The 56,623-nt window shown below is 65.7% G+C and carries 52 protein-coding genes (2 of these 52 running past the window's edge); 23 read left to right on the forward strand and 29 right to left on the reverse strand.

All coding sequences use genetic code 11. The annotated features are described in order from the left end of the window. From BRAD285_RS32470 to BRAD285_RS32490, 5 genes are all read left to right on the forward strand, one after another. Positions 1-1,069 carry the 3' portion of a S41 family peptidase gene (locus BRAD285_RS32470; RefSeq protein ID WP_006615124.1) on the forward strand. 284 nt of this gene lie to the left of the window's left edge, so the window shows 1,069 of its 1,353 coding nt (coding positions 285-1,353); its start codon lies off the left edge, out of view; its stop codon occupies positions 1,067-1,069. A 171-nt stretch (positions 1,070-1,240) separates the two neighbouring features. Then, positions 1,241-2,446, forward strand: coding sequence for a divergent polysaccharide deacetylase family protein (locus BRAD285_RS32475; protein WP_006615125.1), 1,206 nt, complete (start codon positions 1,241-1,243; stop codon positions 2,444-2,446). An 83-nt stretch (positions 2,447-2,529) separates the two neighbouring features. Beyond that, positions 2,530-3,036, forward strand: a complete 507-nt coding sequence (locus tag BRAD285_RS32480) for an RNA pyrophosphohydrolase (protein WP_006615126.1) — start codon at positions 2,530-2,532, stop codon at positions 3,034-3,036. Between the two features lie 137 nt (positions 3,037-3,173). Further along, entirely contained in the window at positions 3,174-3,671 is a 498-nt protein-coding gene (locus tag BRAD285_RS32485) for an RNA pyrophosphohydrolase (protein ID WP_006615127.1), read from the forward strand. Between the two features lie 161 nt (positions 3,672-3,832). Continuing rightward, complete coding sequence (locus tag BRAD285_RS32490) at positions 3,833-4,828, forward strand: IS5 family transposase (protein ID WP_087877678.1); 996 nt, start codon at positions 3,833-3,835, stop codon at positions 4,826-4,828. Positions 4,829-5,131: 303 nt separating this feature from the next. On the opposite strand, the gene BRAD285_RS32495 is transcribed toward BRAD285_RS32490, so the two are convergent. From BRAD285_RS32495 to BRAD285_RS32520, 6 genes are all read right to left on the reverse strand, one after another. Beyond that, positions 5,132-6,814, reverse strand: a complete 1,683-nt coding sequence (locus BRAD285_RS32495; RefSeq protein ID WP_006609206.1) for an adenylate/guanylate cyclase domain-containing protein — start codon at positions 6,812-6,814, stop codon at positions 5,132-5,134. Positions 6,815-6,979: 165 nt separating this feature from the next. Continuing rightward, a complete protein-coding gene (locus BRAD285_RS32500) occupies positions 6,980-7,387 on the reverse strand; it encodes a F0F1 ATP synthase subunit epsilon (protein WP_006609207.1) in 408 nt (135 codons plus the stop codon). Positions 7,388-7,476: 89 nt separating this feature from the next. Further along, positions 7,477-8,919 (reverse strand): F0F1 ATP synthase subunit beta, encoded by a 1,443-nt coding sequence (atpD, locus tag BRAD285_RS32505; protein WP_006609208.1) that lies wholly within the window; start codon positions 8,917-8,919, stop codon positions 7,477-7,479. A 90-nt stretch (positions 8,920-9,009) separates the two neighbouring features. After that, complete coding sequence (locus BRAD285_RS32510; protein WP_006609209.1) at positions 9,010-9,888, reverse strand: F0F1 ATP synthase subunit gamma; 879 nt, start codon at positions 9,886-9,888, stop codon at positions 9,010-9,012. Positions 9,889-10,045: 157 nt separating this feature from the next. Further along, a complete protein-coding gene (gene atpA, locus BRAD285_RS32515; RefSeq protein WP_006609210.1) occupies positions 10,046-11,575 on the reverse strand; it encodes a F0F1 ATP synthase subunit alpha in 1,530 nt (509 codons plus the stop codon). Further along, positions 11,575-12,135: a F0F1 ATP synthase subunit delta gene (locus BRAD285_RS32520; protein WP_006609211.1), complete on the reverse strand. Its 561-nt coding sequence runs from the start codon at positions 12,133-12,135 to the stop codon at positions 11,575-11,577. The genes atpA and BRAD285_RS32520 overlap by 1 nt, the downstream gene beginning before the upstream one ends. A 649-nt stretch (positions 12,136-12,784) precedes the next feature. Here BRAD285_RS32520 and BRAD285_RS32525 point away from each other — a divergent pair. Further along, positions 12,785-13,333: a septal ring lytic transglycosylase RlpA family protein gene (locus BRAD285_RS32525; protein ID WP_006609212.1), complete on the forward strand. Its 549-nt coding sequence runs from the start codon at positions 12,785-12,787 to the stop codon at positions 13,331-13,333. 156 nt (positions 13,334-13,489) lie between these two features. Here BRAD285_RS32525 and BRAD285_RS32530 read toward each other — a convergent pair whose 3' ends face one another. Further along, the gene (locus BRAD285_RS32530) at positions 13,490-15,700 is read right to left on the reverse strand and encodes a primosomal protein N' (protein WP_006609213.1); all 2,211 of its coding nucleotides are present in this window, start codon (positions 15,698-15,700) and stop codon (positions 13,490-13,492) included. A 435-nt stretch (positions 15,701-16,135) separates the two neighbouring features. On the opposite strand from BRAD285_RS32530, the gene BRAD285_RS32535 reads away from it, so the two are divergent. Together BRAD285_RS32535 and BRAD285_RS32540 are read left to right on the forward strand one after the other, a co-directional pair. Further along, a complete protein-coding gene (locus BRAD285_RS32535) occupies positions 16,136-17,038 on the forward strand; it encodes a tyrosine recombinase XerC (protein ID WP_371507738.1) in 903 nt (300 codons plus the stop codon). Positions 17,039-17,118: 80 nt separating this feature from the next. Next, positions 17,119-17,709, forward strand: coding sequence for a DUF4337 domain-containing protein (locus BRAD285_RS32540; RefSeq protein WP_006609287.1), 591 nt, complete (start codon positions 17,119-17,121; stop codon positions 17,707-17,709). A 231-nt stretch (positions 17,710-17,940) separates the two neighbouring features. Here the strand turns inward: BRAD285_RS32540 and BRAD285_RS32550 are convergent, their stop codons facing one another. The 12 genes from BRAD285_RS32550 to BRAD285_RS32605 form a co-directional block, all read right to left on the reverse strand. Continuing rightward, positions 17,941-18,480, reverse strand: coding sequence for a hypothetical protein (locus tag BRAD285_RS32550; RefSeq protein ID WP_035644409.1), 540 nt, complete (start codon positions 18,478-18,480; stop codon positions 17,941-17,943). Positions 18,481-18,610: 130 nt separating this feature from the next. Continuing rightward, positions 18,611-20,014 carry a dihydrolipoyl dehydrogenase gene (gene lpdA / locus BRAD285_RS32555; protein ID WP_006609289.1) on the reverse strand — a complete coding sequence of 468 codons (1,404 nt, stop codon included), beginning with the start codon at positions 20,012-20,014 and terminating at the stop codon, positions 18,611-18,613. A 45-nt stretch (positions 20,015-20,059) separates the two neighbouring features. Continuing rightward, positions 20,060-20,806 (reverse strand): SDR family oxidoreductase, encoded by a 747-nt coding sequence (locus BRAD285_RS32560; RefSeq protein WP_006609290.1) that lies wholly within the window; start codon positions 20,804-20,806, stop codon positions 20,060-20,062. Between the two features lie 9 nt (positions 20,807-20,815). Continuing rightward, positions 20,816-21,163, reverse strand: a complete 348-nt coding sequence (locus BRAD285_RS32565; RefSeq protein WP_006609291.1) for a hypothetical protein — start codon at positions 21,161-21,163, stop codon at positions 20,816-20,818. A gap of 45 nt (positions 21,164-21,208) precedes the next feature. After that, a complete protein-coding gene (odhB, locus tag BRAD285_RS32570) occupies positions 21,209-22,450 on the reverse strand; it encodes a 2-oxoglutarate dehydrogenase complex dihydrolipoyllysine-residue succinyltransferase (RefSeq protein ID WP_006609292.1) in 1,242 nt (413 codons plus the stop codon). 144 nt (positions 22,451-22,594) lie between these two features. Next, on the reverse strand, positions 22,595-25,552 hold the full coding sequence (locus BRAD285_RS32575) for a 2-oxoglutarate dehydrogenase E1 component (RefSeq protein ID WP_006609293.1): 2,958 nt from the start codon (positions 25,550-25,552) through the stop codon (positions 22,595-22,597). A gap of 140 nt (positions 25,553-25,692) precedes the next feature. After that, complete coding sequence (sucD, locus tag BRAD285_RS32580; protein ID WP_006609294.1) at positions 25,693-26,577, reverse strand: succinate--CoA ligase subunit alpha; 885 nt, start codon at positions 26,575-26,577, stop codon at positions 25,693-25,695. 55 nt (positions 26,578-26,632) lie between these two features. Then, positions 26,633-27,829 carry an ADP-forming succinate--CoA ligase subunit beta gene (gene sucC / locus BRAD285_RS32585; protein ID WP_006609295.1) on the reverse strand — a complete coding sequence of 399 codons (1,197 nt, stop codon included), beginning with the start codon at positions 27,827-27,829 and terminating at the stop codon, positions 26,633-26,635. Positions 27,830-27,955: 126 nt separating this feature from the next. Next, complete coding sequence (mdh, locus tag BRAD285_RS32590; protein WP_006609296.1) at positions 27,956-28,924, reverse strand: malate dehydrogenase; 969 nt, start codon at positions 28,922-28,924, stop codon at positions 27,956-27,958. A gap of 225 nt (positions 28,925-29,149) precedes the next feature. After that, the gene (gene zapE / locus BRAD285_RS32595) at positions 29,150-30,331 is read right to left on the reverse strand and encodes a cell division protein ZapE (RefSeq protein WP_006609297.1); all 1,182 of its coding nucleotides are present in this window, start codon (positions 30,329-30,331) and stop codon (positions 29,150-29,152) included. 157 nt (positions 30,332-30,488) lie between these two features. Continuing rightward, positions 30,489-31,028 (reverse strand): RNA 2',3'-cyclic phosphodiesterase, encoded by a 540-nt coding sequence (gene thpR, locus BRAD285_RS32600; protein ID WP_006609298.1) that lies wholly within the window; start codon positions 31,026-31,028, stop codon positions 30,489-30,491. 205 nt (positions 31,029-31,233) lie between these two features. Further along, the gene (locus BRAD285_RS32605; RefSeq protein ID WP_006609299.1) at positions 31,234-31,866 is read right to left on the reverse strand and encodes an arylesterase; all 633 of its coding nucleotides are present in this window, start codon (positions 31,864-31,866) and stop codon (positions 31,234-31,236) included. A gap of 55 nt (positions 31,867-31,921) precedes the next feature. Between BRAD285_RS32605 and BRAD285_RS32610 the strand changes: the two genes are divergently transcribed. The 4 genes from BRAD285_RS32610 to BRAD285_RS32625 all read left to right on the forward strand — a co-directional run bounded on the left by BRAD285_RS32610 (position 31,922) and on the right by BRAD285_RS32625 (position 36,998). Next, entirely contained in the window at positions 31,922-32,656 is a 735-nt protein-coding gene (locus BRAD285_RS32610) for an ABC transporter ATP-binding protein (protein ID WP_006609300.1), read from the forward strand. Continuing rightward, positions 32,653-35,223, forward strand: coding sequence for an ABC transporter permease (locus BRAD285_RS32615; RefSeq protein WP_006609301.1), 2,571 nt, complete (start codon positions 32,653-32,655; stop codon positions 35,221-35,223). The genes BRAD285_RS32610 and BRAD285_RS32615 overlap by 4 nt, the downstream gene beginning before the upstream one ends. Before the next feature lie 292 nt (positions 35,224-35,515). After that, a complete protein-coding gene (locus BRAD285_RS32620) occupies positions 35,516-36,307 on the forward strand; it encodes a Bax inhibitor-1/YccA family protein (RefSeq protein ID WP_006609302.1) in 792 nt (263 codons plus the stop codon). A 163-nt stretch (positions 36,308-36,470) separates the two neighbouring features. Beyond that, positions 36,471-36,998 carry a GNAT family N-acetyltransferase gene (locus tag BRAD285_RS32625; protein ID WP_006609303.1) on the forward strand — a complete coding sequence of 176 codons (528 nt, stop codon included), beginning with the start codon at positions 36,471-36,473 and terminating at the stop codon, positions 36,996-36,998. 19 nt (positions 36,999-37,017) lie between these two features. On the opposite strand, the gene BRAD285_RS32630 is transcribed toward BRAD285_RS32625, so the two are convergent. The 3 genes from BRAD285_RS32630 to acnA form a co-directional block, all read right to left on the reverse strand. Beyond that, positions 37,018-37,383, reverse strand: coding sequence for a DUF2794 domain-containing protein (locus BRAD285_RS32630; RefSeq protein ID WP_006609304.1), 366 nt, complete (start codon positions 37,381-37,383; stop codon positions 37,018-37,020). A gap of 430 nt (positions 37,384-37,813) precedes the next feature. Continuing rightward, on the reverse strand, positions 37,814-38,596 hold the full coding sequence (locus BRAD285_RS32635; protein ID WP_006609306.1) for a thioredoxin family protein: 783 nt from the start codon (positions 38,594-38,596) through the stop codon (positions 37,814-37,816). Positions 38,597-38,784: 188 nt separating this feature from the next. Next, positions 38,785-41,505, reverse strand: coding sequence for an aconitate hydratase AcnA (gene acnA, locus BRAD285_RS32640; protein ID WP_035644413.1), 2,721 nt, complete (start codon positions 41,503-41,505; stop codon positions 38,785-38,787). 223 nt (positions 41,506-41,728) lie between these two features. On the opposite strand from acnA, the gene ccmA reads away from it, so the two are divergent. The 5 genes from ccmA (at position 41,729) to BRAD285_RS32665 (ending at position 44,892) form a co-directional block, all read left to right on the forward strand. Continuing rightward, positions 41,729-42,352 carry a heme ABC exporter ATP-binding protein CcmA gene (gene ccmA, locus BRAD285_RS32645; protein ID WP_006609308.1) on the forward strand — a complete coding sequence of 208 codons (624 nt, stop codon included), beginning with the start codon at positions 41,729-41,731 and terminating at the stop codon, positions 42,350-42,352. A gap of 228 nt (positions 42,353-42,580) precedes the next feature. Beyond that, positions 42,581-43,249: a heme exporter protein CcmB gene (gene ccmB / locus BRAD285_RS32650; protein ID WP_006611638.1), complete on the forward strand. Its 669-nt coding sequence runs from the start codon at positions 42,581-42,583 to the stop codon at positions 43,247-43,249. 92 nt (positions 43,250-43,341) lie between these two features. Continuing rightward, on the forward strand, positions 43,342-44,118 hold the full coding sequence (locus tag BRAD285_RS32655) for a heme ABC transporter permease (protein ID WP_006611639.1): 777 nt from the start codon (positions 43,342-43,344) through the stop codon (positions 44,116-44,118). Position 44,119: 1 nt separating this feature from the next. Beyond that, positions 44,120-44,299, forward strand: a complete 180-nt coding sequence (gene ccmD / locus BRAD285_RS32660) for a heme exporter protein CcmD (RefSeq protein ID WP_006611640.1) — start codon at positions 44,120-44,122, stop codon at positions 44,297-44,299. Further along, the gene (locus BRAD285_RS32665) at positions 44,296-44,892 is read left to right on the forward strand and encodes a DsbE family thiol:disulfide interchange protein (protein WP_006611641.1); all 597 of its coding nucleotides are present in this window, start codon (positions 44,296-44,298) and stop codon (positions 44,890-44,892) included. The genes ccmD and BRAD285_RS32665 overlap by 4 nt, the downstream gene beginning before the upstream one ends. A 336-nt stretch (positions 44,893-45,228) precedes the next feature. On the opposite strand, the gene BRAD285_RS32670 is transcribed toward BRAD285_RS32665, so the two are convergent. Together BRAD285_RS32670 and ftsY are read right to left on the reverse strand one after the other, a co-directional pair. Further along, complete coding sequence (locus tag BRAD285_RS32670; RefSeq protein WP_006611642.1) at positions 45,229-45,831, reverse strand: septation protein A; 603 nt, start codon at positions 45,829-45,831, stop codon at positions 45,229-45,231. Positions 45,832-45,915: 84 nt separating this feature from the next. Continuing rightward, on the reverse strand, positions 45,916-46,863 hold the full coding sequence (gene ftsY / locus BRAD285_RS32675) for a signal recognition particle-docking protein FtsY (RefSeq protein WP_006611643.1): 948 nt from the start codon (positions 46,861-46,863) through the stop codon (positions 45,916-45,918). A 60-nt stretch (positions 46,864-46,923) separates the two neighbouring features. Here ftsY and BRAD285_RS32680 point away from each other — a divergent pair, with 60 nt between their 5' ends. Beyond that, entirely contained in the window at positions 46,924-47,826 is a 903-nt protein-coding gene (locus tag BRAD285_RS32680; RefSeq protein WP_087877701.1) for an RluA family pseudouridine synthase, read from the forward strand. Between the two features lie 51 nt (positions 47,827-47,877). On the opposite strand, the gene mtaB is transcribed toward BRAD285_RS32680, so the two are convergent. Next, positions 47,878-49,200, reverse strand: a complete 1,323-nt coding sequence (mtaB, locus tag BRAD285_RS32685; protein WP_006611476.1) for a tRNA (N(6)-L-threonylcarbamoyladenosine(37)-C(2))-methylthiotransferase MtaB — start codon at positions 49,198-49,200, stop codon at positions 47,878-47,880. Next, complete coding sequence (dapF, locus tag BRAD285_RS32690; protein WP_006611477.1) at positions 49,197-50,066, reverse strand: diaminopimelate epimerase; 870 nt, start codon at positions 50,064-50,066, stop codon at positions 49,197-49,199. The genes mtaB and dapF overlap by 4 nt, the downstream gene beginning before the upstream one ends. 171 nt (positions 50,067-50,237) lie before the next feature. Between dapF and BRAD285_RS32695 the strand changes: the two genes are divergently transcribed. Further along, positions 50,238-50,984, forward strand: coding sequence for a GyrI-like domain-containing protein (locus BRAD285_RS32695; RefSeq protein ID WP_006611478.1), 747 nt, complete (start codon positions 50,238-50,240; stop codon positions 50,982-50,984). Positions 50,985-50,992: 8 nt separating this feature from the next. Beyond that, complete coding sequence (locus tag BRAD285_RS32700; protein ID WP_006611479.1) at positions 50,993-51,706, forward strand: SIMPL domain-containing protein; 714 nt, start codon at positions 50,993-50,995, stop codon at positions 51,704-51,706. A gap of 392 nt (positions 51,707-52,098) precedes the next feature. Here BRAD285_RS32700 and BRAD285_RS32705 read toward each other — a convergent pair whose 3' ends face one another. Together BRAD285_RS32705 and BRAD285_RS32710 are read right to left on the reverse strand one after the other, a co-directional pair. Beyond that, positions 52,099-52,467: a hypothetical protein gene (locus BRAD285_RS32705; RefSeq protein WP_006611480.1), complete on the reverse strand. Its 369-nt coding sequence runs from the start codon at positions 52,465-52,467 to the stop codon at positions 52,099-52,101. Between the two features lie 228 nt (positions 52,468-52,695). Continuing rightward, entirely contained in the window at positions 52,696-53,499 is an 804-nt protein-coding gene (locus BRAD285_RS32710) for a hypothetical protein (RefSeq protein WP_006611481.1), read from the reverse strand. A 114-nt stretch (positions 53,500-53,613) separates the two neighbouring features. On the opposite strand from BRAD285_RS32710, the gene BRAD285_RS32715 reads away from it, so the two are divergent. Both BRAD285_RS32715 and BRAD285_RS32720 read left to right on the forward strand, forming a co-directional pair. Continuing rightward, on the forward strand, positions 53,614-54,648 hold the full coding sequence (locus BRAD285_RS32715; protein WP_006611482.1) for an aspartate-semialdehyde dehydrogenase: 1,035 nt from the start codon (positions 53,614-53,616) through the stop codon (positions 54,646-54,648). Positions 54,649-54,925: 277 nt separating this feature from the next. Continuing rightward, positions 54,926-55,462, forward strand: a complete 537-nt coding sequence (locus tag BRAD285_RS32720; RefSeq protein WP_035646004.1) for a TIGR00645 family protein — start codon at positions 54,926-54,928, stop codon at positions 55,460-55,462. Positions 55,463-55,622: 160 nt separating this feature from the next. Here the strand turns inward: BRAD285_RS32720 and BRAD285_RS32725 are convergent, their stop codons facing one another. Then, complete coding sequence (locus tag BRAD285_RS32725) at positions 55,623-56,267, reverse strand: carbonic anhydrase (RefSeq protein WP_006611484.1); 645 nt, start codon at positions 56,265-56,267, stop codon at positions 55,623-55,625. Positions 56,268-56,369: 102 nt separating this feature from the next. On the opposite strand from BRAD285_RS32725, the gene BRAD285_RS32730 reads away from it, so the two are divergent. Beyond that, positions 56,370-56,623: the beginning of a CoA ester lyase gene (locus BRAD285_RS32730; RefSeq protein ID WP_006611485.1), read on the forward strand. Its footprint extends 625 nt past the window's final position; 254 of the gene's 879 nt are visible here — the first part of the coding sequence; its start codon is at positions 56,370-56,372; its stop codon lies beyond the right edge, outside the window.

The raw sequence follows: 56,623 nt of genomic DNA on the forward strand, positions 1-56,623 counted from the left end.
GCAGGTGCAGACCCGCGGCGAGTTCGGCGGCCTCGGCATCGAGGTCACGATGGAGGACGGCCTGATCAAGGTGGTGTCGCCGATCGACGATACGCCGGCGTCCAAGGCCGGCATCCAGGCCAACGACATCATCACCAATCTCGACGACGAAGCCGTGCAGGGCCTGACCCTCAACCAGGCCGTCGAGAAGATGCGCGGTCCGGTTGGCACCAAGATCAAGCTGAAGGTCATGCGCAAGGGCGCCGACAATCCGCTCGACGTCACGCTGACCCGCGACAACATTCGTGTCCGCTCGGTGCGCTCGCGCCCGGAGAGCGACGACATCGCCTATATCCGCATCACCACCTTCAACGAGCAGACCACCGAAGGCTTGAAGAAGAGCATCGCGGATCTGCAGGGCTCGATCGGCGACAAGCTCAAGGGCTACATCATCGACCTGCGCAACAACCCGGGCGGCCTGCTCGAAGAGGCCGTGACGGTGTCGGATGCGTTCCTGGAGCGCGGCGAGATCGTGTCGACCCGCGGCCGCAATGCCGAGGAGACGCAGCGCCGCTCGGCGCATGCCGGCGACCTCACCAAGGGCAAGCCGGTCATCGTGCTGATCAACGGCGGCTCGGCTTCGGCCTCGGAGATCGTGGCGGGCGCACTGCAAGACCACAAGCGCGCGACCCTGGTCGGCACGCGCTCGTTCGGCAAGGGCTCGGTGCAGACCATCATCCCGCTCGGCGCCGGCAACGGCGCGCTGCGCCTGACCACCGCGCGCTACTACACGCCGTCCGGCAAGTCGATCCAGGCCAAGGGCATCGTGCCCGACATCGAAGTCCTGCAGGACGTGCCCGAGGAGCTGAAGTCGCGCACCGACACCAAGGGCGAGGCTTCGCTGCGCGGCCACCTCAAGAACGACGGCGACGAGAAGACCGGCTCGCAGTCCTACGTGCCGCCGGATGCCAAGGACGACAAGGCGCTCAAGATGGCGGCGGACCTGCTGCACGGCATCAAGAACAGCGCCAATACGCCCGCGCCGACCGAAAAGGCTGCTGCCGACAAGCCAGCCAAAGCAGCCAACTAAGCCTGCGAACTCAGCAGCGGACGAATATCCGATTTCAAGGGCGGCCTTCGGGCCGCCCTTTGCTTTAGGGGAGGCCTGCCGGGGCTCCGCCGATCTACGGGCTTGCGGACACTGCGCCTGCACCCGAATCCACGCCGTGGTATCGTTGACCCGATTGATTCGGGAATTTCGATGACAGAGACGGCCGATGAGCTGAGCGCCCCGCTCGGGCAGACGGAAAAGCGTCGCAGGCGCCGCATTCGGCTTCCCTTCACGGCGCTGCAGGCCCTTGCCATGCTGCTCGGCCTGTTCCTGGTCGTGTTCGGCGGCTTCGCCATGTTCAGCGATAATCCGCTCGGCGGCGAGCCTGTCGCCCGGGTCGCCATCAATGAGGGCGCCAAGCCTGACGACAAGGCGGCAAAGCCCGAGACCAAGCCCGACGCAAAAGCCGAGCATGGTGCGGCGGCAGCCAAGCCCGAGGGCGAGCGCAAGACGATCACCATCATCGACGGCTCCAGCGGCGCCCGCCAGGAAGTCGCGATCGGCACCGGAGGCGACGCTGCCGAACCAGGATCCACCGCTCCGGCCAGCCAGATGCCCGGCGTCGATCCGCGCCTCCTCGAAAAGTCCCGCTACGGCGTGATCCCGGTGATGGCCGACGGGTTGAAGCCGTTCACGGCCTATGCGGCGGACGCCGACCGCGCCAAGGCGGCGCGGATGCCGGCGGTCGCGATCGTGATCGGCGGGCTCGGCGTCGGCGCCGCCAAGACCGTCGATGCGATCATGAAACTGCCCCCGGCGGTGACCCTGGCCTTCACGCCCTACGGATCCGATCCGACCAAGCTGGCCGAACGGGCCCGGGCGCAGCGCCACGAGATCCTGCTGCAGGTACCGATGGAGCCCTACGACTATCCCGACAACGACCCCGGACCGCAGACGCTGCTCGCGACGCTCGGACCCGACCAGAACATCGACCGCCTGTTCTGGCATATGAGCCGGTTGCAGGGTTATGTCGGCATCGGCAATTTCATGGGCGCGCGCTTCGTCGCAACTGAGGCGGCGATGCAGCCGATCGTGAACGAGGCCGCCAAGCGCGGGCTGGCGCTGTTCGACGATGGCGCGGCGCCGCGCAGCGTGGCTGCGTCGCTCGCCACGGGCCGCGCGATGCCCTTTGCCAAAGGCGACGTCGCCATCGACGCGGTGCCGACCTCGGTCGAAATCGACAATGCGCTGGCCAAGCTGGAGAGCCTCGCCAAGGAGCGCGGGGTCGCCGTCGGCACGGCCTCGGCGCTGCCGGTCTCCATCGACCGCATCGGGACCTGGATCAAGGGACTCGATCGCAAGGGCATTCTGCTGGTGCCATTGACAACCGCGATGCTCAAATCAAAATCGAACTGAACGCGCGTTCGCCGCCGTGACGGCGACGTGAGGCGGGGCCTGCGCGACGATGCGCCGGGGCACCGCAGGAAGGCCGAGACGGAATGACGCGCTACGAGGACCTGCCCTACCGCACCTGCGTCGGCATCGCGCTGATCAACTCGGAAGGGCTGGTGTTCATCGGTCGCCGTGCCGGCGGCATCGAGCATGTCGACGACACCCATGTCTGGCAGATGCCGCAGGGCGGCGTCGATCCGGGCGAGGACGCCTGGGAAGCCGCCAAGCGCGAGCTGTATGAGGAGACCAGCGTCCGCTCGGTCGAGAAGCTGGCCGAGATCGACGACTGGCTGACGTACGACATTCCCCGCACCGTCGCCGGCCGGGCGTGGAAGGGCCGCTATCGCGGCCAGCGCCAGAAATGGTTCGCGCTGCGCTTCACCGGCAAGGACGCCGAGATCGACGTCGAGCGTCCCGGCGGCGGCCACCACAAGGCCGAGTTCATCACCTGGCGCTGGGAGCCGATGCAGAACCTGCCCACGCTGATCGTGCCGTTCAAAAGGCCGGTCTATGAGCGCGTGGTCAAGGAATTCACGCCTCTCGCCGGCACCTGATCAGCTCTCGCGGGCGCCTCGCGACGCGCGGGCCAAACCGTGCCATACGCTTGCACTGCAAAGAATCTCTGCAGATCCGTCGCGACAACGCCGCGACGCTGCGTTGCTATGCGTGACGAAGTCCCCCGGATGCGAGCATGACCGAAACCAGACCCTATCGCCCGAACGTCGGCATCGCGCTGCTCAATGCCGAAGGCCTCGTCTTCCTCGGGCGCCGCTTCCGCGACGATGGACCGGAAATCGTGCTGCCCGGCCTGGAATGGCAGATGCCGCAGGGCGGCATCGATCCGGGCGAGGACCTGCAGGCGGCGGCGCGGCGCGAGCTGTGGGAGGAGACTGGCATCCGCGACGCCGACATCCTCGCCGAGAGCGATTGGCTGACCTACGAATTTCCGCCGTTCACGGATCCGAACCACCGGCTCGCGGGCTTTCGCGGCCAGCGCCAGAAATGGTTCGCGATGCGCTTCACGGGCCGCGAGGCCGACATCGACCCGGTGACGCCGCGCAACGGCCAGCCGGCCGAATTCGACGCGTGGCGCTGGGAGCGGCTGGCACGCGTGCCGGAGCTGGTGGTGCCATTCCGGCGCGAGGTGTACCGCGCGGTGGCAGAGGCGTTTGCGCATCTGGCGGGATAAGTGGATAAAGTACAAGGCGAGTACAAGATACGAAGTGAGTGAACCAAGTACGAGGAAATGATCGGCGCGCTGCCAGATGCAGCGCCCTCTCCCCTTGTTAGGGCTTTGCGCAATTGCAGCTTCGTGATTCGATGATTTTATCGTGAGTCGGGGCGAAAATCATGGTCGAGCGCAATGTCGGACAGATGAGCCTGGCGGACAGCTTGGTTCGTAAGTCGCGAAGCAGCATCCTGGACGAAGTCGGCGCTGTGGTGGACTGGGCGCCGTTGCGGTCGCTGCTCGGCAAGCGAGGTGGCGACGGCGCTGGTAACAGCAGCTATCCGGCGGAGGTCCTGCTGCGGTGTTTGCTCGCCGGAATCTGGCACAATTTGTCCGATCCGGCGCTGGAAGCTGCCATTGCGGACCGTCTGTCGTTCCGTCGCTTTGTCGGCCTCAGCCTGCACGACCGCACGCCGGATCACACCACGCTGTGGCGGTTCAGGCAGGAACTTGCCAAGGATGGACTGATTGAGAAGATATTCGAGGAGATCAACCGTCAGTTCGAAGCCAAGCATCTGATCTTGAAGCAGGGCACCCTCGTGGATGCCTCATTGATTCCGGCTCGTGCGAGACCGCCTCGAAAAGCGTCCAAAGAGCGAGAGGAGACCTCGCCAAAGCCCTCTGTCGACCCCGATGCGAAGTGGGGAAAGAAAGGCAAAAAGAGCGTGTTCGGCTATAAGATCCACACCGGCGTGGATGCGGGTCACACGATCATTCGCCGCATTCATATGACGGATGCCTCGGTCACGGACACCAAGCCCGCGGATCGGCTGTTCTGCGGTGACGAGAAAGCGGTTTATGGCGATCAGGCTTACTACACCCATCGCCGGCATGCGCGCCTGAAGAAGGCTGGCATCAAGGACCGTTTGATGCACCGGGCGAACAAGCATCACGCACTTACAGCCCGGCAAAAGCAGCGCAATAAATTGATCGCAAAGGTGCGCGCAGAGGTTGAAAGACCCTATGCGGTTCTCAAGGAACAATATGGTCTGCGGCGCATGCGCTTCTTCAATTACACGCGCAACAAGGTCCAGGTTGTTCTTGCTTGCTGTGCCTACAATCTACGTCGCGTCGCGGGTATCCTATCCTCACCACGGGAGAGGCATGCCTGCGGATGAAAAATCATGGGGATGGGCACGCAGAATGCCGCCATAGCAGCCGGTCTCGGCCAAACGACAGAGGCCGACCGCCTTCAAAAAAGCCCACGAGGCTAGATCAGCCTCAATCACCTCTTTGCGCAAAGCCCTCCTTGTGGGAGAGGGCATGTGAGGCCTGTCGGCGAACGCGGTCGGGTGAGGGGTTCTCTCCACGAGCGCCATCCGCGGAGAGAACCCCTCACCCAACCGAGCTTGCCGAACTGTCCTACATGCCCTCTCCCACAAGGGGAGAGGGCGCATCACGAGCACCGATTGTCTGCCGGACTAATTATCCTCGACCGTGAACGGGCCGATCGCAATGACGCGGCAATCCTGATCGCGCGTGGCGCAATCGGCCAGCGCGCCGCCGATGGCGGTCTCCTCACGATCGCCGTTCAGGCCGTAGCCGGGATGGCCTGATGTTCCGACCGCGATCGCATTCCAACCCGAGCTTGCGGCGGCGAGACGGCGCGCGACCTCATCGCGGGACTCGGCTGCGATCGCCGTGTGGCTGGCGACGTGGAAGAAGCCGGTCGCCTTCATCACCGTCGGCACCGGCACCACGAACGTATCGTCCAGCGCCACGATGATGCAGGCGGTTCCGGCCTGCGCGCCGCAGGCCTCGAGATTGCGCCGGACCACGTCGTCGACCAGCTCGCCGCCGACGCTGAAGAAGAACTGTCCGCCCGGCCCGAGCGCGATCGCCTTGGTGCGCCGTGCGGGGCCGTAATTCGCCGCCAGGCGGTCGCGACCGGTATCACGAATCAGCGGCATGTCCGACGCACTGAAGGCCCGCTCTGTGAGCGGGTCGTGACGCACCCAGGGCTGGGCCGGCAAAGGCGGCCTGCTATGGGCGTAGACGACGTCGTCGCCAACGGCATAGAGCTCGCATTTGCGCGGGCCGTTCGAGGCTTCGGCCCGCTGCTGGCACTGCTCCAGCGCCGCTGTCTTCGCGGCCTCCTCGCTGGCCTGTCCGGTGACATAGGCGCTGACGCCGTTGATGGTGGTCGCGAAGGCCTTGTGTGCCGGAGCCGGGGCATAGTCGCGCGCAAGCGCGATGCGGGTACGCTCGCTGACGAACGGCACGGCGTCGGGGGCGAACTTCTCGGTCGCGGCCGTCGTCGTCGATGGTGAGGGTGCGGGCTGCGATACTAAAGGCGCCGGGCTGGGTTGCCCGGCCGCCGTAGGCGTCGATGCAGGAGTTGACGAGGCCGCGCCCGGCGACGCCGGCTTGGCGGACAGCCGCGCCAGCGCTTCAGCCGCGGCCTTGGCCGCGTCGCGCTGCGCAGGCTTGGCGTCGCGGTAATCGAGATAGAAGGACGTCCCGGCAGCGATCGCGACCAGCGCACCGGCGGTCGCGGCCGCCGCGAGCAGCAGGCGTCGCACGCCGCCCAGCCGGCCCGCCTTCTTCGGCACCGGCGCGTAGGTGCCGTCCTCGCGACGCATGGCCACACGAAAGGCATGCACCGGGGTCGGGATGTTCTTCACCTCGCGCGCGCCCATATCGGCGAACTGCACCGACAGCTTGTTGGCAACCTGCTCATGCACCGCGCGCGAGATGCAGATGCCGCCGACATCGGCGAGTCCCTCGAGCCTGGCTGCAATGTTGACGCCGTCGCCGAGCAGATCGCCGTCGCGCTCGACGACATCGCCGATGGTGATGCCGATGCGGTAGCTCATCTGCCGGTTCGGCGGAAACGCCATGTTGCGCGTCCGCAGGCTCTCCTGGATGTCGATGGCGCAGCGCACGGCCTCGACCGCGCTCGGGAACTCCGCGAGCACGGCATCGCCAGCGGTGTTGAAGATGCGGCCGCCGGCGCGCGCGATGAAGTCGTCGACGACTTCGCGGTACGCAGCGAGACGCCGCAGCGTCTCTTCCTCGTCCTCTGCAACAAGGCGCGAGTAGCCGGCGATATCGGCGGCGAAGATCGCCGCGATCTTGCGCTTCAAAACGGTCTGCTCTGCCATGTCACCACGCCCGCTCGAACGGCCGGGAGCATGCAATCAGATCTATCAGCACGCAACCCGCATCCCTTGAAGTAGTCATCGCGAGACGCGGCGCGTTCGAACCGCCAAACGAAAATGGCCGGGCTGAGCCCGGCCATGAACATTCGTTCAGATACAGCTGACCGATCAGTGCAGCGCCGTCGTGTTGAGCTGCTGCTGGATCGTCTTGAAGTGATCGAGCCGCTCGATCGCCCGATCGAGTTCGTTGCCCTGCTTCTCGTTCAGCTTGGCTTCCATGCCGGAGATCTCGGCGGCAAAGGCGGTCTGATCCAGCTCCTTCAGCGACGTCGCGACGTCGGCGAGGATGGTGAGACCCTTCTCCGAGATCTCGGCGAGGCCGCCGAGCACGATGATCTTCTGCTGCGAGCCGCCGGTCGTGACCGTCAGGATGCCTGGGCGCAAGGTGGCGACGAACGGTGCGTGGCCGGCCAGCACGCCGAAATCACCCTGCTCGCCGGGCACGTCGACCTGGTCGACCTCGCCCGAGAAGGCGATCTTTTCCGGCGAGACGAGATCGAAGTGGAAAGTAGCCATGAGAAAACCTGCTGATAGCGAGTGGCGACGAGCGAGTTGCGAAGGGAGCAGCGAATAGTCCTATTCGCTACTCCCGATTCGCCATCCGCTTAGGCCGCCTCGGCGGCCAGCTTCTTGCCCTTCTCGACCGCCTCTTCGATGGTGCCGACCATGTAGAAGGCAGCCTCCGGCAGGTGGTCATACTTGCCTTCCACCAGGCCCTTGAAGCCCTTGATGGTGTCGGCGAGCTCGACGAACTTGCCCGGCGAACCGGTGAAGATCTCGGCGACGTGGAACGGCTGCGACATGAAGCGCTCGACCTTGCGGGCGCGCGCCACCGTCAGCTTGTCCTCTTCCGAGAGCTCGTCCATGCCCAGGATGGCGATGATGTCCTGCAGCGCCTTGTAGCGCTGGAGCACCTGCTGCACCTGACGGGCGACCGCGTAGTGCTCCTCGCCGACGACCAGCGGGGAGAGCATGCGCGAGGTCGAGTCGAGCGGGTCAACGGCCGGATAGATGCCCTTCTCGGCGATCGAGCGCGACAGCGTCGTGGTCGCGTCCAAGTGGGCGAACGAGGTCGCCGGCGCCGGGTCGGTCAAGTCGTCGGCCGGCACGTAGATGGCCTGCACCGAGGTGATCGAGCCCTTGGTCGTGGTGGTGATGCGCTCCTGCAGCGCGCCCATGTCGGTGGCGAGCGTCGGCTGATAACCCACCGCCGAAGGAATACGGCCGAGCAGCGCCGACACTTCCGAGCCGGCCTGGGTGAAGCGGAAGATGTTGTCGACGAAGAACAGCACGTCCTGGCCCTTGTCGCGGAAGTCTTCCGCGATGGTCAGACCGGTGAGCGCGACGCGGGCGCGGGCGCCCGGCGGCTCGTTCATCTGGCCGAACACCAGCGCGCACTTCGACTTCACGCTCGGATCCGGGTTGTGCGGATCGGCGTTGACCTTGGACTCGATGAACTCGTGATAGAGGTCGTTGCCCTCGCGGGTACGCTCGCCCACGCCGGCGAACACCGAGTAACCACCGTGCGCCTTGGCGACGTTGTTGATCAGCTCCTGAATCAGCACGGTCTTGCCGACGCCGGCGCCGCCGAACAGGCCGATCTTGCCGCCCTTGGCGTAGGGAGCCAGCAGGTCCACGACCTTGATGCCGGTGACGAGGATTTCAGCCTCGGTCGACTGGTCGGTGTAGGTCGGCGCTTCCTGGTGGATGGCGCGGACGTTGTCGGCCTTGACCGGGCCGGCTTCGTCGATCGGCTCGCCGATCACGTTGATGATGCGGCCGAGCGTGCCTTCGCCGACGGGAACGCGGATCGGAGCGCCGGTGTCGGTCACTTCCTGACCGCGCACGAGACCTTCCGTGGTGTCCATCGCGATCGCGCGCACGGTGGACTCGCCGAGATGCTGCGCAACCTCGAGCACGAGGCGGTTGCCGCCGTTCTTCGTTTCCAGCGAGTTGAGAATTGCGGGCAGGTGACCTTCGAACTGAACGTCGACGACAGCGCCGATCACCTGGGTGACGCGACCGATCTGGTTGGCTGCGGTAGCCATCTCATCTCTCTCCTTACGATCCGAATTCTGGGCTGCGGCCTGATCGACCGCGAAACTTGAACGTGGTTGCTTCCGGCGGGCGCTGAACGGTTAGACCGCCTCGGCACCCGAAATGATTTCGATCAGTTCCTTGGTGATCATCGCCTGACGCGTGCGGTTGTAGACCAGCGTCTGCTTGCGGATCATCTCACCGGCGTTGCGGGTGGCGTTGTCCATCGCCGACATCTGCGCGCCGTAGAACGAGGCGTTGTTCTCGAGCAGCGCGCGGAAGATCTGGACGCCGACGTTGCGCGGCAGCAGCGAGGACAGGATCTCGTCCTCCTCCGGCTCGTACTCGTAGAGCGCGACCGGCGCGGCGTTGGCAGCGGGCGCCTCGACCACCAGCGGAATGATCTGCTGGGCGGTCGGGATCTGGGCGATCACCGACTTGAAGCGCGAATAGAACAGCGTGCAGACGTCGAACTCGCCGGCATCGAAGCGGGCGATCACCTGCTTGGCGATGTCCTCGGCATTGACGAAGCCGATCTGGCGCACCGAGCGCAGGTCAACATGGGCGATGATCTGCTTCTCGAACTGGCGGCGGAGCTGCTCGTAGCCCTTGCGGCCGACGCAGAAGAACTTCACTTCCTTGCCCTGGTTCATCAGGGCCAGCGCGCGCTCGCGGGCCAGACGCACGATCGACGAGTTGAACGCGCCGGACAGGCCACGCTCGCCGGTGCAGACCAGCAGCAGGTGAACCTGGTCGCGCCCGGTGCCGGCCAGCAGCTTCGAGCTCGCCGGCGAGCCGGCGGAAGCCGCCGCGATGTTCGAGATGACCGCGTCCATCTTCTCGGCATAGGGACGCGCCGCCTCGGCCGCGAGCTGCGCGCGGCGCAGCTTGGAGGCCGCGACCATCTGCATGGCCTTGGTGATCTTCTGCGTCGCCTTGGTCGAGGCGATGCGGACCCGCATATCTTTCAGTGACGCCATGGCTCGTTTAGCTCACCCCGGCGACCGATCACGAAAGGACCCGGCCGCTCAACCCATCTAAATCCTAAGCGCCAGGCCGTGCGCCTGGCGTGACGTCTTGATCCACGTCGGAAAGACGTGGGGTGGCCGGTCACCCGGCCACCGCCTCCCGATCAGATCAGGAGAAGGTCTTGGCGAAGCCTTCGACCGCAGCCTTCAGCTTGGCCGCGCTGTCGTCCGACAGATCGCGCGTATCGCGGATCGTGTTCAAGAGATCAGCGTGCTTGCCGCGCAGCAGCGACAGCAGACCGTCCTCGAACGCACGAACCTTGTTCAGCGGGAGACCGTCGAGATAGCCGTTGGTGCCGGCCCAGATCACACAGACCTGCTCTTCCATCTTCAGCGGCGAGAACTGCGGCTGCTTCAGGAGCTCGGTCAGGCGCGAACCGCGGTTCAGCAGGCGCTGGGTCGCGGCGTCGAGGTCGGAGCCGAACTGCGCGAAGGCCGCCATCTCGCGGTACTGCGCCAGCTCGCCCTTGATCTTGCCGGCGACCTTCTTCATCGCCTTGGTCTGCGCCGACGAGCCGACGCGCGACACCGACAGACCGACGTTCACCGCGGGACGGATGCCCTGGAAGAACAGGTCGGTCTCCAGGAAGATCTGGCCGTCGGTGATCGAGATGACGTTGGTCGGGATGTAGGCCGACACGTCGTTGGCCTGGGTTTCGATGACCGGCAGGGCGGTCAGCGAGCCGGCACCCTGGGTCTCGTTCAGCTTGGCGGCGCGCTCGAGCAGGCGGGAGTGCAGGTAGAACACGTCGCCCGGATAGGCTTCGCGGCCCGGCGGACGGCGCAGCAGCAGCGACATCTGGCGGTAGGCGACGGCCTGCTTGGAGAGGTCGTCATAGATGATGACGGCGTGCATGCCGTTGTCGCGGAAGTACTCGCCCATGGTGCAGCCGGTGAACGGCGCCAGGTACTGCATCGGGGCCGGATCGGACGCGGTCGCGGCGACCACGATCGAGTATTCCAGCGCGCCCTGCTCTTCCAGGACCTTCACGAACTGGGCGACGGTCGAACGCTTCTGACCGACGGCCACGTAGACGCAGTACAGCTTGATCTTCTCGTCGGGCTGCGCGTTGAGCGGCTTCTGGTTCAGGATGGTGTCGAGCGCGATCGCGGTCTTGCCGGTCTGGCGGTCGCCAATGATCAGCTCGCGCTGGCCGCGGCCGATCGGGATCAGGGCGTCGATCGCCTTCAGGCCGGTGGCCATCGGCTCGTTGACCGACTTGCGCGGAATGATGCCGGGCGCCTTGACGTCGACGCGCTTGCGCTCGGTGAACTGGATCGGGCCTTTGCCGTCGATCGGGTTGCCGAGAGCGTCGACGACGCGGCCGAGCAGGCCCTTGCCGACCGGCGCGTCCACGATGGCGCGGGTGCGCTTGACGGTTTGGCCTTCCTTGATCTCGCGGTCGGCACCGAAGATGACGACGCCGACGTTGTCGGTCTCGAGGTTCAGCGCCATGCCGCGGGTGCCGTTCTCGAACTCGACCATTTCACCGGCCTGGACGTTGTCGAGACCGTAGACGCGGGCGATACCGTCACCGACGGACAGCACCTGCCCGACTTCGGTGACTTCGGCTTCCTGCCCGAAATTCTTGATCTGGTCCTTGAGGATCGCGGAAATTTCCGCGGCGCGGATGTCCATCAGCCTGCCTCTTTCATCGCGTGCTTGATCGAGTTGAGTTTGGTGCGAAGCGAACTGTCGATCATCCGGCTGCCGAGCTTGACGACAAGCCCGCCGATGATCGCTGGATCCACCTTCACGTTGAGCGCAACGTCCTTGCCGGTCACCGTCTTCAGTGAGGCCTTCAAGGCGTCGAGATTCTTGTCGGAGAGCGACTCGGCGACGACGACGTCCGCCGTGGCCTCTCCCTTATATTTGGCGACCAGCGCGTTGAAGGCGCGGATCACGTCGGCAACTGCGAACAGGCGACGGTTCTTGGTCAGCACCCGCAGGACATTCGCGGCGACGCCGCCGATGCCGGCCTTGTCGAGCACGGCATTGAGCGCCTTGAGCTGCGTGTCCGCGCCGAACACCGGGCTGCGGACAAGACGCTTCAGGTCAGCGCTCTCATCGAGAAGGGCATTGAACTTGTCGAGATCGGCCTTAACCGCATCGACGGACTTTTCGTCACGGGCCAGCTCAAACAGGGCCGTCGCGTAACGACCGGACACACCGGATACGGAGGGATCTTCAGCAGCCACAGGCGCGCTCTTTATATAAGTGCCCAACCCACAAGAGGGAAACCGGCGCACCGCTGCGGTGCAAACCAGTTAAGCCCTTGGAATTCAAGCAGGACTTTGATTTTCGATCGCCGCGGGAGCGGCTTGATCACGAAAAGCGGCGCTTTGCTAACATAGCGTACGCGCAGCCGCAACAAGCGCTGGCCCGCTATTCGGCACGTTGTTGCCGCGGCGCAAGCGCACGGCGCGGGCGGGGAATTGGCTCCTCCTCATGGGGTCCAACGGACCCGATTGCGATACCGCCGCCCCTCAAGTCTGTTCCAACTGTTGCTGCATGGCCGCTATGCCGGTTTGGCCTTGCATGGTGCTGGGGTAGGGTTGGGCGCGGATCGCCCGTTTCCAGCAAGATTACTTGTCAAGAGGCTATCAAGCTCAATGAGAACTTAACTCAACAGTAGTCGCAAGTAATGAAAAGTTAATGAAGTGTTAAACTGTCGGATTACGGAATTTTCCGTGATGTACGACGCCAGTCCTAAGATAATCCGCGACGAACGGAACAATTTCTACTGCCCCATTCGTGCCTCATTGCGCCAGCAAACGGCGCGCGCCTCAACACCTGACGGGGGTCCACTGGCTGCAGAACGCAGCAATACTGTTTCGAGGGACATAGATGCTGAAACTGAAGAACCTCTCGGCTGGCAAGATCGCCGGCTCGCGTACCGCGCTCGCCGTTGCAGTGACTCTGATCGTCGGCGGCACCACCACCGAAGCCTCGGCCCGCTCCAGGCATCACCATCATCATCATGCGCGCCACCACCATCACCACAGCGCGCGACAGGCCGCTCAGCCCGCGGCAGATTCGTTTTCGAACGGCTGGTCGAACAACTCGTCCTGGATGAATTCCAACGCCTCGGTCGCGCCGACCTCCGGCACCGGCCGCAGCTTCTCCGGGATGGCGTCGTACTACGGCAACGAGTCCGGCAGCCGCACCGCCTCCGGTCAGCGCATGAACGCCAACGCCATGACCTGCGCCCACCGCTCGCTGCCGTTCGGCACCAAGCTGCGCGTCACCCATGGCGGCAACAGCGTCATCGTGACCGTCAATGATCGTGGCCCGTTCATCCGCGGCCGCGTGCTCGACCTCTCGACCGGCGCCGCCCGCGCCATCGGCCTGACCCGCTCCGGCGTCGGCCGCGTCACGGCCGAGGTCGTGTCGTAAGATCCCAAGACCTCTCCTCTCGTCATTGCGAGGAGCGAAGCGACGAAGCAATCCAGAGTCCCAACCCGGCCCCTGGATTGCTTCCGCCTTTGCTCTTCGAGCTACGGCGGACACGTCGCTGCGCTCGCAATGACGGTGGATAGAACGTGCCTTGCGCTACAAGAAGCTCTGCGGGTCGACATCGACCTCGAGCTTGAGATTGCCCTTGGGCTTCTCGGCGTGCGCCAGCCAGTGGCGCAAATAATCCGACAGATCGAAATTGCGCGCCGATTTGAGCAGCAGCCGGAAACGGTAGCGCCCCTTGATGACGGCCAGCGGCGCCTCGGCCGGGCCTAGCAGCAGCACGCCCTCCTCCCGCGGAGCTGACGCGACCAGCCGCCTTGCAAACCCTTCGGCCGTGGGCCGGTCTCCTGCCGAGATGATCAGGCTCGCCAGCCGTCCGAACGGCGGATAGCCGGTGCGTTCGCGCGCCTCGATCTCGCTGGTGTAGAAGGCCTCGCGGTCGCAGGCGATCAGAGCCTTCATCACGGGATGCTCGGGCTGGTGGGTCTGGAGATAACCCCGTCCCCTGCCCTGCTCGCGGCCGGCGCGGCCGATCACCTGGTTCAGCAGCTGCCAGGTGCGCTCGGCGGCGCGCGGGTCGCCATTGCCGAGGCCGAGATCGGCATCGACCACGCCGACCAGATTGAGCCGCGGGAAGTTGTGGCCCTTGGCGACGAGCTGGGTGCCGATGATGAGGTCGACCTTGCCTTCCGCGATCTCGGTCAGCTCGGCGCGCATGGTCTCGATCGAGGTGATCAGATCACTGGACAGCACCATGCTGCGCGCATCCGGAAACAGCGCCACGGCTTCCTCCTGCAGTCGCTCGACGCCAGGGCCGACGGCGACCAGCGTCTCCTCGGCGAAGCAGTTCGGGCAGGCGATCGGCCGCGGCATCGAGAAGCCGCAGTGATGGCAGACCAGCCGCTGGCGGAAGCGGTGATCGACCAGCCAGGCGTCACAGATGGTGCAGGCAAAGCGATGGCCGCAGCCGCGGCACAAGGTCAGCGGCGCATAGCCGCGGCGGTTCAGGAACAGCAGCGCCTGCTCTCCACGCTCGATCGCGGTGCGGATATGGCCCGCGAGCCGCGGCGAGATGTAGCGGCCGCGCGGCGGCGGCTCGCGGCGCAGATCGATCGCTTCGATATGCGGCATGTGCTGGCCGCCGAAGCGCGACGGCAGCGCCACGCGCTGGTAGCGGCCCTTGCGGGCATTCACCTCAGTCTCGACCGAGGGCGTCGCCGAGGCCAACACGACGGGGAATTTGGCGATGTGGCCGCGCACCACCGCCATGTCGCGAGCGTGATAATGCGCGCCCTCGTCCTGCTTGTAGGCCTGGTCGTGCTCCTCATCGACCACGACGAGGCCGAGATCGGCATAGGGCAGAAACAGCGCCGAGCGCGCGCCGACCACCACAGGCGCCTCGCCGGCGGCGATCGCCGCCCAATTGCGCTGGCGCGTGCGCGGCGTCAGCTCGGAATGCCATTCCAAGGGACGCACGCCGAAGCGGCGCGAGAAGCGATCTAGGAATTGCCCCGTGAGCGCGATTTCCGGCATCAGGATCAGCGACTGCCGGCCGCGGCGGACGGTTTCGGCCACGGCCTCGAAATACACCTCGGTCTTGCCGGAGCCGGTCACGCCGTCGAGCAGCGCGACCTGGAAGCCCCCATCGGCGGCCAAGGCCCGCATCGCCTCAACGCCGGCCAGCTGGGCGTCGAAAAACTCCGGTTGGGCGAACGACGGGTCCGGCGTCGGCGGCGGCAGCGCGCGGGGCATCGCCTCGACGGTCAACGTGCCCTCGTCGACCAGGCCGTCGATCACACTGCCGGAGACGCCGATCTCGCGGACGAGGTCGGACTTGCCGTGCAGCAGGCCATCCGACACCGCGTCGATCACCCGCCGCCGCGCCGGCGTCAGCCGCTTCGGCGGCTCGCCGACCAGCCGCACGCCGAGGCGCACGCGCTCCGGGCCGAGATGCTCGCCCATGCGCAGGCACATCCGCAGCACCATGCCGCGCGGCGACAGCGTGTAATTGGCCACCCAGTCGACCAGCGACCGCAGCTCCGGCTTGAGCGGCGGCACGTCGAGCTTCTCGCTGACGTCCTTCAGTCGGTTGTGCAGGCGCGGATCGGGATTGGGATTCTCCGCCCACACCACCGCCAGCACCTCGCGCGGCCCCAGCGGCACGCCGACGACATCGCCCGGCTTCAAGACCATGCCGCGCGGCACGCGATACGAATAGGTGTGATCGAGCGCGACCGGAACCAGCACGTCGACCACGCCGGCCGTGCTGGTGGCACCTGGAAAGAGATCGGTCGGGCGGTTCATGAGGGCGGAGATAGCCTTGCTCGGATGGAAGCGAAAGCCGCCCGGCAAAGTTAGCGAACGGTAAAGGTCGGGGATGCGATATATCTGACTCGACGAGTTGAGATCGAGCCTATCGCCGCGAGCGCCGCTGCGCTCCCTCTCCCCGTTCTTCACGGGGAGAGGGTTGGGGTGAGGGGCAGCCCCACGGGTGGTGTACACCGTCCCCGCGGGGAGCCCCCTCACCCGGATTGCATCTGACGATGCAATCCGACCTCTCCCCGCGCGCGGGGAGAGGCGCAGACCGAGCCTGCTGAGGGTGAATGCGCTCCATCGGACGCAAAATTCTTCGCGGGCAAGCACGACATGGCAAAGCATACGCGTCCGATCGAAAAGGACACAAGCGGAGCGCCCGAGCTCCCCGACCTCATCGGGGCCGACGACGGCGTCGTCCGCGCGATGATGCAGTGGCTGGCGCATCTGAAGAGTGAACGGCGGCTGTCGCCGAAGACGGTCGAGGCCTATGCGCGCGACCTCCGGCAGTGCCTGCAATTCCTCTGCACGCACTGGGGCGAGCCGGTCACCTTGGCGCGCTTCGCCGCGCTGGAAGCCGCCGACGTCAGAGCGTTCCTGGCCATGCGCCGCGCCGACGACATCGCCGGGCGCTCGCTGATGCGGACCTTGGCCGGCCTGCGCTCGTTCGGCCGCTTCCTGGAGCGCGAGGGCCAGGGCAAGGTCGGCGCGCTCTCCGGCGTGCGCGCGCCGAAGATCGCCAAGAGCCTGCCGAAGCCGCTGCCGATGGATGCCGCCAAGCGGCTCACTGACGCCGACGAGCGCGCCGGCGAGACCCGAGAAACCTGGGTGCTGGCGCGCGACGCCGCCGTCATGGCCCTGCTCTATGGCTCGGGCCTGCGCATCTCCGAGGCGCTCGGCCTGAAGCGGCGCGAGGTACCGCGTCCCGGCGAAGGCGACGTGCTGATCGTGACCGGCAAGGGCAACAAGACCCGCATGGTGCCGGTGCTACAGAACGTGCTCGCACTCATCGATGAGTACGCCCGGCTCTGCCCCTACCCTCTGCCCGCTGACGGACCGATGTTTCTCGGCGCCAAGGGCGGCCCGCTCAGCCCGCGCATCATCCAGCTCGCGATGGAGCGGCTGCGCGGCGCGCTCGGCCTGCCGGACAGCGCCACGCCGCACGCGCTGCGCCATTCCTTTGCGACGCACCTGTTGTCACGCGGCGGCGATCTGCGCGCGATCCAGGAGCTGCTGGGCCACGCCTCGCTGTCGACGACGCAAATCTATACCGGCATCGATTCTGAACGGCTGCTGCAGGTCTACGCATCGGCGCATCCGCGGCGCTGACACGGTTTCGTCACATCGTTTCCCTTGCGCGACCATCAGCCTTCCGGCAATCGTTCCCCGCTTGATCCGGAGGGGAACAGATGAGCGCACATGAGAGCATGGAGCATGCGGAGCACGCCGAGCACGCCTCGGGCGAGAACAAGAAGATCGCCCTGCTGATCGCGGTGATCGCGCTGTTCCTGGCGTTGTCGGAAACGCTCGGCAAGGGCGCGCAGACCGAATCGATCAGCAAGAACGTCGAGGCCTCCAACCTGTGGGCGTTCTTCCAGGCCAAGACGGTGCGGCGCACGGTGGTGCAGACCGCGGCCGAACAGGGCAAGCTCAATCTCCCCGCGCTGCCGGACGACGCGGCCAAGGCGGCGTTGCAGAAGCAGATCGACGATTGGCAGAGGAATGCCGCGCGTTACCGCTCGGAGCCGGAGACCGGCGAAGGCAGCGAGCAGCTCGCCGAACGCGCCAAGCACGCCGAGCACGAGCGCGACGAGGCGACGGCGAAATATCATCACTATGAACTGGCCTCGGCCGCCTTCCAGATCGGCATCGTGCTGGCGTCGGCAACGATCATCACGGGTATGATCGTGCTGGCCTGGGCCTCCGGCGCGCTGGCGCTGGTCGGAATTGCGATGACGATGCTCGGGCTGTTTCAGCCGCACCTGCTGCATCTGCATTGAGGTGAGTGACGCCGTCTGACTCCCCGCGCTCGCCGGAGCTGTCGCATTTGCGATCGGGGCTTTTGCGCACGTCTGTCTCCACATCGTCATGGCCGGGCTTGTCCCGGCCATCCACGCGGTTCGGCATCCTGAGAACGACGTGGATGCCCGGGACAAGCCCGGGCATGACGGAATAACTCATTGGCAGGATGGTTCGGGAGAGGCCGTACTCTCTTCTCAATCGCCGCGAGCTCAGCGCGCCTGCACGCTGCGGCGGAAGCGCAGGATCTGGCGGACCACGCGGGACGACCAGCCGTTCGTGTTGGCGCGAAACAGGTCGCTGATGACCTCGCGGATGCGCAGCTTGATCGGATCGACCAGCTCGGCCGCCTTCCGGCGCAGCGTCAGCACGGACTCGTAGAGCCAGGCGAACCAGCCCATCTGCAGCAGCTTGCCGCGCGTGACGTCGAAGATGAACGCGGTGATGCCGACGCCGACCATCTTGCCGAAGATGATCGTGACCAGCGCCAGCTTCCACTGGTGATGCATCAACAGCCACATACCGAGCAGCTTGAGCGGAAACAGCAGCACGACCGGCACGACGAAGACGACCAGGGTCAGCATCGGCGACAGCGTCTCGATCCGCGCGGCGAGCCAGTGCTTAAGGCTGCGCAGCGGGATCGCGGCGACGATGCGCGCCACGATCGGCTCGAGATGGTCCCACAGCCAGGCTTCGATCAGGAAGATGATCGCGAGCAGGACCCAGAACGGCTGAAGCAGGCGGCGCAGCATGGCACTCCATCTCGGCCCCGGCCTCAGCAAAGAGGCCGCCATGACATTGCGACCTCGCATCTTGCCAATTGGTTCAACGTGGCCGGCAGGCGTTTTGTCGCACCTGCTCGATCACGCCGCCGGGCGCCGATCACATGTGGATGGCACGCTTGCCCACTGCAAGGGCGGCTTCCTTGACGGCCTCCGAGCGGGTCGGATGGGCGTGGCAGGTGCGTGCCAGATCCTCGGCCGAACCACCGAACTCCATCAATACGGCGGCTTCGTGGATCAGTTCGCCGGCCTCGCGGCCGATGATGTGGGCGCCGAGCACGCGATCGGTCTTCGCATCTGCGAGGATCTTCACGAAGCCGTCAGTGGTCTGGTTGACCTTGGAACGGCCGTTCGCGGTAAACGGAAACTTTCCGACGGTATAGGCGGTGCCGGCCTGCTTCAGCTCGTCCTCGGTCTTGCCGACGGAGGCCACTTCGGGGGTGGTGTAGACCACGCCGGGGATCACGTCGTAGTTCACGTGGCCGGCCTGACCGGCGAGGATCTCGGCGCACGCGACGCCTTCGTCCTCGGCCTTGTGCGCGAGCATCGGACCCGCGACGACGTCGCCGATGGCATAGACGCCGGGCACGCTGGTCGCGAAATGATGATCGATCTGCACGCGGCCGCGATTGTCGAGCACCACGCCCGCTTCCTGCAGACCCAGTCCATCGGTGTAGGGCACGCGACCGATGGCGACGAGCACGACTTCGGCCTCGATCTTCTCAGGCGCACCACCGGCGGCGGGCTCGATCGTGGCCGACAGCGTCGCACCCGAGGTGTCGACGCCGGTGACCTTGGCGCCGAGCTTGAACGCAAAGCCCTGCTTCTCGAGGATGCGCTGGAACTGCTTGGCGATCTCACCGTCCATGCCGGGCAGGATGCGGTCGAGGAATTCGACCACGGTGACCTTGGCGCCGAGGCGGCGCCACACCGAGCCGAGCTCGAGCCCGATCACGCCGGCGCCGACCACAAGCAGGCTCGACGGCACCTTGTCCAGAGCCAGGGCGCCGGTCGAGGAGACGATGCGCTTCTCGTCGATCTCGATGCCCTTCAGCCGCGCGATGTCGGAGCCGGTGGCGATCACGATGTTCTTGGTCTCGACGGTCTGCGCTGAACCGTCATTGCCGGTGACCTGCACCTTGCCGGTGCCGAGAATCTTGCCCTTGCCCTGGAGAACGTCGATCTTGTTCTTCTTCATCAGGAACTCGACGCCCTTGACGTTGCCGTCGATGCCCTGCTGCTTGAAGTTCATCATCGCGGGCAGATCGACCTCGGGCGCCGACACCTTGATGCCCATCTTGGCGAAGGAATGCCCGGCCTCCTCGAACAGCTCCGAGGCGTGCAGCAGCGCCTTCGACGGCATGCAGCCGACATTGAGGCAGGTGCCGCCGAGGGTGGCGTTCTTCTCGACCACCGCCACCTTCATGCCGAGCTGCGCCGCGCGGATGGCGCAGACATAACCACCGGGGCCGGTGCCGATGACGACGAGATCGTAAGTAGCCATGATCGAATGTTCCGTAAGCTTTGAAGTCAGAGATAACGACGGTCGTCAGCGTCCGCCCGACACGTCGAGAATGGCCGACGTGACATAGGAGGCCTCGTCCGACAGCAGCCAGACGATGGCATTGGCGATTTCCTCGGAGGTGCCGACGCGCTTCATCGGCACCAGCGGGGCAAGACGGTGCGCCCGATCGGGCTCGCCGCCGGAGGCGTGAATTTCGGTATCGATCAGGCCGGGCCTGATGGCGGCGACGCGGATGCCTTCGTTGGCGACCTCGTGGCCGAGGCCGACGGTGAAGGAATCGATCGCGCCCTTGGAGGCGGCGTAGTCGACATAGGTGTTGGGCGAACCTAGCTTGGCCGCGACCGACGACAGGTTGATGATCACACCGCCCTGGCCGCCATGCCGCGTCGACATCCGCTTCACGGCCTCTCTTGCGCAGAGAATGCTGCCGGTGACATTGACGGCCATCAAGCGCTCGATGCGTTCCGCGCTCATCTCGTCGACGCGTGTGGTCGGTCCGACGATGCCAGCATTGTTGATGAGTGCGCCGAGCGTGCCGAACTTGTCGGCGGCCTTGAACAAAGCGAGGATGTCGTGCTCGCGGCCGACGTCGCATTTGACCGCGATGGCCTTGCCGTTCTTGGCCTCGATCGCGGCGACCGTGCTCTGCGCCGCGGCTTCGTTCGAGGCATAGCCCACGACGATCTTGAAGCCGCGTGATGCGGCGGCGATTGCGGTGGCGCGGCCGATGCCGCGGCTGCCGCCGGTGATCACTGCAACCCTGTCGGTCATGATTACCTCCTAGGATTTAGCCGCTTCGGTCACTGTCCATCTCGTCGTGAGATCAGGATCTGTGACCGTCTCGCCAGTGGAGCCCAATGTGTGGCATCCGGGACTTGCCGGCTGGAACGCCTGCAAGTCGGGCGGCAATGTCATGGTCTGCCCTTCCCATGTCTTGCCTTCGCAGGTGATCGAGATGCCTTCAGGCGTGGCACTGACGATGCGGCCCCACGCCTGAACTTGCGACGTCACGGTCTCGCCGTCGGGTTCGACATAGGTGATGCCGACGAGAACGAGCTGACCGACGAAGCCATCCGCTTCCTCCTGATCCCAATCAGGTGGGATGCCGTCGGACTCATCCGGCGGCATCCAAGGAGGTCGAGCGGCGGCTGGGTCGGACACAGCGCAATTCGCTCAGAGATCCAGAACGAGGCGCGCCGGGTCTTCCAGGCTTTCCTTGACACGCACCAGGAAGGTCACCGCTTCCTTGCCGTCGATGACGCGGTGGTCATAGGACAGCGCCAGATACATCATCGGGCGGACCTCGATCTTGCCGCCGACGACCACCGGCCGCTCCTGGATCTTGTGCATGCCGAGGATGCCGGACTGCGGCGCGTTCAGGATCGGGGTCGACATCAGCGAGCCGTAGATGCCGCCATTGGTGATCGTGAAGGTGCCGCCCTGCATCTCGTCGATCTTGAGCTGGCCGTCACGGGCGCGGCGGCCGAAATCGGCGATGCCCTTCTCGATGTCGGCGATCGACTTGTGGTCGCAGTCCCGCACCACAGGCACGACCAGGCCCTTGTCGGTGCCGACGGCGACGCCGATGTGGTAGTAGTTCTTGTAGATCAGATCTGATCCGTCGATCTCGGCGTTGACGGCCGGGATGTCCTTCAGCGCCTGCACGACGGCCTTGGTGAAGAAGCCCATGAAGCCGAGCTTGGAGCCGTGCTTCTTCTCGAACACGTCCTTGTACTGGCTGCGCAGCGCCATGACGTTGGTCATGTCGACCTCGTTGAAGGTCGTCAGCATCGCCGCGGTGTTCTGCACGTCCTTGAGGCGGCGCGCGATGGTCTGGCGCAGCCGGGTCATCTTGACGCGCTCTTCGCGGGCAGCGTCATCGGCCGGCGACGGCGCGCGGACCTGCACGGCGGCGGCGGGCTGATTGACCGGGGTCGGCGCCGAGGCGGCGCGCTCGATCGCGGCCAGCATGTCGCCCTTGGTGACGCGGCCGTCCTTGCCGGAGCCGGGGACGGTGGTGGCATCGACGCCGCTCTCGGCGGAGAGCTTGCGAACCGACGGCGCCTGCGGCGTATCGGCCGGAAGCGCCTTGGCCGGCGCGGGAGCGGCAGCCGGGGCCGCCGCGGCGGGCTTCGCCGGGGCGGGCGCGGGAGCAGCAGCAGCCGGCTTGGCGGCAACGGCACCATCGGTGATCTGGCCAAGCAGCGCGCCGACGGCGACGGTCTCGCCATCCTTGGCGATGATCTCGCCGAGCGTGCCGGCCGACGGCGCGGGCACCTCGATCGTGACCTTGTCGGTCTCGAGCTCGACGAGCGGTTCGTCGACGGCGACCGCGTCGCCCGCCTTCTTGAACCAGCGGCCGATGGTGGCTTCGGTGACGGATTCACCGAGCGTCGGAACGCGAATGTCAGTCATGGTCTCTATCCTCAATAACCCCGTGCGGTCATAAAGCCCGTCCGCCATCGCCTTGCGGCGAGCAAGCGATGCGACACGAACAATCAACGCGATGGACTGGTACTTGCGCCCCGCAAGAGTTGCGGGGCGCCTTCAAAGGCAGGTTCAGTTCAAGGCTTCGTCGAGCAGCGCCTTCAACTGGGCGAGATGCTTGGACATCAGACCCGTGGCGGTCGCCGCCGACGCGGCGCGGCCGGCATAGCGCGGACGCTTGCTCTTGCCCCCCGTCTGGTTCAGCACCCACTCGATATACGGCTCGATGAAGTGCCAGGCGCCCATGTTGCGCGGCTCTTCCTGGCACCACACGACTTCGGCGTTCTTGAAGCGGCCGAGCTCGGCGACCAGCGCCTTGAGCGGCACCGGATAGAGCTGCTCGATGCGCATCAAATAGACGTCGTTGAGCCCGCGCTTCTCGCGCTCGTCGTAGAGGTCGTAATAGACCTTGCCCGAGCACAGCACGATGCGGCGGATCTGATCGTCCGGCACCAGTCTGGTCTTGTCGTCCGCCTGCATCTGGGCGTCGTCGTACAGGATGCGGTGGAAGGTCGTACCCTTGGCCAGCTCCTCGAGCCGCGACACTGCGCGCTTGTGGCGCAGCAGCGACTTCGGCGTCATCACGATCAGCGGCTTGCGGATCTCGCGATGCAGCTGGCGGCGCATGACGTGGAAGTAGTTCGCCGGCGTGGTCGGATAGACCACCTGCATGTTGTCCTCGGCGCACATCTGCAGATAGCGCTCGAGGCGGGCCGACGAATGCTCAGGACCCTGGCCTTCGTAGCCGTGCGGCAGCAGGCAGACGAGGCCGGACATGCGCAGCCATTTGCGCTCGCCCGACGAGATGAACTGGTCGAACAGCACCTGCGCGCCGTTGGCAAAATCGCCGAACTGCGCTTCCCACAAGGTCAGCGCATTCGGCTCCGCGAGCGAGTAGCCGTATTCGAAGCCGAGCACGGCCTCTTCCGACAGCAGCGAGTTGATGACCTCGAAATGGCCCTGCTCGCCCGCCAGATGGTTGAACGGCGTGTAGCGGCTCTCATCCTCCTGGTCGATCAGCACCGAGTGGCGCTGCGAGAACGTGCCGCGCTCGCAGTCCTGGCCCGACAGGCGGACCTTGTGGCCTTCGAGCAGCAGCGAGCAGAACGCCAGCGCCTCGCCGGTCGCCCAGTCCAGGCCGATGCCGCTCTCGATCGCCTTGGCGCGATTTTCCAGGAAGCGCTGGATCGTGCGGTGCAGGCGGAAGCCGTCCGGCACCTTGGTGATCTTGCGGCCGATCTCCTTGAGGCGGTCGATTTCGACACCGGTGACGCCGCGGCGCGCCTCTTCTTCCTGATCGGCGGACTTCAGGCCCGCCCACTTGCCGTCGAGCCAGTCGGCCTTGTTCGGGCGATAGGAGGTGCCGGCCTCGAACTCGGCGTCGAGACGGGCGCGCCAGTCGGCCTTGGCCTTGTCGACCTCGCCTTCGGTCATCACACCCTCGGCGACCAGACGCTTGGAGTAGAGCTCCAGGGTCGTCGCATGGCCGGCAATCTTCTTGTACATCACCGGCTGCGTGAACGCGGGCTCGTCACCCTCGTTGTGACCATGCCTGCGGTAGCAGAACATGTCGATGACGACCGGCTTGTGGAATTTCTGCCGGAACTCGATCGCGACCTTGGCCGCGAACACCACGGCTTCCGGATCGTCGCCGTTCACGTGGAAGATCGGCGCGTCGATCATCTTGGCGACGTCGGACGGATAGGGCGACGAACGCGAATAGCGCGGATAGGTCGTGAAGCCGATCTGGTTGTTGACGATGAAATGAATCGAGCCACCGGTCCGGTAGCCCTTCAGGTCGGACAGCGCGAAGCACTCGGCCACGACGCCCTGGCCGGCAAACGCCGCGTCGCCATGCATCAGCAGCGGCAGCACCGAGATGCGCATGTCAGGCGGATCGCCGTGCTGGTCCTGCTTGGCGCGGACCTTGCCGAGCACCACGGGGTCGACGATCTCGAGATGCGACGGGTTGGCGGTCAACGACAGATGGATGCGGTTGCCGTCGAACTCGCGGTCCGAGGAGGCGCCGAGGTGATACTTGACGTCGCCGGAGCCTTCGACTGCGTCCGGGTTGGCCGAGCCGCCCTTGAACTCGTGGAACAGCGCCCGATGCGGCTTGCCCATGACCTGGGTGAGCACGTTGAGGCGGCCGCGATGCGGCATGCCGAGCACGATCTCCTTCACGCCGAGATTGCCGCCGCGCTTGATGATCTGCTCCAGCGCGGGGATCAGCGACTCGCCGCCGTCGAGGCCGAAGCGCTTGGTGCCGGTGAACTTAACGTCGCAGAACTTCTCGAAGCCTTCGGACTCGATCAGCTTCTGCAGGATCGCGCGACGGCCTTCACGCGTGAACGAGATTTCCTTGTCCGGACCCTCGATGCGCTCCTGAATCCAGGCCTTTTGCGCGGCGTTGGAGATGTGCATGAACTCGACGCCGAGCGTCTGGCAGTAGGTGCGCTCACAGATCGCGACGATCTCGCGGAGGCTGCCATATTCGAGGCCGAGCACGTGGTCGAGGAAGATCTTGCGGTCGTAGTCGGCCTCGGTGAAGCCGTAGGAGCGCGGGTCGAGCTCCTCGCGGTTCTTCGGCGCCTCGATGCCCAGGGGATCGAGCTTGGCGTGGAAATGGCCACGCATGCGGTAGGCGCGGATCAGCATCAACGCGCGGACAGAGTCGCGGGTGGCCTGGTTGACGTCGGCCGGCGACAATTCGACGCCCTTGGTCTGCGCCTTGGCCGCGATCTTCTCGCCGACCTTCTTCTCGACCACGGCCCAGTTGCCGTCGAGCGCGGAGGTCAGTTCGTCGCGGGGGGAGACCGGCCAGTTGCTGCGCGCCCAGGAGGGGCCCGAGGCGTTCTTCTGAACGTCGGCCGGCGCGTCCTTCAGGCTCTTGAAGAACTCCTGCCACTCCGGATCGACCGAAGCGGGGTCCTTCTCGTAGCGCGCGTAGATCTCATCGATGTAGGTGGCATTGGTGCCCTGCAGAAAAGACGACAGGGCGAAGGCGGCGTTCGCATCTTGGCGAGACATGGTAGCGTCCTGGTAATTTCGATGCGCCCATCAAAAACGGCGCAATGCCTGACCCACTGTGAGAAGCGGGTCAGGCTCGGGTTAGGACGGTTTACCTTATTCTTTGTAAATATTCCCGCCGAAAAGCACTAAGTCCTGAATCAGGATTTCAACTTTTCGACAAGCGTCTTGCCGAGGCGCGCGGGCGACGGAGACACAGTGATACCAGCGGCTTCCATCGCCGCCGTCTTCGAGCCTGCATCGCCCTTGCCGCCGGAGATGATCGCGCCGGCATGGCCCATGCGGCGGCCGGGAGGGGCGGTGACGCCGGCGATGAATCCGACCATCGGTTTCTTGCGGCCGCGCTTGGCTTCGTCCTTGATGAACTGCGCCGCGTCCTCCTCGGCCGAGCCGCCGATCTCGCCAATCATGATGATCGACTCGGTCTTGGGGTCGGCCAGGAACATCTCCAGCATGTCGATGAACTCGGTGCCCTTGACCGGGTCGCCGCCGATGCCGACCGCGGTGGTCTGGCCGAGACCTTCCGAGGTGGTCTGGAACACGGCTTCATAGGTCAGGGTGCCGGAGCGCGACACGATGCCGACCGAGCCGGGCTTGAAGATGTTGGCCGGCATGATGCCGATCTTGCACTCGCCGGCGGTCATGACGCCCGGGCAGTTCGGCCCGATCAGGCGCGATTTGGAGCCCACAAGCGAGCGCTTGACGCGGACCATGTCCAGCACCGGGATGCCCTCGGTGATGCAGACGATCAGCGGGATCTCGGCGTCGATCGCCTCGCAGATCGCGTCGGCGGCGCCCGGCGGCGGCACGTAGATCACCGAGGCATCGGCGCCGGTGGCCTCGCGGGCCTCCTTGACGGTGTCGAACACCGGCAGGCCGAGATGGGTCGAGCCGCCTTTGCCCGGCGAGGTGCCGCCGACCATCTTGGTGCCGTAGGCGATCGCCGCCTCGGAGTGGAAGGTGCCGTTCTTGCCAGTGAAACCCTGGCAGATGACCTTGGTGTTCTTGTCGATGAGAATGGACATCGTGCTTTCTCTAAAAGCGTTGCGGTGAGGACGAAGCGAGCGCCTGAACCGGCGCTCAGCCTCCCTTGACGGCCTTGACGATCTTCTGCGCGGCGTCGTCGAGATTGTCGGCGGGCAGCACGTTCAGACCGGACTCGCTGATGATCTTCTTGCCGAGATCGACATTGGTGCCTTCGAGGCGCACCACCAGCGGCACTTTCAGGCCGACTTCCTTCACCGCGGCCACGACGCCCTCGGCGATGACATCGCACTTCATGATGCCGCCGAAGATGTTGACCAGGATGCCCTTCACGTTCGGGTCGGCGGTGATGATCTTGAACGCCGCCGCGACCTTCTCCTTGCTGGCGCCGCCGCCGACGTCGAGGAAGTTGGCGGGCTCCATGCCGTAGAGCTTGATGATGTCCATCGTCGCCATGGCAAGGCCGGCGCCGTTGACCATGCAGCCGATGGTGCCGTCGAGCGCGACGTAGTTGAGGTCGTACTTTGACGCCTCGATCTCCTTGGCGTCCTCCTCGGTCTCGTCGCGCAGCGCGACGACTTCCGGATGCTTGAACAGCGCGTTGGAGTCGAACGACACCTTGGCGTCGAGGACGCGCAGCTGACCCTGCTTGGTGACGACCAGCGGGTTGATCTCGAGCATCGCCATGTCCTTGGCGACGAACGCGGTGTAGAGCTGGGTCGTCAGCTTCTCGGCCTGCTTGGCGAGGTCGCCGGAGAGCTTGAGCGCCTTGGCGACGGCGCGGCCATGATGGCCCATGACGCCGGTGGCCGGATCGACCGAGAAGGTGATGATCTTCTCAGGGGTGCTGTGCGCGACGTCCTCGATGTTGACGCCGCCTTCGGTCGACACCACAAACGCGACCTTCGAGGTCTCGCGATCGACCAGCAGCGACAGATAGAACTCCTTGTCGATGTCGGAGCCGTCCTCGATGTAGAGGCGGTTGACCTGCTTGCCGTCGGGGCCGGTCTGCACGGTCACCAGCGTGGCGCCGAGCATCTGCTTGGCGAACGCGTTGACCTCGTCGATCGACTTGGCAAGGCGGACGCCGCCCTTGTCGCCGGCCGAGGCCTCCTTGAACTTGCCCTTGCCACGGCCACCGGCGTGGATCTGGCTCTTCACGACCCAGACCGGACCGCCGAGCGTCTTCGCCGCGGCATCGGAGTCCTCCGGACGGAGAACCGGCACGCCCTTGGAAATCGGCACGCCGAACTCGTGCAGCAGTGCCTTGGCCTGATATTCGTGAATGTTCATAAGCGCTTGCTCCCCGAACCCCCGCTGGGGTGGTGACGTCTCTAAGTGTTTTGCGGATGCTTGGTATACCATATACCAAGCATCCTGCAACTCATCGGAGCGGGCTAACCGCCCGCCCTGCTACCTTCAGCGGCCGAGCAGGTCGGGCGCGATCTTCTTGCAGGCGTCGACCAGGCCCTGCACGGCGCCGACCGACTTGTCGAACGCTTCGCGGTCCTTGCCGGCCAGTTCGATCTCGACGATGCGCTCGACACCCTTCGAGCCGATGACGACGGGCACGCCGACATACATGTCCTTCACACCGAACTCGCCGTTGAGATAGGCGGCGCAGGGCAGCACGCGCTTCTTGTCGCGCAGATAGCTCTCGGCCATCGCGATTGCCGACGCGGCCGGCGCGTAGTAGGCCGAGCCGGTCTTGAGCAGGTTGACGATCTCGGCGCCGCCATTGCGGGTGCGGTCGACGATCTCGTCGATGCGCGCCTGCGAGGTCCAACCCATCTTGACGAGGTCGGGCAGCGGAATGCCGGCGACGGTGGAGTACTTGGTCAGCGGCACCATGGTGTCGCCATGGCCGCCGAGCACGAAGGCGGTGACGTCTTCCACCGACACGTTGAACTCATCGGCCAGGAAGTAGCGGAAGCGAGCGGAGTCGAGCACGCCCGCCATGCCGACGACCTTCTTGGCCGGAAGGCCCGAGGCCTTCTGCAGCGCCCAGACCATGGCATCGAGCGGGTTGGTGATGCAGATGACGAAGGCGTCGGGGGCGTACTTCTTGATGCCGGCGCCGACCTGCTCCATCACCTTCAGGTTGATCGACAGCAGATCGTCGCGGCTCATGCCCGGCTTGCGCGGCACGCCGGCGGTGACGATGCACACCTTGGCGTTGTCGAGGGCCTCGTAGGAGTTGGCGCCCGAGTAGTGCGCGTCGAAGCCGTCGACCGGCGACGACTGCGCGATGTCGAGTGCCTTGCCCTGCGGAACGCCTTCGGCAATGTCGAACATCACGACATCGCCGAGCTCCTTGAGGCCGACGAGGTGAGCCAGCGTTCCGCCGATCTGACCGGAGCCAATCAAAGCAATCTTGTCGCGCGCCATGGCAAATTTTCCTTTGAACCCGAAGGGGTGAGGGAGGTTGAAAAGTCGAGTGGTGGTTATCCCTTTCGCCCGGGCCGTTCAAGTCACGCTATGGCCAATTGACAGGCGTGCCTTGATTTCGATCAGGACCGGGCGACGGTTGCTGATGATCCTTTCAGCATGATTGACGTGGCCTTTTCGCGACTGTGTGCCCGGCGGCGGGCGCTGCCAGAAAGGCGGTGTTTGTCAGGTTTCGACCAGGCCCGTAGAAGTCCCGGAGGCGGCCGAGTCCTTCCGTCCGTGCGGCAGGGCCAAGTAGGATTCCGAGCCCATCTCGATCAGGCGCGAGGAGGTACGCTTGAACTCCATGGCCTCGATGCCCTCGGTCGCGACGTAGAGCGAGATCGGGTCAGCCTCAGCCGAGGCGATCAGCTTCACGGCGTTATCGTAGAGCGTATCGATCAAGGTGATGAAGCGCTTGGCCGCGTTGCGCTCGGCAAAGTCCATCACCGGAACGTGGTCGATCAGGATCGTATGATAGTCGTGTGCGAGCCGCAGATAGTCGGAAGCGGCGAGCGGCTTCTCGCACAGATCGGCGAAGCCGAAGCGGGCGACGCCATTGGCCGAGCAGGGGACGTGCAGCGTGCGGCCCTTGATCGTCATGTCGCGCGACTTGCAGCGGGCATGGCCGGTCAGCCGGCCCCAGGCCTTGTCGAGCGCGGCGCGTGCATCGAGGTCGGCCGGCACCAGCCACATCTTCACGCCGGCGAGTTTCTCCAGCCGGAAGTCGGTGCGCGCATCCAGCCGCACCACGTCCATGTGATCGGCGATCTGCTTGATGAAGGGCAGGAACAGCGCACGGTTGAGGCCGCCTTTGTAGAGGTCCTCCGGCGCGACGTTGGAGGTCGCGACCACCACGGTGCCGAGCTCGAACAGCTTGGCGAACAGCCGGCCCAGGATCATCGCATCCGCGATATCGGTGACGTGGAATTCGTCGAAGCAGAGCAGCCAGGCCTGATCGAAGATCGCCTGCGCTGTCAGCCCGATCACGTCGGCATCGGCGAGCTCGCCGCGCGCGATGTTCTGGCGATAGCCGTAGATGCGCTCATGCACCTCGGCCATGAACTCATGGAAATGCGCGCGGCGCTTGTGCTCGACCGGACAGTTCTGGAAGAACAGGTCCATCAGCATGGTCTTGCCGCGACCGACCTCGCCATGGACATAGAGGCCGCTCGGCGGCTCGGTCTTGTCGGAAAAGAGGCGACCGAACAGGCTCTGCTTGCGAGCCGGCTTGTAGGTCGAAAGCCTGCGCTCAAGCGCAGCCAAGGCATCGGCGACCTCGGCCTGGGCCGGATCGGCTTCTATCGCGCCGGTGTCGACCAGCGACTGATATTGCGCGCGGAACGCGTCTGAGGGAGTGGACAGCATGAGCCCACTCTAGGTCATGAGACTAACGGAAAATGCAATCCGCAAATGGTGGAAGCCGCCATGCAGCGGGGCTGTGGGATCGTGGTATATGGCACGCAAACGCTCCGGCGCGCGTTAGTTGCGGGCTAACGACGTCTCGCTTCGGTGAGCCGCAGCGTCAGGCGGCGCACAGATCGTAGGCGTCTTCCACCACATAGGGTCCGCCTCCCGTGGACGCACGGGACGAGAACAGCACGAAGCGCTCGGCCATGAACACCCGGCTCGGGAAGTAGCCGCGGACCGAGAGATAATCGGCAACATCCTGGCTCGAGGCATCATGCAGCCGCGCCAAGGTGACATGGGGCACGAATTTGCGCCCCTCCGGATCGAGGCCAATCCGCTGCATCATCCGTTCGAGTTCAGCCTGCAGCTCGATCAGCGGCCGGCTCGGCGCGATGTTGGCGACGACCGCGCGCGGCTTGCGGCCGCCGAAGCTGGAGAGGCCCTGCACCGTGACCTCGAACGGCTTACGATTGACCCGCCACAGCATCGCCGCGATCTCGTTGGCGGAGGCACCGTCGATGTCGCCGATGAAGCGCAATGTCACATGATAATTTTCAGGATCGATCCAGCGGGCGCCGGGAAGGCCACCCCGCAGAGTGGAGAGGGTCTGGCCGACCTCGGACGGGATCTCCAGTCCAGTAAACAGACGCGGCATCGTTTCAGGACTCCCGATGCTGGAGGCTGATCTCGAAAGGTGACGAGATCATGCCTTGACGAGATGATCGACGACGAATCGCCAATGCAACATTCCTACCGAACTTATATGACTCCGCGACGGAAGCAGCGTTAACGCGGTGAAAACCTGCGGAAAACCCGGTCCTTAAGGTTATCGCAAATGTCCGACCGACGGCTTCGTTCCTTCATTGCCCACGCAACGGACGCAGGAATGCTTCCACCGTAGGCAGCATCCGGGAGACGATGATGTCGACGCCGGCAGCGGTAGGGTGAATGCCGTCGGCCTGGTTGAGCTTGGCGTCGGCGGCGACGCCGTCGAGGAAGAACGGATAGAGCGGGACGTCGAACTGCTTGGCGAGATCGGGATAGATCGCGTTGAATTTGGCGGCGTAGTCGCTGCCGTAATTCGGCGGCGACAGCATGCCGCACAGCATGACCGCGATGCCGCGCGCCTTCAGCTTGGTGACGATCTCGGTCAGGGCCTTGCGCGTAACCGCGGGGTCGATGCCGCGTAGCGCGTCGTTGGCGCCGAGTTCGACGATCACGGCTTCGGTCCCGTCAGCCACCGACCAGTCGAGCCGGTCGCGCCCGCCGGAGGACGTGTCTCCGGACACCCCGGCATTGGTCAGGTCGATCGGCAGCCCCTTGGCCTGCAACGCTTTTTGCAGCTTGGACGGAAACGAATCCGACGCAGAAAGCCCAAGCCCGGCGCTCAGGGAGTCGCCGAGCACCACCAGCTTGATCGGCTTGACCGCGTCAGCAGCCGCCAACACCGGCCCGGCTGTCATCAAGGCGAGCATCAACACGAGTATGTGCACGAAGATGCGTCCGCGGCCCTCGACCCGGCTTGCGGAGTTGCCATATGACCGAGCCATGGACAGTCTCATCGAAACCTCGCGTTTGGCCGGCACTGCGCCGGACACCATTACCATCTCCAACGTCAACCTTTCGCTCGGCACCGGCGCGGCGCGGGTTCATATCCTCAAGGACATCAGCCTGCGGGTGGGACAGGGCGAGACGATCGGCCTGATCGGCCCCTCGGGATCGGGGAAGTCCACGCTGCTGATGGTGATGGCGGGGTTGGAACGTCCTGACAGCGGTCAGGTGGTGGTCAGCGGCACCGCTTTCAATGCCCTGGACGAGGACGCCCTGGCCCGGTTCCGCGGCCGCCAGGTGGGCATCGTCTTCCAGTCCTTCCATTTGATCCCGACCATGACGGCGCTGGAGAACGTTGCCGTGCCGCTCGAACTGGCCGGCCATTCCGGCGCCGCCGAGCGCGCCGCCCGCGAGCTGGAGCAGGTCGGCCTCGGCCATCGCCTGCATCATTATCCTACGCAGCTGTCCGGCGGCGAACAGCAGCGCGTGGCGCTGGCCCGTGCCCTCGCCCCCGACCCGGCGATCCTGGTGGCCGACGAGCCGACCGGCAATCTCGACGAGTCGACCGGGCGGCAGATCGTCGACCTGCTGTTCACCAAGCATGCCGAGCGCGGCATGACGCTCGTGCTGGTAACCCATGACAGTGGCCTCGCCCATCGCTGCGACCGCGTGGTGCGGCTGCGCTCGGGCCGGATCGAGGCCGACGGCGCGCACGAGCCCGCCGACGCATGAGCACCCTATCCGAACCGCTTCCCGGCCGCCGCATGGCGGCGCTACCTGTGCGCTATGCCCTGCGCGAGCTGCGCGGCGGCCTGCGCGGCTTCTATGTCTTCATCGCCTGTATCGCGCTCGGCGTGCTCGCCATCGCCGGCGTCGGCTCCGTGGCCGCGAGCCTCAATGACGGGCTAGTCCGCGAGGGCCGCACCTTGCTCGGCGGCGACGTCGCGTTCTCGCTGTTTCAGCGCGAAGCCAAGCCCGAGGAGATCGCCTTCCTGCGTTCGCGCGGCCAGGTCTCGCTGGCGGCCACCTTGCGCGCCATGGTGCGGGCAGGTGATGCCAAGCTGGCGCTTGTCGAGCTGAAGGCGGTCGACACCGCCTACCCGCTGCTGGGCAAGGCCGAGCTGCAGCCCGACCTGCCGCTGGCCGACATCCTCGCCGAGCGCGACGGCGTGTTCGGCGCAGCGGCCGATCCGGCCCTGCTGGCCCGCCTCGACATCAAGGTCGGCGACATCGTCAACATCGACACCGTCCGCTTCCAGATCCGCAGCGCGCTACAGGCCGAGCCGGACAAGCTATCCGGCGGCATCGGCCTCGGGCCGCGCTTCCTGGTCAGCGAAGCCGGCCTGCGCGCCACGCCGCTGCTACAGCCCGGCAGCCTGGTGCGCTGGACGTATCGCGTCCGGCTCCCCGACAACGCCACCGACGACCACGCCGCCGCGTCTTTCATCGCCGACACCCGGCTGACCTTGCCGCAGGCCGGCTGGGAGATCCGCAGCCGCAGCAACGCCTCGCCGCAGCTGGAGCGGACGATCGGCCGCTTCACCCAATTCCTGACGCTTGTCGGCCTCGCGGCGCTGCTGGTCGGCGGGGTCGGCGTCGCCAATGCCGTGAAGAGCCATGTCGATCGCCGCACCGAGGTGATCGCGGCGTTCAAGGCGCTCGGCGCCACCAGCCGCGACGTGTTCGGAATCTATCTCGTGCAGGTCATGGTGCTCGCCACGATCGGTTCGATCATCGGACTCTGCGCCGGGGCCGCCCTGCCGTTCGCCATTGTCGGGCTGTTCGGCAAGATCCTGCCGTTGCCGGTGATCCCGGCGGTGCACCCGGACGAGCTGGCGCTGTCGTTCCTCTACGGCTTGCTCACGGCGCTCGCGTTCGCTCTATGGCCACTCGGGCGCGTCCGCGACGTGCCGGTGGCGGCGCTGTTTCGTGAGGCCGTGATCGCCGAATGGCACCGGCCGCGCTGGAGCTATCTGGCGCTGATCGCCGGCACCGTCGCGCTGTTGATCGCCGTCGTCGTCGGCCTGTCCTACGACAAGAAGATCGCCGCGGTGTTCGTCGTCGCCGCCGCTTTGGTGTTCGTGCTGTTGCGCGGCATTGCGGCTGTCGTGATGGCGATCGCGCGGGCCGTGCCGCGCAGCCGATTCCCGATGCTGCGGCTCGCGGTCAGCAACATCTATCGGCCTGGCGCGCTGACGCCGTCCGTGGTGCTGTCGCTTGGACTCGGGCTCGCGGTGCTGGTCACGATCACCCAGATCGACGGCAATCTGCGGCGGCAATTCCTGGCGCAGCTGCCGGAGCAGGCACCGTCGTTCTTCTTCATCGACGTGCCCTCGGGCGAGGCCGACCGCTTCCGCGACTTTCTCAAGGCTATGGCGCCGCAATCCACCGTCGACGACGTGCCGATGCTGCGCGGCCGGATCGTCGCCGCGCACGGCGTGCGCGCCGAGGACCTCAAGGCGACCGCGGACACCGAATGGGTGCTGCAGAGCGACCGCGGCCTGACCTATACCGGCGAGATCCCGAAGGGCTCCAAGGTCGTCGAGGGCGAATGGTGGGGCGACAATTACAGCGGCCCGCCGCTGGTCTCGATCGAGAAGCGCATCGCTGACGGTCTCGGCCTGAAGCTCGGCGACGACATCGTGGTTAACGTGCTCGGGCGCGACATCACGGCAAAGATCGGCAACATGCGCACGATCGACTGGCAGGGCATGGGCATCAACTTCGTGCTGGTGTTCTCGCCGAACGCCTTCAAGGGCGCGCCCCACACCCACGTCGCCACGTTGACCGAGGCACGCTCCGACAGCGCAGAGGACGCCCGCGTCATCCGCAAGGTGGCCGACGCTTTCCCGATGGTGACGAGCGTGCGGGTCCGCGAGGTGATGGAGACGGTCGGCTCGGTCGTGTCCAACCTCGCGCTCGCGATCCGCGGGGCCAGCGCGGTGACGCTGATTTCGGCGATCCTGGTGCTGGGCGGCGCGCTCGCCGCGGGTCACCGCCACCGGGTCTATGACGCGGTCATCCTGAAGACGCTGGGCGCCACGCGGCTGCGGCTGCTCGGCGCCTACGCGCTCGAATATCTGATGATCGGTTTTGCCACCGCTGCGTTCGGCGTGATCGCAGGCTCCATCTCCGCCTGGCTGATCGTGACCCGGCTGATGACCTTGAGCTTCGCCTGGCAGGCCGGCAGCGCCGCGCTGGTCGTCTTGGCCGCGCTGGTGGTGACCGTGGGTCTCGGCCTCGCCGGCACGCTGCTGGCGCTCAACCAGAAGCCGGCAACGGTTCTGAGGAACCTTTGACGCGCTGACGTTTGAGGTATTGGGCGTTCATGCCGCACGGTTAACGGGCTTTTCACGGCTCAAACGCGCGCGGAGCGACATTCAGCCGCGCGTGGAAGCTTGCACCAAATATGCTAGTTTCCCATTTAAGGATGGGCTCAGAAAGCTGCCAAAGAGATCTGCCAAAAGATGGCGAATTTGCCGATGACGCAAATTTAATATCGATGGCAGCGTTGATGAGATAGGGTTTTTCGAGAACCGGCCAAAGGTCCAGCCAGGACCGGGTTGCCGGGCAACCAACGGGAATTCGACCATGTCGGACCTAGACCGCAACTATGCTTCACCCTTTGGCCGGGTGGCCGGGCGCGCCGATGCCGCGACCGTCGACGCCGGTCTGCGCGCCTACATGCTGCGCATCTACAACTACATGAGCATCGGCCTGGCCATCACCGGCCTCGCGGCACTCGGCGTCTACATGGCGTCGGTGACCGGCGATCCGGCGGCCGGCGTGTTCAAGTTCGGCAACGCCTACCTGACTCAGTTCGGCTACACGATGTTCGTGAGCCCGCTGAAGTGGCTGTTCATCCTGGCCCCCCTGGTCATGGTGTTCGCGATCTCGGCCGGCATCAACCGCCTCGCACCGTCGACCGCGCAGATCCTGTTCTGGGTGTTCTCGGCCTTGATGGGCGTGTCGCTGTCGTCGATCTTCCTGGTGTATACCCACACCTCGATCGTGCGGGTGTTCTTCATCACCGCGGCGACCTTCGGCGCGCTCAGCCTGTACGGCTACACGACCAAGCGTGACATGACGGGCATGGGCTCGTTCCTGTTCATGGGCCTGATCGGCATCGTGCTGGCGAGCCTCGTGAACCTGTTCCTGGCGAGCTCGATGCTGCAGTTCATCGTGTCGGTGATCGGCGTGTTCGTGTTCGCCGGCCTGACCGCCTGGGACACGCAGCGCCTGAAGAACGAGTACATCTACGGCTACGCCTCCGCGGGCGGCGACATCGCCGAGCGCGCAGCGATCACGGGCGCCCTGTCGCTGTACCTGAACTTCATCAACCTGTTCACGCTGCTGCTGCAGCTGCTCGGACAGCGCGACTGATCCACCCGCTCGAACGAGCGACCTTCAAAGCCCCGGCCTCACCGCCGGGGCTTTTCGTTTGTCCGGGGCCGGAGAGGCGGCGGTCAGCGCGGCGTCGCGGCGGGAACGGCAGCCATGCCGTCACGGTGTTGATCGGCTGCTTCGCCCTGGTATTGTTCCACCCATGTCCGACATCGAGATCCGGCCCACCCAGGAGGCCGACCTTCCCGCCATCACCGCGATCTACGGCCAGGCCGTCCGCGAGGGTACCGCCACGTTCGAACTGGACCCTCCGGATCTGGCGGAGATGACCCGACGCTTTCGGGCCTTGACCGACGGCGGCTTCCCCTATTTCGCCGCCCTGCTGGATGGGGAGGTGGTGGGCTATGCCTATGCAGGGCCGTACCGGCCGCGGCCCGCTTATCGCTTCACCGTCGAGAACTCGGTCTACCTCGCGCCCGCCAGCCAGCGCCGCGGCATCGGCATGCGGCTGATGCGTGCTCTGATCGAAGCGTGTGAGGAACGCGGCTTCCGCCAGATGATCGCGGTCATCGGCGACTCCGGCAATGCCGGCTCGGTCGGGCTGCACACCGCCTGCGGCTTCCAGATGATCGGCACCCATCCGAGCGTCGGCCTGAAATTCGGCCGCTGGCTCGATACCGTCATGATGCAACGGCCGCTCGGAAGCGGCAGCAGCGACATCCCGGCTTAAGCGGCGCGGATAGCGGGGCTCAGACCAGCGCCGGCTTCGGCGCGATCGCGAGCAGCACCCGCTCCAGCTCGTGGCCGCGGCGCAGGATCAGGCCGGTGGCCGAGATCACGCTGTACATGCCCTGCTTGCGCGCCAGCCGCGGGTCCTTCTCGATGCGGTAGAGCGGCACCTCGGACGCGCGGCGGAAGACGGAGAACACGGCGCGGTCGCGCAGGAAGTCGATCGAGTAGTCGCGCCACTCGCCGTCGGCGACCATGCGGCCGTAGAGATTGAGGATGCGGTTCAGCTCGAGGCGGTCGAACGTCACCCGGGTCGGCGCTGCGGCCGCGTTGCGCGCCGCCGCGCGGTTCTCGCTGGGGTCGGCATCCTCCGGGGTGAGGTTCATGAGCGTCCTCCTGTCATCTGTGTGACATGATCGCGCCAACCGACGTCAGCCGCAAGGGGCGGTTTTCATTATCGAACTTGGCAGGATCAGTGACACGCGCGAGTTCCGCGAACACGCAAGCGTCACGGGATCGTTAGCGGAATCATAATCGCGCCGTGTTTCCGCCCAGGGACTGCCCCCGACGTTAGGCATAAGATTCGTGTGCGTTGGCCCGGTCCTTTCGGTTCCGGATTCCTCAGCCCCCAGCCCCCCGGGGTCGTCAGGATCGGGTCTATTCACAAGTAATGGCAAAGGGCCAACGCGAGTTGGTCCTTTTGCTTTTTGGGCGGGAGATCGCGCGATGATGTTGCGACGCGCGTCAGCCCTGAAGCTGGACGCGTCGCGCCGTCGATCAAGCCATCTTGAATTTGAAGGTGAGCGGCGAAAAGGCTCAGCGCTCGGGAGCACGCGTCGTCGCCGACGTCCGGGTGAGCAATGGCAGGTCCGAGCGAGCCGCGCCGAGCATCAGGCCGGGCCGGTCTCGGCTTCCGTCCTGCACATAGACGACGGCGCCATCGACGCCGTCACGGGCGATCTTCTCGAGCGGGACGCTCCAGCTCGCCGGCGCCCCATTCCAGTCGCCCAGCTTCATCAGCCCGCGGACGACGTTGTAGTAGGTCAGCTCCCGGCCGCCATTCTCGCCGCGCGCGACCTGGATCGGAACGACGCGCGCGATCGAGCAGACCCAGACCTCGCCATGCTTGCGCGGCGCGTGCTCGTCGGCCGCAGCGACCGACACGGTCAGCTCCTGGCCGTCGATCACCATGCTGACCGGCACCGACATCACGGCGCCACCTCGGCCTGTGTCCTCAATGGCGCCCTCGATCGCCTCGCGATCGCTGCCGATCACATGCACGGCACCGTTGACCACGGCCTGCGGGGTGTAAACCTCGCGGTCGCCCCGTGCTCGCGAATACGCGCGCTGCCGGGCCGTGAAGCGGGAGTCGGCCAAGGTGTCCTTCCACCCGAGATAGTCCCAGTAATCGATCGGCAGGGACAGCGTTATGACGGAGGGATCGCGCGAGAGGTCGCCGAGCAGCTTGTCGGCCGGCGGACAGGACGAGCAGCCCTGCGAGGTGAAGAGTTCGATCACCGCACGAGGGTCGGCGGAGGCCGGCCGGACGAAAGCGATGACCGCACAGACACCAAGCGCCGCGCGCGACCACCACGACATCTGTCCACTCATCGCCACTGTCCCGTCTGGACCACCGTCCGCTACGCCTGGAGCGTCACCACATTCGCCATGCCGTCCTCGTAGTTAACAAACAGAAAATGCAAAGGAGGCGGCCTTTGTCATAGGCCGCCTCCTTCATCACCCGCTACTCACTTCAGAGTGAGCCAAACTGTCGCATCGCGCTTTGGTTAAGCGGCGAGCTTCCGCAGCACGTAGTGCAGGATGCCGCCGTTCCGGTAGTAGTCGAGCTCGTCCAGCGTATCGATGCGGCAGAGCAGCGGAACCTGGTGCGATGCACCGTCGCCCGACACAATCTCCGCGGTCAGGGTCTGGCGCGGCTTCAGGTCACCCTGGAGGCCCTTGATGGTGACCTTCTCGTCGCCCTTCAGGCCGAGCGACGACCACGACGTGCCCTCCTGGAAGGTGAGCGGCAGCACGCCCATACCGACCAGGTTGGAGCGGTGGATGCGCTCGAAGCTCTGGCAGATCACGGCGCGGACGCCGAGCAGGCGGGTGCCCTTGGCCGCCCAGTCGCGCGACGAGCCGTTGCCATATTCGGCGCCGGCGAACACCACCAGCGGCACGCCCTCTTCCTGGTACTTCATGGCGGCGTCGTAGATCGACATCTGCTCGCCGTCGGGCCAGTGCTTGGTCAGGCCGCCCTCGGGGATGTTGCCGTCGGCGCCCTTGAGCATGAAGTTCTTGATGCGGATGTTGGCGAAGGTGCCGCGCATCATGATCTCGTGATTGCCGCGGCGGGTGCCGTATTGGTTGAAGTCGGCCGGGCGGACCTGGTGCTCGCTGAGGAACTTGCCGGCGGGCGAGGTCAGCTTGATCGAACCGGCCGGCGAGATGTGGTCGGTGGTGATCTTGTCGCCGAACAGCGCCAGCACGCGAGCCTCGACGATGTCCTTGATCGGCTCAGGCTCCTTCTTCATGCCCTCGAAATACGGCGGGTTCTGCACGTAGGTCGACGACATGTTCCAGCGATAGGTCTCGCTCTCGACGGTCTTGATCTTGCGCCAGTTGGTGTCGCCCTTGAACACGTCGGCGTAGCGCTTCTTGAAGATCGAGGCCTTGACGAACTTCTTGACGAAGTCGTTGACCTCCTTGGTCGTCGGCCAGATGTCCTTCAGGTAGACCGGCTTCTTGTCCTTGCCGATGCCGATCGGCTCGACCGCGAGGTCCTTGGTCACGGTGCCGGCCAGCGCGTAAGCCACGACCAGCGGCGGCGAGGCCAGGTAGTTGGCCTGCACGTCCGGCGAGACGCGGCCTTCGAAATTGCGGTTGCCCGACAGCACGGCCGCCGCGACGACGCCATTGTCGTTGATCGACTTCGAGATCTCTTCCGGCAGCGGGCCTGAGTTGCCGATGCAGGTGGTGCAGCCGAAGCCGACCAGGTTGAAGCCGACCTTGTCGAGGTCCTTCTGCAGGCCGGAGTTGGCGAGGTACTCGGCAACCACCTGGCTGCCCGGCGCCAGCGAGGTCTTCACCCACGGCTTGGCCTTGAGGCCCTTGGCGGCGGCGTTGCGGGCCAAGAGGCCGGCGCCGATCAGCACGCTCGGGTTCGAGGTGTTGGTGCAGGAGGTAATGGCGGCGATGACGACGTCGCCATGGCCGATGTCGAAGTCCTTGCCCTCGACCGGGAAGCGCTGCTCGGCGGCATCCGGCTTCTTGTACTCGCCGGCCAGCGCGGTCGCGAAGCCCTCGGCCACCGCAGGCAACGCAATGCGGCCCTCGGGACGCTTCGGACCAGCCATCGACGGCACGACGTCACCGAGGTCGAGGTTGAGCGTCTGCGTGAACACCGGGTCCGGCGACTTGGCGGTGCGGAACAGGCCCTGCGCCTTGGCATAGGCCTCGACCAGCGCGACGCGCGGGCCCTTGCGGCCGGACGTCTTGAGATAGTCGATGGTGGCGGTGTCGACGGGGAAGAAGCCGCAGGTGGCGCCGTATTCGGGGGCCATGTTGGCGATGGTCGACTTGTCGGCGACCGAGAGATGGTCGAGGCCGGGGCCGAAGAACTCGACGAATTTGCCGACGACGCCGAGCTTGCGCAGCATCTGGGTGACGGTCAGCACGAGGTCGGTCGCGGTGACGCCTTCCTTCAGCGCGCCGGTCAGCTTGAAGCCGACGACGTCAGGCAGCAGCATCGACAGCGGCTGGCCGAGCATGCAGGCCTCGGCCTCGATGCCGCCGACGCCCCAGCCGAGCACGGCGAGACCATTGACCATGGTGGTGTGCGAATCGGTGCCGACCAGCGAGTCCGGATAGGCGACCTCGAAGGTGCCCTTGGTCCGGCCGATCGTCATCTTCTCCTTCTTGGTCCAGACCGTCTGCGCCAGGTATTCGAGATTGACCTGGTGGCAGATGCCGGTGCCAGGAGGCACGACGGAGAAGTTCGAGAACGCCTTCTGGCCCCACTTCAGGAATTCGTAACGCTCCTGGTTCTGCTTGTACTCCTCGGCGACGTTCTTGCCGAACGCCTTGTTGTCACCGAAGTAGTTCACGATCACCGAGTGGTCGATGACGAGATCGACCGGCACCAGCGGGTTGATCTTCTCGGCATCGCCGCCGAGCTTCTGCATCGCGTTGCGCATGGCCGCGAGGTCGACGACCGCCGGCACGCCGGTGAAATCCTGCATCAGCACGCGCGCCGGGCGGAAGGCGATCTCGTGCTCCAGCGACTTCTTGCGCAGCCACTTCGAGACGGCGACGATGTCGTCCTTGGTGACGGTGCGGCCGTCCTCGTTACGCAAGAGGTTCTCGAGCAGCACCTTCATCGAGTACGGCAGCTTCGAGATGTCCTTGAGACCGTTCTTCTCGGCTGTGGGCAAGCTGTAATAGATGTAGCTCTTCGTTCCGACCTTGAGGGTCTTGCGACACTTGAAGCTGTCGAGCGAGGTCATGCGTGGGAATCCCAATTGATCTGTATACCCTGAGGGGGTATTTAAGAACCGTCAGCGCGAGGCGCCGGATGGCTTGCAGCGAGCGTTTGTGTGCTGCATCAAGGTCGGGCTTATAGAAGCTTTCTAACTGCGTCGCTACAGAGACAATCAAGTCCCGGCGTGGCGCCACCCACAAATTCTCACACGCTAGCCATCAATTTCGTAAGGGCTGTCACGACGCGCCATGCAGCTGTCTCCCACACCGTCTCCGAGACTGTTCGGACAAGACGTCAGATGCGTGCGCGGCGGCCGCGAGGTGTTCTCAAGCCTCGCCTTCGAGGCGCGCGCAGGCGAGGCGTTGGCGGTGACCGGGCACAACGGCGCGGGCAAGACCTCGCTGCTGCGGCTGATCGCCGGCCTCTTGCTGCCGGCCGGCGGCACCATCGCCATCGAGGGCGGCGAGGGTGAGCTGACCGTGCCGGAGCAGGCGCATTATCTCGGCCACCGCGACGCGCTGAAGCCGGCGCTCAGCGTGCGCGAAAACCTGACCTTCTGGGCCGACTTTCTCGGCGGCGGAATGACACGACCGACCCCGGATTGCCTCGCCGCCGTCGGCATCGCGCATGCGATCGACCTGCCGGCCGGCTATCTGTCCGCGGGCCAGCGCCGCCGTCTGTCCCTCGCCCGCCTGCTCGCGGTGCCGCGGCTGCTCTGGCTGCTCGACGAGCCGACCGCCGCGCTCGACGTTGCCGGCCAGGCGATGTTCGCCGGCCTGATGCGCGAGCATCTCGCCGGCGGCGGACTGATCGTCGCCGCCACCCACGGCCCGCTCGGCATCGACACACGCGAGCTGCGGATCGGAAATTGAGCTGATGTTTATGGGACAGGCAACTCTTCAAGGCGGCATCGGTGCGCCCCCCTCCCCCCGCGCGAAGCGGAGCTTCGCTAGCCGGGGAGGGGTTGGGGGTGGGGGTCTCAGCAAAGACTGCCCGCGTGGCCCCCCACCCCCGACCCCTCCCCGCAAGGGGGAGGGGAGCGCAGCGAGCTTGGAGCAACAGCGTCGCTCCCAAGCATTTCTCCGTAAGGCCCGCCCCGCATGACCGCTCTCGGTGCCCTCATCCGCCGCGACATCCGGATCGCGCTGCGTATCGGCGGCGGTGCGCTGATCGGCGTGCTGTTCTTTCTCACCGTGGTCGTGCTGATGCCGTTCGCCGTCGGCCCCGACCTCGCGCTGCTCACCCGGCTCGGCCCGGCCATCCTCTGGCTCGGCGCCCTGCTCGCCAGCCTGCTGACGCTCGATCGGCTGTTTACCGCCGACCATGAGGACGGCTCGCTCGACCTCATCATCATGAGCCGGACGCCGCTGGAGCTCGCCTGCGCCGCCAAGGCGCTGGCGCACTGGCTGGCCGCCGGGCTGCCGCTGGTGATCGCCACGCCCGTGCTCGGCCTGCTGCTGAACCTCGACGCCACCGCGACCGGCGCCGTCGCGCTGACCCTGCTCGCTGGCACACCCGCATTGACCTTCATCGGCATGATCGGGGCGGCGCTGGCGGTGACCATGTCCCGCGGCGGGCTGCTGCTCGCCGTGCTGGTGCTGCCGCTGTCGATCCCGGTGCTGATCTTCGGCGTTGCGGCGTCGCAGGCGGCCATCGTCGGCCCGTTGCCGTTCGGGGCCCCGTTCTCGATCCTCTGCGCGCTATCGCTGGTCAGCTTCGTGATCGGCCCGTTCGCCGCTGCAACCAGCCTGCGCAACGGCCTGGACTAACGGAACACCGGTGGGGTTTGACCATGATCAACTCTTGCCGAGCTATGCTGTGCTGATGGACTGCAACCGCTTCCGCCTTTAACAAGGTTTTCATGTCGCTGATCGACCTCGCCAACCCCACCCGGTTCCTTGCGCTTACCGCGCGGCTGCTGCCGTGGCTGGCGCTGGTCACCGTCGTGCTGCTGGGCGCCGGCCTGTACCTGTCGGCGCTCGCACCCGACGACTACCAGCAGGGCGCGACCGTCAAGATCATGTTCATCCACGTACCCAATGCCTGGCTGTCGATGTTCGTCTGGGGCGTCATGAGCATCGCCTCGCTCGGCACCCTGGTGTGGCGGCATCCGCTCGCTGACGTCGCCGCCAAAGCCGCCGCCCCGATCGGGGCCAGCTTCACCTTTCTCGCACTGCTGACCGGCTCGCTGTGGGGCCGGCCGATGTGGGGCACCTATTGGGAATGGGACGCCCGGCTGACCTCGGTGCTGATCCTGTTCCTGATGTATCTCGGCCTGATGGCGCTGTGGCGCTCCGTCGAGGACCCCACGCGCGCCGCGCGCGCCGCCGCCGTGCTCACTCTCGTCGGCGCGATCAACCTGCCGATCATCAAGTTCTCGGTCGACTGGTGGAACACCTTGCATCAGCCGGCTTCGGTGATGCGGATGGGCGGCCCTGCGCTGGACAAATCGTTCCTGATCCCGCTGCTGGTGATGGCGATCGGCTTCTCGTTCCTGTTCGTCACCCTGCATGTCGCCGCGATGCGCAACGAGATCCTGCGCCGCCGCGTGCGCAGCCTGCAGATGATGCAGGCACGGTCCTACCAAGGAAGCGCGCCGTCCGGCGGCGCGACCAGCCAGGCCGTGGGAGCCACTTGAGATGGACCTCGGCCCCTACACCTCCTTCATCGCGACCTCCTACCTCGCCGCGGCGCTGGTCGTCGTGCTGCTGATCGCGTGGATCGCGATCGACTACCGCACGCAGAAGGCGCGACTGCGCGCGCTCGAGGAGAGTGGCATCAGCCGCCGCTCCGGCCGCGCCGCCACGGACATGCAATGACCGACCAGACCGCTCCTGAAGCCGCGCCGCGCCGGCGCTCGCTGTTGATGCTGCTGCCGCTCGTGGTGTTTCTCGGGCTGGCCGCGCTGTTCTGGTTCCGGCTCGGCAATGGCGATCCATCGCGGATTCCGTCCGCCCTGATCGGCCGTCCCGCGCCAGCAACGCCGCTGCCGCCACTGCCGGAGCTCGCCAACGACGGCGCCGCCGTGCCCGGACTCGACCCGGCCGTGCTCAAGGGCAAAGTCAGCATCGTCAACGTCTGGGCGTCCTGGTGCGTGCCGTGTCACGACGAGGCGCCGCTGCTGGTCGACCTCGGCCGCGACAAGCGCTTCCAGATCATCGGCATCAACTACAAGGACGCCGCCGACAACGCCCGCCGCTTCCTCGGCCGCTACGGCAATCCCTATGACGTCGTCGGCGTCGACGGCAACGGCCGCGCCGGCATCGAATGGGGCGTCTACGGCGTGCCGGAAACCTTCGTCGTCGGCCGCGAGGGCACCATCGTCTACAAGCTGGTCGGCCCGATCACGGCGCAGAACATCGACGCAGTGCTGAAGCCTGAGATCGAGAAGGCGCTGAAGGCGGGCGGTTAGTTCTGCTTCTGATAAGCCGTTAGTTTCTCATCATCGCGAGTGGAGCGGTGACTGCCCATCTCGCACGACAACCAACGGTGTCGTCCCGGCCTCGAGCCGGGACCCATACTCCGCGGCCGTCGTGGTGGGCAAGGTGTTAACGACGCGCCTGCCCGAAACGGAAGCCTGTGGTTCTGGGTCCCGGCTCAAGGCCGGGACGACAGCAGAGTTTGCGGCTCCTGCATACGCAATCTCGCTAGCTCCATCGTCATTGCGAGCGCTGCGAAGCAGTCTGTGGCGGCATGCTGAGCCCTGGATTGCTTCGTCGCTTCGCTCGCAATGACGGCGGTAGCGGAGCTACCCCTTGCTCACATCGCCTTCCGCGGCATCGCTGGCTGCCAGCGAGGCCGGGTCCTGGTGGTAGCGCTTGATCAGCGGCATCTGGGCGATGGCGAAGATCATGGTCAGCGGCAGCACGCCGAAGGCCTTGAAGCCGACCCAGAAGTCCGTGCTCTGGGTGCGCCAAACGATCTCGTTCAGCACCGCCATGGCAGCGAAGAACAGCGCCCAGCGGAACGTGAGGATGCGCCACCCCGCCGGCGTCAGGTTGAACACCTGATCGAACATGATCGCGATGAAGGAGCGGTTGAACAACAAGCCGCCGCCAAGCACGGCCGCGAACAGGCCGTAGATGATGGTCGGCTTGACCTTGATGAAGGTCTCGTCGTGCAGCACCAAGGTCAAGGTGCCGAACACGATCACGACGACGGCCGTGACCAGCGCCATCAGCGGAATGTGCCGGGTCACGACATAGGAGGCGATCAGCGCCGCGATGATCGCGACCATGAAGGCGCCGGTCGCGGCGAACAGATTGAACTTGGCGTTGACGAAGAAGAACACGATCAGCGGGCCGAGCTCGGTGGCCAGCTTGAACAGCGGATGCGGCTGGGTCTTGTCCATTCCATGTCCTGTTGGCTGTCGTCAGCGGCGACGCAGCTGATCCCGTCGTCTTCGATGCCACCGCGCCGGAGCAGCGCGGCGTCGTCAATCCTCGATGCCCGCAATCGCCCGCGCAAAATCCTTGGCGGCGAACGGCTGCAGATCCTCGACGCCCTCGCCGACGCCGATGAAGTGCACCGGCAGCTTGAACTTCTCCGACAGCGCCACCAGGATGCCGCCACGTGCCGTGCCGTCGAGCTTGGTCATCACCAGGCCGGTGACGCCAGCCGTACGATGGAACGCCTCGACCTGCGACAGCGCATTTTGTCCCACGGTGGCATCGAGCACGAGCAGCACCGCATGTGGCGCTGACGCATCGACCTTGCGAATGACGCGCACGACCTTTTCGAGCTCGTTCATCAGCTCGGCCTTGTTCTGCAGCCGGCCGGCGGTATCGATCAGCAGGATGTCGCGGCCCTGCTCCTTGGCCGCTGTGATGGCGGTGAAGGCAAGGCTTGCGGAATCCGAGCCTTGTGCGCCGGCGATCACCGGCGCCCTGGTGCGCTCGCCCCAGACCTTGAGCTGCTCGATGGCTGCGGCGCGGAAGGTATCGCCCGCCGCCAGCATCACCTGCTTGCCTTCGGAGGCGAATTTCTGCGCCAGCTTGCCGATCGTCGTGGTCTTGCCGGAGCCGTTGACGCCGACCACGAGGATCACGAACGGCTTGTGGCCGGGCTCGACGACCAGCGGCTTCGCGACGGGCGACAGCACCTTCTCGACCTCGGTCGCGACGACCGACTTCACTTCGTCGGCACTGATCGCCTTCTCGTAACGGCCTGCGCCGACAGCCTCGGCGATCCGTGCAGCCACGCTGGTGCCGAGATCGGCGCGCAGCAGCACGTCCTCGATGTCGTCGAGCATCGCCCGGTCGAGCTTGCGCTTGGTGACGAGATCGGCCACGGCCGTGCCGAGCGCGCCGGAGGTGCGCTTCAGGCCGTCCGACAGCCGCCGCCACCACGACCGCTTGGGTGTTTCGGAGGTGGTATCGTTCATGGCGTGGTGTTAGCCCTTTCCTCCCGCAAACGAAAGCCTCGCACCCGCAATACGGTTTCCATGGACATTAACCAACCCACCGATGAGGAGATGCTCGCCCGCGTGCTCCACCGCGACGGGCTGATGCTGGTGATCGACAAGCCGGCCGGCATTCCCGTGCACAAGGGACCGAAGGGCGGACCGAACCTCGAAGCGTCGTTCGATGCGCTGCGCTTCGGCCTGCCGCGCCCGCCGGTGCTGGCTCACCGGCTCGACAAGGACACCTCCGGCTGCCTCGTGCTCGGCCGCCATCGCAAGGCAACGGCTTCGCTCGGCCTTTTGTTCAAGCACGGCAAGATTTCGAAGACGTATTGGGCGGTGGTCGAGGGCGGCCCGGAGACTGACGAAGGCGTGATCGAGTTGCCGTTGGCCAAGCTGAATGCGGAGCGCGGCTGGTGGCAGAAGCCGGATCCGAACGGGCAGCCGGCGGTGACGAAATGGAGGGTGCTGGGGCGCTCGTACGCACTTCCCACTGCCGTCCCATCCTCACACTCCCCTCTTTTTTGCGGCACCGACTCCCCTCCCCCTTGCGGGGAGGGGTCGGGGGTGGGGGTCCCCACGGGTAGTGCCGCCCGGGGCCACCCCCCACCCCGACCCTCCCCCGCAAGGAGGGAGGGAGCGCAGGGTGCGCCAGGCGAAATCGCGACTCCATCAGCCAACGTGACAAAGCTCACCTGGCTCGCCATGGAACCCATCACCGGCCGCACCCACCAGCTCCGCGTCCATTCCGCCGCATCCGGCTGGCCGATCTTCGGCGACAACATCTACGGCAACGGCCCCCGCTTCGGCGAGCCGCGGCTGCATCTGCACGCGCGCGAGATTTCGATTCCGCTGTCGAAGAACAAGCCGCCCGTGCAGGTGGTGGCGCCGGCACCGCTGCACATGCATGAGCGGCTGCGGCTGTGCGGGTGGAATGGGGAGTGAGCCCGCCTCTCTCCACGCGTCATGGCCGGGCTTGTCCCGGCCATCCACGTCTTAGTTGTTGGAGGCAGCGTGGATGCCCGGGTCGAGCCCGGGCATGACGGAGTTCTGGACTGATAGTCGCGCACCATCATGGCCACCGATCATCAGCGGCTGCACGCTGCCCGGCTCGGCGCCACTAACTGACACAGGCAGATAATGCTCCGTCCGGCCCTGCGTTGCGCTCTCGATCAGCACCTCGCGCGCGCAGCCGATCTCGGCATCCAGCCGTCGCCGCAACGCCGCCTCTCCTGCCGCGCGCAGTCGCCGCGCACGATCGCGGATCACAGCGCCATCCACCTGCGGCATGCGCGCAGCCGGCGTGCCGGGGCGCGGCGAATAGGGAAAGACGTGCAAGAACGTCAGGCCGCATTCCTCGACCAGGTCGAGCGAGCGGGAAAACATCTCCTCCGTCTCCGTCGGAAAGCCCGCGATCAGATCAGCGCCGAGCGCGATCTCCGGCCGCAGCCGCCGAACCTGATCGCAGAAGGCGATCGCGTCAGCGCGCGCGTGCCGGCGCTTCATGCGTTTCAGGATCAAGTCATCGCCGGCCTGCAGCGACAGATGCAGATGCGGCATCAGCCGGGCATCGTCAGCGAGCGCATCGAGCAGGTCGGCATCGGCCTCGATCGAATCGATCGAGGAGATGCGCAGGCGTTTCAACTCCGGCACGTGGCGCAGGATCTGCTTCACCAGCCGGCCGAGCTTCGGCGCACCCGGCAAATCGGCGCCAAAGCTGGTGAGGTCGACACCGGTCAGCACGATTTCGGCATGGCCACGCTCGACAAGTGTCCGTACCTGATCGACCACCGCGCCCATCGGCACCGAGCGTGAATTGCCGCGGCCGAACGGGATGATGCAGAACGTGCAACGATGATCGCAGCCGTTCTGCACCTGGACGAACACGCGCGGCAGCCCGCGCTGGAAGCCGTCGACGAGATGCGGCGCCATCTCGGTGACGGCCATGATGTCGGACACCGCGACCTTTTCCGTCGCATCGATCCCGAAGCGCGGTGCCATCAGCGCCTGCGCCGCCGCGCGCCACGCCTCCGGCTGCAGCTTGTCGTCATTGCCGATGACTCGATCGACCTCGGGCATATCAGCGAACATCGCGCTTTGCGTCTGCGCCGCGCAGCCGGTCACGACGATGCGCGCATCGGGACGCTCGCGCTTCAATTTGCGGATCGACTGCCGCGCCTGCGCCACCGCCTCGTTGGTCACGGCGCAGCTGTTGATGACGATGGTGTCGTCGGCCCCCGCGGCCTCGGCGTGCCTCGCGATCAGCTCGGATTCGAACGCGTTGAGCCGGCAGCCGAAGGTGACGACGTCGACGCTCATGCGACGCTGGCGAACAGCTCTGGCTCGAACCGGCCCTCGAACTCGAACGTCGCAGTGCCCGTCATCAGCACGTGGTCGTCGCGCTCGCGCCACTCGATCGTGAGTTCGCCGCCCGGCAGCGTCATGTGGACGAGACGGTTGGCGCGCTTCAGCCGGGCAGCAGCGACGGCCGTCGCGCACGCCGCCGAGCCGCACGCCCTGGTCAGCCCCGCGCCGCGCTCCCAGGTGCGCATCGTGATGTGGTCGCGATCGACGATCTGGGCGAGCGTGATGTTGGCGCGCTCCGGGAAGATCGGATGGTTTTCCAACAGCGGCCCGAAGCGCTCGAGGTCGTAGGAATTGACGTCGTTGTCGACCCAGAACACGGCGTGCGGATTGCCCATGCTGACGACCGACGGCAAATGCAGGATCGGCGCGTCGATCGGGCCGATCTGCAGCTCGATGTAGCGGGTGTCGCGGAACTCCTCCGCGAGCGGGATCTCCTGCCAGCCGAACTTCGGCACGCCCATGTCGACGGTGTAGAGCTCAGGCGACGGCCCCTGCCAGCAGTTCAGCAGGCCGGCGCGGGTCTCGAACGTGGCGCTGGTCTGGCCGGTCTTGCCGAATACCTGGCGCACCACGCAGCGCATGCCGTTGCCGCAGGCGCCGGACTCCGAGCCGTCATTGTTGTAGATGCGGATGAAGGCCTCGGTGCCGTCGAAGCGCGGCCGCTGCAGCACCATCAACTGGTCGTAGGGAACACGGGCTGCAACCGCGCGCGCCTCGTCCGGCGTGACGACATGCTTCACATCGCGCAGATCCAGCACGACGATCTCGTTGCCGATCCCGTTCATCTTGACGAAGCTGTGGTTGGCCAGCGGGCTCATGAAAATATCCAAATTGTGTCCGTCTTATATGGCGAATGGCGCCGCATTGACCAGTCCGCAGGGGGACATGACGCATCTGTCATGGGACGCCGCGCCGCCGGGCATGTTAGGACCGCACGTTCGCCGGCACGCGCCCTGCGCAGGAGCAGCACGGCACTGGAGAATAGTCGAATGAATCTCAGCACTTTCCGCATCGTTCTGGCCGTGGGCTCGGTCGCGTTGGCGCTGGGTGGCCCGCTGGCCCGGGCGCAGGCGCCCTCGGCCTCGCCGTCTCCGGCGGCCTCAGCTTCGCCCGCTCCGGCGCCGAGCGCGATGCCCGCGCCTGCGGCCTCGGCTTCCCCGGCCGCTTCGGCCAGTCCGACACCTTCAGCCAGCCCCACCCCGGCCGCCAGCGCGAGCCCCTCGCCGTCATCCTCGCCTGCCGCCCAGGCGCCGGCTGCCGCTCCGGCCCAGGCGGTCGATTCATTTGGCGACGAGATCAAGCTCGAGGCCAAGAAGGTCGTCCAGATCAAGGGCACCGCGAACTGGGACAATGCGTTCGATACGCTGATCGACTCGTTCAAGGCGCTGTCGACCACACTGGACAAGCAGGGCGTCAAGCCCGCCGGCAACGGCATGATCGTCTACACCTCGACCGACGACAACGGCTTCACGTTCTTCGCGGAGATCCCGATCGAGCAGGAGCCGAAGACGCTCGGCAAGGGCATGAGCATCGGCCAGTCGCCCGAGGGCAAGGCGCTGAAGTTCGTGCATCGCGGCTCCTACGACAACATGGACAACACCTACGAGGCGATCACCAACCATCTCGACGAGCGCCGGCTGGAAGCCAAGGACACGTTCATCGAGGAGTACCTGACCGATCCCCTGAAGACGGCCGAGGACAAGCTCGTCATCAACGTCTACGTGCCGCTGAAGTGAGCGCCAACATGATCAGACCGCTGCTCGTCGCCGCGATTGTGGCCTCAACCGCCCTGCCCGCGCTGGCGGACGACATCGCCCGGCAGGACACGCCCGCGATCACGGTCAGCGGCGAAGGCAGCGTGCAGGCGCCGCCGGATCTGGCGCAGATCGATGCCGGCGTCGCCTCCGACGCCAAGACCGCGCGCGAGGCCGCCGAGGCCAACAACACCGCGATGGCTAGGGTGTTGCAGGCGCTGAAGACGGCGGGGATCGCGGACAAGGACGTGCAGACCTCGCGGCTGTCGCTGCAACCGCAATACGTGCAGACCAATCGGCCGGGGCAGACGACGGTCACCGGCTATCGCGCCAGCAATCGCCTGACGATCAAGCTCCACGACGTCGGCAAGGTGGCGAACGTGATCGACGCGGTGGTGGCCGCCGGCGCCAACGATGTCGGCAACGTCTTCTTCAGCGTCGCCGAGCCGTCCAAGCTGCTCGACCAGGCGCGCGAGAAGGCCGTCACGGATGCCCGCCGCAAGGCCGAGATCTACGCCAAGGCCGCCGGCGTCACGCTCGGCCAGCCGCTCAACATCGCCGAGGACGGCGCGCCGACGCCGGTGTTCCGCGCCAAGACGTTTGCCGCGCCAATGGCGGCCGGGGCACCGACGCCGGTGGCGCAGGGCGAGGAGACGCTGTCGGTGACGGTCAGCGTGACCTGGGCGATCAAGGCGGGGCAATAAGGCGCCTCTCACCCGCACGGCGCATTCATGCATCGTGCAAGCCGACAGCGCTGCTACAAGCTCGGTGTCGTCCCGGCCAACGCGCCGAGCCCAACACGCCGCGGCGGATGTTGTTGCCCGAAATGGAGCTGCCAACCTTCGTTAGATTCAGCCCGGTGGTTAGGATCCCGGCGTTCGCCGGGATGACGCCTGAAAGCCTGACGGCCGGCCTGGACTCATCGGCGAGTTCTGATGTGGCAGTTAGCGATGACTTCGAACGGCCGTCATCTGTGTGTCCGAAACAGATGAGCCGTGATGTGGTCGCGGGAGGCGAACGACAGCGGAACGGGGGCGGTTGGCAACAAAAAAGCCGGGCAAAGCCCGGCCTTTGTGACTGGATGATGCCGCGCCGCTCAGTACAGCGGGATGCCCTGCGGGTAGCCGCCGAGATCGGACGGCGCCATCAGCGGCTGGCGGTCGATCGGGCGGTTGAGGTTTTCGCGCGCGAACGACGGGTAGCCGACGGCCGGCGGGAAGGCGTAGTCCGAGAACTTGCGGTCGCCCGGCAGCACCTCGGTGCCGCCGTCGAGGAACGAGCGGCGGGTGATGTAGATGCGGGTGCGCGGGCCGGACTGGTAGGAATAGTTCGGGCCGTTGGACGTGACCGCCGCAGCACGGCGCTTGGCGGGGGCGGCGTCGGCGGCAAGAGACGTGACGGCAAGGCCGGTCGCGGCGATCACCGCCAGGGCCATGACCCGGGTCGCAGCAGAAAATTCAATCATCACGTCCTCTTCCTCGCGCCAAACGGGGCGGGCGCTCGCCATGCGCATGATTTGGCCCGCACAATATCTGGGTCGGCTGTGGCATCACAAGGTCATTCCCGCGACGCCGTGCAAGATAAATTCCGGCTGTGGCGGGAAAGTTGCATCAATTTCCGTAGCTTGCCGGCGCCGCCCGCGGCGAGAGGATGGCGCGGCGGCCGCCGGCAACATGCAGACGCAAATCGGCGGTCAGAAGGTGCCGCGCAGCCTGGGATTGTCGAGCGCGGTGATCCAGTCGTTCAGGGTCTTGGCCAGTCCCGGGGCATCGCAATCGGCGCGCCGCGGTTCGGCCTGGGCGAACAGCTCCGCCAGGGCCGGGTCACGGCTGGGGGACGACAGCAGGGTCAGGCGGTTGAGCATGCAGCCGACGGCCGCGCGCCGGGTCTGCATCGCCACGCCCTGGCAGGACCAGCCGGAAATCCGCAGCGCCGGCACGGCAATGGTCTTCAGAAAGCCGAGGCAGGCTCCGGGCCCATCCGGCGCGCCGGCCTGGCGCAGCAGGCTGACCGGGCCGAACCGGCTGTCGATGATCCCTGCCGCCTCGAGCTCCGGGGCATGACGTCCCAGACGGGCCGCCAGATCCCCGATCGGGTTGCGCATGCCTTCGCGCTCCGGCCCGATCCGGTAGACCTCGATCTCGGCCGCGGGCCGGTCGGCCGGCTCGCCCCAGCGCAGCACGTCCTTGCGGCCGCCGGCGGCGTGCGTCAGCACGGTGTAGGTCGCGGTACGGTCGGGCTGGTCGGTGAGGCGCAGCGAAAACGCCGGCACGGCGGCATCGGCGAGGGTCCACCCCGCTCTGCCGGCGGGCGCCTCGACGCCAGTGTCGATCCGGTTCCAGGCGGCCACGCCGAGCATGGCGATCAACGCCAAAGTCCCCACATAGGCGAACAGGCGCGCAAAGGTGCCGCAGACCTCGTCCGCGAAGCTTTGCAGCCCCTGCAGGACGGATGCGGAACGGGTGTGTGCGGCTGTGCTGGCCGAATCGGGATGCATCGAATGCGAGACGTCGTGGTAACGTTGTGTCAGGGACGTTTCTCGCATAGAAGCGCTGCCGCTTCCGTTTCCGCCCAGATGCGCGGTCGGCCAAATTTCTTCGGAGAGTGAACGATGGGTTACAAAGTCGCAGTGGTCGGCGCGACCGGCAATGTCGGACGGGAAATGCTCAATATTCTCGATGAGCGCCAATTCCCCGCCGACGAGGTCGTGGCGCTGGCGTCGCGCCGCAGCGTCGGTGTCGAGGTGTCCTATGGCGACCGCACCCTGAAGTGCAAGGCGCTCGAGCACTACGATTTTGCCGATGTCGACATCTGCCTGATGTCGGCGGGCGGATCGGTATCGAAGGAATGGTCGCCGAAGATCGGCGCCGCCGGGGCCGTGGTGATCGACAATTCGTCGGCCTGGCGCATGGACCCGGACGTGCCACTGATCGTGCCGGAGGTGAACGCCGATGCGACCGCCGGCTTCAACAAGAAGAACATCATCGCCAATCCGAATTGCTCGACCGCGCAGCTCGTCGTCGCGCTGAAGCCGCTGCACGACAAGGCAACGATCACGCGCGTCGTGGTGTCGACCTATCAGTCGGTGTCGGGCGCCGGCAAGGACGCGATGGACGAACTGTTCTCCCAGACCAAGGCCGTCTACACCAATGACGAGCTCGTCAACAACAAGTTCCCCAAGCGCATCGCCTTCAACGTCATTCCGCAGATCGACGTCTTCATGGAAGACGGCTTCACCAAGGAAGAGTGGAAGATGATGGCGGAGACCAAGAAGATCCTCGATCCAAAGATCAAGCTGACCGCGACCTGCGTGCGCGTGCCGGTGTTCGTCGGCCACTCCGAAGCGGTCAATGTCGAGTTCGAGAATCCGATCACCGCGGATGAGGCCCGCAGCATCCTGCGCAACGCGCCGGGCTGCCTCGTGATCGACAAGCACGAGCCGGGCGGCTACGTCACGCCCTATGAGGCCGCCGGCGAGGACGCCACCTATATCAGCCGCATCCGCGAGGACGGCACCATCGAGAACGGCCTCGCCTTCTGGTGCGTCTCCGACAACCTCCGCAAGGGCGCCGCGCTGAACGCCATCCAGATCGCGGAAGTCCTCGTCAACCGCAAACTGATCACCGCCAAGAAGAAGGCCGCCTGATAAAGTCACCGGTGCGCCGTCGCCCGGGTAGGCATCATGGCCGTTGCATATGACAATGGAAGTTTGGGGATCGTCTGTATCTAAGTCGTCATGGCCGGGCTTGTCCCGGCCATCCACGTCGTTCGGCATACTGAGGACGACGTGGATGCCCGGGACAAGCCCGGGCATGACGGCGTAACTAATCAGAAGGGTCGTTCGCGGGCGAGTCCTGGTGGGATGACCGAGCGGATTCGGGGTGGGGTCCAAATTGGCTGACAGCAGCAAGACCGAATCGGCAATGGCGCCAGCGCCCGTGCCGTCGAAGCACGCGCCGGGGCCGCTCGAGCGCGGGCTCGAAGGCTTCCTGTTCAAGAGCCGCTGGCTGATGGCGCCGTTCTATGTCGGCCTCGTCGTCAGCCTCGCCGTGCTGCTGTTCAAGTTCGCGCTGCTGCTGTGGGAGAACATCATCCATCTGCCGAGCGCGAAGGAGAGCGACATCATCCTCGGCGTGCTCAGCCTGATCGACGTCTGCCTCACCGGCAATCTCGTGCTGATCGTGGTGTTCTCAGGCTATGAGAACTTCGTCTCGCGCATCGATCCCGGCGGCCATCCCGACTGGCCGGAATGGATGACCAAGGTCGATTTCGCCGGGTTGAAACAGAAGCTGCTGGCCTCGATCGTTGCGATCTCCGCCATTCAGTTGCTGAAGGCGTTCATGAATCTCGACGCCGGCTACGACTCGGTCAAGCTGGGCTGGCTGGTCGGCGTGCACATGACCTTCGTGGTGTCGACCGTGATGCTGGCGCTGTCCGACCGGTGGTCGGGAGATCATTGAGAAGGGGCGAGTAACGAAGGGTGTCTGCCGCAGACCGGCGTCTCACACCTTCCTCTTCGCTAAAGCATGAGCCGGAAAAGTGCGCAGCGGTTTTCCGAAAAGATCATGCGCAAACAATAACCTAAAGCGCGATGACGATTCATCCTGATCTCATCGCGCTTTAGGCGACGGACCGCGCGCTCTTGAATTCCTTGGTCGCCTTGTCGAGCACGAACAGCGAGCCCTCGGACACCCCGAAATAGGCGCCGTGCAGTTGAAGATCTCCCGCCTCGACGCGGCTGCGCACGAACGGGAAGGTCATGAGATTTTCGAGACTGCGGAACACCGCCGCCTTCTCGATGCGGACGACGAAGTCCTGAAAACTCTCATGGTCGCGCTGCTCGACGACCTCGCCGGGCTTGATGAACATCGACATCCAGCGGCCGATGAAGTCGCCGGGCGACAGCGGCGCGGCCTTGTCGACGAAGGCGCGGATGCCGCCGCATTGGGCATGGCCGAGGATCACGATGTGCTTCACCTTCAGCACCGTGACGGCATATTCCAGCGCCGCCGAGACGCCGTGCGCGTTGGCGTCGGGCTGATAGATCGGCACGAGATTGGCGATGTTCCGGAGCACGAACAATTCGCCGGGCCCGACATCGAAGATGACCTCGGGCGAGACGCGGGAGTCGCAACAGCCGATCACCATCACCTCGGGCGACTGGCCGCGCTCGGATAGCTCCAGATAGCGGCTCTGTTCGGTGGGGAGGCGCTGAGTGGTGAAGGCGCGATAGCCTTCGAGCAGACGTTGCGGAAACGAGATCATGGGCCCTGCCTTAAACACACGAGGCCTGCGGGAACAAGCCTTTCGGCCCGGCGGTCGAAATGGTATCGCGGGCCGGCTCAATAAACCAAGGGAAACGCCGAAATGATCCGCCCGCGCCGCAGTCTCCTGTTCATGCCCGGCTCCAATGCCCGCGCGCTGGAGAAGGGACGGAACCTGCCGGCCGACGGGCTGATCCTGGATCTCGAGGATTCCGTGGCGCCCGATGCCAAGGCGGCCGCGCGCGAGCAGATCGCCAAGGCGGTCGCCGCCGACGGCTACGGCAAGCGCGAGCTGCTGATCCGGATCAACAGCCTGGACACGGCATGGTGGAGCGACGACGTCGCGATGGCCGGCCA

Source organism: Bradyrhizobium sp. ORS 285 (genome assembly GCF_900176205.1).
In the GTDB taxonomy this organism is placed as follows: domain Bacteria; phylum Pseudomonadota; class Alphaproteobacteria; order Rhizobiales; family Xanthobacteraceae; genus Bradyrhizobium.

Coding starts and splice junctions, on each gene's coding strand:
- BRAD285_RS32635 (WP_006609306.1), bottom strand. CDS start 38,596: ATGTCGTGGTGGTCGCGCGCGGCGCTTGGTGTCTGTGCGGTCATCGCT.
- BRAD285_RS32615 (WP_006609301.1), top strand. CDS start 32,653: ATGAGCACCCTATCCGAACCGCTTCCCGGCCGCCGCATGGCGGCGCTA.
- sucD (WP_006609294.1), bottom strand. CDS start 26,577: ATGTCCATTCTCATCGACAAGAACACCAAGGTCATCTGCCAGGGTTTC.
- BRAD285_RS32490 (WP_087877678.1), top strand. CDS start 3,833: ATGGTCGAGCGCAATGTCGGACAGATGAGCCTGGCGGACAGCTTGGTT.
- BRAD285_RS32530 (WP_006609213.1), bottom strand. CDS start 15,700: ATGAACCGCCCGACCGATCTCTTTCCAGGTGCCACCAGCACGGCCGGC.
- ccmA (WP_006609308.1), top strand. CDS start 41,729: ATGCAGCTGTCTCCCACACCGTCTCCGAGACTGTTCGGACAAGACGTC.
- BRAD285_RS32620 (WP_006609302.1), top strand. CDS start 35,516: ATGTCGGACCTAGACCGCAACTATGCTTCACCCTTTGGCCGGGTGGCC.
- BRAD285_RS32495 (WP_006609206.1), bottom strand. CDS start 6,814: ATGGCAGAGCAGACCGTTTTGAAGCGCAAGATCGCGGCGATCTTCGCC.
- acnA (WP_035644413.1), bottom strand. CDS start 41,505: ATGACCTCGCTCGACAGCTTCAAGTGTCGCAAGACCCTCAAGGTCGGA.
- dapF (WP_006611477.1), bottom strand. CDS start 50,066: ATGAGCCCGCTGGCCAACCACAGCTTCGTCAAGATGAACGGGATCGGC.
- BRAD285_RS32655 (WP_006611639.1), top strand. CDS start 43,342: ATGTCGCTGATCGACCTCGCCAACCCCACCCGGTTCCTTGCGCTTACC.
- BRAD285_RS32725 (WP_006611484.1), bottom strand. CDS start 56,267: ATGATCTCGTTTCCGCAACGTCTGCTCGAAGGCTATCGCGCCTTCACC.
- BRAD285_RS32475 (WP_006615125.1), top strand. CDS start 1,241: ATGACAGAGACGGCCGATGAGCTGAGCGCCCCGCTCGGGCAGACGGAA.
- ccmB (WP_006611638.1), top strand. CDS start 42,581: ATGACCGCTCTCGGTGCCCTCATCCGCCGCGACATCCGGATCGCGCTG.
- BRAD285_RS32715 (WP_006611482.1), top strand. CDS start 53,614: ATGGGTTACAAAGTCGCAGTGGTCGGCGCGACCGGCAATGTCGGACGG.
- zapE (WP_006609297.1), bottom strand. CDS start 30,331: ATGCTGTCCACTCCCTCAGACGCGTTCCGCGCGCAATATCAGTCGCTG.
- BRAD285_RS32670 (WP_006611642.1), bottom strand. CDS start 45,831: ATGGACAAGACCCAGCCGCATCCGCTGTTCAAGCTGGCCACCGAGCTC.
- BRAD285_RS32625 (WP_006609303.1), top strand. CDS start 36,471: ATGTCCGACATCGAGATCCGGCCCACCCAGGAGGCCGACCTTCCCGCC.
- BRAD285_RS32525 (WP_006609212.1), top strand. CDS start 12,785: ATGCTGAAACTGAAGAACCTCTCGGCTGGCAAGATCGCCGGCTCGCGT.
- BRAD285_RS32540 (WP_006609287.1), top strand. CDS start 17,119: ATGAGCGCACATGAGAGCATGGAGCATGCGGAGCACGCCGAGCACGCC.
- BRAD285_RS32575 (WP_006609293.1), bottom strand. CDS start 25,552: ATGTCTCGCCAAGATGCGAACGCCGCCTTCGCCCTGTCGTCTTTTCTG.
- ccmD (WP_006611640.1), top strand. CDS start 44,120: ATGGACCTCGGCCCCTACACCTCCTTCATCGCGACCTCCTACCTCGCC.
- odhB (WP_006609292.1), bottom strand. CDS start 22,450: ATGACTGACATTCGCGTTCCGACGCTCGGTGAATCCGTCACCGAAGCC.
- BRAD285_RS32565 (WP_006609291.1), bottom strand. CDS start 21,163: ATGCCGCCGGATGAGTCCGACGGCATCCCACCTGATTGGGATCAGGAG.
- BRAD285_RS32720 (WP_035646004.1), top strand. CDS start 54,926: ATGGCGCCAGCGCCCGTGCCGTCGAAGCACGCGCCGGGGCCGCTCGAG.
- BRAD285_RS32630 (WP_006609304.1), bottom strand. CDS start 37,383: ATGAACCTCACCCCGGAGGATGCCGACCCCAGCGAGAACCGCGCGGCG.
- atpA (WP_006609210.1), bottom strand. CDS start 11,575: ATGGACATCCGCGCCGCGGAAATTTCCGCGATCCTCAAGGACCAGATC.
- BRAD285_RS32510 (WP_006609209.1), bottom strand. CDS start 9,888: ATGGCGTCACTGAAAGATATGCGGGTCCGCATCGCCTCGACCAAGGCG.
- BRAD285_RS32665 (WP_006611641.1), top strand. CDS start 44,296: ATGACCGACCAGACCGCTCCTGAAGCCGCGCCGCGCCGGCGCTCGCTG.
- thpR (WP_006609298.1), bottom strand. CDS start 31,028: ATGCCGCGTCTGTTTACTGGACTGGAGATCCCGTCCGAGGTCGGCCAG.
- BRAD285_RS32560 (WP_006609290.1), bottom strand. CDS start 20,806: ATGACCGACAGGGTTGCAGTGATCACCGGCGGCAGCCGCGGCATCGGC.
- ftsY (WP_006611643.1), bottom strand. CDS start 46,863: ATGAACGATACCACCTCCGAAACACCCAAGCGGTCGTGGTGGCGGCGG.
- mdh (WP_006609296.1), bottom strand. CDS start 28,924: ATGGCGCGCGACAAGATTGCTTTGATTGGCTCCGGTCAGATCGGCGGA.
- BRAD285_RS32500 (WP_006609207.1), bottom strand. CDS start 7,387: ATGGCTACTTTCCACTTCGATCTCGTCTCGCCGGAAAAGATCGCCTTC.
- mtaB (WP_006611476.1), bottom strand. CDS start 49,200: ATGAGCGTCGACGTCGTCACCTTCGGCTGCCGGCTCAACGCGTTCGAA.
- atpD (WP_006609208.1), bottom strand. CDS start 8,919: ATGGCTACCGCAGCCAACCAGATCGGTCGCGTCACCCAGGTGATCGGC.
- BRAD285_RS32705 (WP_006611480.1), bottom strand. CDS start 52,467: ATGATTGAATTTTCTGCTGCGACCCGGGTCATGGCCCTGGCGGTGATC.
- BRAD285_RS32700 (WP_006611479.1), top strand. CDS start 50,993: ATGATCAGACCGCTGCTCGTCGCCGCGATTGTGGCCTCAACCGCCCTG.
- lpdA (WP_006609289.1), bottom strand. CDS start 20,014: ATGGCTACTTACGATCTCGTCGTCATCGGCACCGGCCCCGGTGGTTAT.
- BRAD285_RS32535 (WP_371507738.1), top strand. CDS start 16,136: ATGATGCAGTGGCTGGCGCATCTGAAGAGTGAACGGCGGCTGTCGCCG.
- BRAD285_RS32550 (WP_035644409.1), bottom strand. CDS start 18,480: ATGCTGCGCCGCCTGCTTCAGCCGTTCTGGGTCCTGCTCGCGATCATC.
- BRAD285_RS32710 (WP_006611481.1), bottom strand. CDS start 53,499: ATGCATCCCGATTCGGCCAGCACAGCCGCACACACCCGTTCCGCATCC.
- sucC (WP_006609295.1), bottom strand. CDS start 27,829: ATGAACATTCACGAATATCAGGCCAAGGCACTGCTGCACGAGTTCGGC.
- BRAD285_RS32680 (WP_087877701.1), top strand. CDS start 46,924: ATGGACATTAACCAACCCACCGATGAGGAGATGCTCGCCCGCGTGCTC.
- BRAD285_RS32695 (WP_006611478.1), top strand. CDS start 50,238: ATGAATCTCAGCACTTTCCGCATCGTTCTGGCCGTGGGCTCGGTCGCG.
- BRAD285_RS32485 (WP_006615127.1), top strand. CDS start 3,174: ATGACCGAAACCAGACCCTATCGCCCGAACGTCGGCATCGCGCTGCTC.
- BRAD285_RS32480 (WP_006615126.1), top strand. CDS start 2,530: ATGACGCGCTACGAGGACCTGCCCTACCGCACCTGCGTCGGCATCGCG.
- BRAD285_RS32610 (WP_006609300.1), top strand. CDS start 31,922: ATGGACAGTCTCATCGAAACCTCGCGTTTGGCCGGCACTGCGCCGGAC.